The organism is Nocardia yamanashiensis NBRC 100130 (assembly GCF_001613325.1).
Classification (GTDB): Bacteria; Actinomycetota; Actinomycetes; order Mycobacteriales; family Mycobacteriaceae; genus Nocardia; species Nocardia yamanashiensis.
In genome coordinates this window covers 1-56,844 of sequence record NZ_BDCD01000027.1, presented here as the reverse complement: position 1 = coordinate 56,844, position 56,844 = coordinate 1, and the positions used below count along the sequence as shown (strand labels likewise).

The following is a 56,844-nucleotide window of genomic DNA, read 5'->3' as shown; positions in this document are numbered from 1 at the left end:
CTAGCGCACCGAGGTCCGGCTTCGGGGCCATGACACCGCGGCATCGCGGGTCGCACCGGGGGACGCTAGGGTGGGCTACGGTTGCTAGCGGATAGCCAGCGCGCACTCTCTGGAGGAGTCGAGCATGACGAACAAACCGCAGTCGCTATTCCTCGGCCCCGAGCAGCGTGAAGCCGCCTGGGAACGGTTCGGTAAGGACATCTTCGACGTCGTGGTGATCGGCGGCGGCGTGGTCGGCGCGGGCATCGCCCTGGACGCCGCCACCCGCGGGCTCGAGGTCGCCCTGGTGGAGGCCCGCGACCTGGCGTCCGGCACCTCCAGCCGCTCCTCGAAAATGTTCCACGGTGGCCTGCGCTACCTGGAGATGATGGAATTCGGGCTGGTCCGCGAGGCCCTCAAGGAGCGCGAGCTGGCGCTGTCCACGCTGGCCCCGCACCTGGTCAAACCGCTCCGGTTCCTGTACCCGCTCACCCATATGGGCTGGGAGCGGCCCTACGTCTCGGCCGGGCTGGTGCTCTACGACCGCATGGGTGGGGCGAAATCGGTTCCGGGACAGCATCATCTGACGCGCTCGGGGGCGCTGCGGCTGGCGCCCGGGCTGAAGCGGGACGCGCTCACCGGCGGCGTCACCTACTACGACACCGTGGTCGACGATGCCCGCCACACCATGACGGTGGCGCGTACCGCCGCCAAGTACGGTGCGGCGATTCGCACTTCGACCCAGGTGGTCGGCTTCCTGCGTGAGGCTGATCGGGTGGTCGGGGTGAAGGTGCGCGACAGCGAGGACGGGCGCACCACCGAGGTGCGCGGCAGCGTGGTCATCAATGCCACCGGCGTCTGGACCGACGAGCTCCAGGGTCTGGCGAATCAGCGTGGTCGATTCCATGTGCGAGCGTCCAAGGGTGTGCATATCGTGGTGCCGCGTGACCGCATCGCCAGCGATACCTCGATCATTCTGCGCACCGAGAAGAGCGTGCTGTTCGTCATCGCGTGGAGCAGCGATCACTGGATCGTCGGCACCACCGACACCGACTGGAACCTCGATCTGGCGCATCCGGCGGCCACCAAATCCGATATCGACTATCTGCTCGAGCATGTGAACAAGGTGCTGGTCACGCCGATCACGCATGCCGATATCAGCGGCGTGTACGCGGGGCTGCGGCCGTTGCTGGCGGGGGAGAGCGATCAGACGTCCAAGCTGTCGCGGGAGCATGCCGTCGCGCGTATCGCGCCCGGGCTGGTGGCCATCGCGGGCGGCAAGTACACGACCTATCGGGTGATGGCCTACGACGCGGTGGACGAAGCGGCGCAGGACATTCCGCGCCGGGTCTCGCCCAGCGTCACCGAGAAGGTGCCGCTGCTGGGGGCGAACGGGTACTACGCGCTGATGAACCAGACGCCGCACCTGGCCGAGAAGTACGGCATTCATCCGTATCGGGTGCAGCAGTTGCTGAATCGGTACGGTTCGCTCATCGACGAGGTGATCGGTCTCGCCGAGGGCAAACCCGAACTGCTGGAACCGATCACGGGATCGCCGGGCTATCTGCGCGTGGAGGCCGTGTACGCGGTGGCGGCCGAAGGGGCGCTGCACCTGGACGACATTCTGGCCCGGCGCACCCGCATCTCCATCGAATACGCCCATCGCGGTGTGGAATCCGCGGAGGAGGTGGCGCGGCTGGTGGCGCCGGTGCTCGGCTGGTCCGATGCCGATATCGCGCGCGAGGTGTCGGTGTACACGGCGCGGGTCAAGGCCGAGATCGAATCCCAGACCCAGGCCGATGACGCCTCCGCCGAGGCATTGCGGCTCGAAGCGCCGGAAGCGCGGCGCGAAGTATTGGATCCGGTGACGAGCAATCCGGACTGAGTATCGGCTGGAAGCGCCCCGCGTCCTCGGATGCGGGGCGCTTTTGGTCAGCGGACGAGTTTGTAGTTGAACTGAGCGGTGCCGCCGAGCGCACCCATCAGCCGAACCCATTGCGGCAGTAGCATTTCCGTGCCGCGCGCGGTGGTGATGTCGCCGACGTCGACGATGTCGCGCCAGCCGAATTCGCGCAGCAGCGCCGAGACGATCGCCTTCGCCTCGGCCTCGTCACCGGAGACGAAGACGGTGTGATCGCCGTCGGCCAGCTTGCCCGGGTACACCATGATGTCGGCGGTGACCGTGTTCAGGGTCTTGACCACGCGGGCTGCCGGGAACTCGCGCTGGATCCGCTCACCGATGGAATCGGTATTGCAGACCGACAGGCTGGGCGGGAAACCGTGGGAGAAGTCCAGCGGATTCGAGATGTCGACGAGGACCTTGCCCGCCAGGTTCTCCGTGCCGGCGCCCCGCAGCGCCGCCACGCTCGCCTGTCCCGCGGTCGCATTGATCACCAGCTCGCCGTGCGCGGCGGCTTCCGGGGCGGTGACCAGCGTCGCCGGGAACGGCTCCTCCGCCTTGGCCGCGGTGGCCGCGATGTCCCGCGTGCCGATGACCACGTCGTGGCCGAGCTCGACCAGCCGGGCCGCGATGGTACGGCCGACATTGCCGGTGCCGAGGATTCCGATTTTCATAAACAGCGAGGCTAGGCTGGTCCGCCCGGTTCCGCGACACCGTTCACTGTGGGCCGAACCTGGCACTTCGGGCAGAAATAGATCCCACGATCGGCCCGCGTCCCGTCCCCGTCGTCCCCGAGCAGTTGCACCACCAGATTGGTCCCGCACCGCGGGCACGGCCTGCGCTGCCGCCCGTACACCAGCACCCGCCGAGGCGGTTTGTGCGCGGCCTCCCCGAGCACCCGATGCGCCTCGTCCACCAGCCCGGGCAGATCCTCGATCTCCCCGACCGGCGTAGCCGGATGCACCCGCCGCAGAAAACAAACCTCGCTCCGATAGATATTGCCGATCCCCGCCAGATTCCGCTGATCGAGCAACGCCAACCCGATAGCCCGCTCTGGCCGCTCCCTCAACCGCCGCACCGCCTCCCCGGCATCCCATTCCGGCCCTAGCAGATCCGGCCCGAGATGATCGATCGCCATATGCTCGTCTCCGCGCCGCAGAACCTCCACCAGCCCCAGCGAAAACCCCACCGCCTCAGCGTCATCCGTGCCCAAGACAAGCCGCGCCGTAAACCCGGGCTTGGTCCACCGCTGCCCCGGCTCGTACACCCGCCACACCCCCTCCATCTTCAAATGGGTGTGAATGCTCAACTCCGGGGTCCGCACGAAAAGGTGCTTCCCATAGCTGCCCACGCTCTCCACAACCTGCCCCCGCAGATCCAGCGTCGCGTACTTCGGCACCCGGAAGTCACTGCGCGTCAACGTCTTCCCAGCCAGCGCGCGTCGCAGCCGCGCCGCGGCCAGATAAACGGTGTCGCCCTCAGGCATGACTGGACGGTGTCGTCACGGCTTGCTCCGGAGGCGGAAACCCTTGGGGGTGGCGGCGAAGCCGGCTCCGGTGAGGAACTCGGCGAAGGTGTTGCCGTGTACGGACTCGCCGTTCACGCGGTCGATGACCAAGGAATCGACCCGGCGGTCATGGACCAAGCCGGCAAGAGCCGCCGCCGCGTCCGTCCGGGTGTTCGGATCTTCGGTGAAGGTGAGTAGCGTCTTGCCGCCGCGTTCCAGGTACAGCACAAGTTCACCGGCCACCAGCACGACTACCGCGCCGGCCTTGCGACCTGGGCGATGCCCGGCGCCTTCCGCGGCCGCCTTCGGCCAAGGTAGTGCCGCGCCATACGGATTCGCTGGATCGCAGGCCGCCAGCGCGATCGCGCGCCCGCCGTTCCGGCTCCCGGTCACCCTCGGCTGCCGCCCACCGGCGGCTCCGCCGAACGGGTCATCCACCGGGCCGGTCGCCTTGTCGGTGTCGAACGAGCGCAACCGATCCACCACGTCCGTGGTCGAGAACTGTGCGCCGCCCAGCGAATCCACGAAGTAGCCGCGGCGGCATCGGCCCCGGTCCTCGAATTCGGTGAGCACCCGGTACATCAACGCGAATCCGCCCGGCACGCCTTCGCTCTGGACCGACCCGCGTGTCAGCACCCCGTACCGTTCCAGGAGTACATCCGCCGTCGCGTGCGCGCGAATCGTGGGATCCGCGATTCGATCCGGCAAGAGTGACCAGCGCCCGGCGGCCTGCGGCGGACTCGTCCGCACCGGAGTCCCGGTGCGTGGCAGATACATTCGCCCGCGCGGCGCCCGGCGCGGTGTGCGATGCGCCGTGGTCGTCCGCGTGGTTCCGGCGAGCAGGGCCCGCACCGGCGCGAAGGTGTCACCGGCGACATATCCGGCCCACACCAGTTCCCACAGTGCGGTGACCACCGCCGCCTCGTCCTCGACGCCCGCGGCGTCGGCCAGCTGACGGAAGAAGTACGCACCGCCGCCCGTGGGCGAAACCACCTCGTAGCGCGCGGCATCCGGCTCCGGAGCGGAGACAGGATCGCCACCACCCAGCGGGTTTTGCACGGAGCCGCGCGTACCTCGTCCGTGGTGCGTCGTGCCGCCGGTGACGGGTTCGGGGAACCGAGTCGGTGTGTCGGTGCCGTGCCGGGGACCGGCGGACGGGTTCTCGCCCTCCGGGGCGGGGCGAGCCGGGCCGGCGTCGGTCGAGCCCGGCGTATCCGATCCGCCGGGGCGACCGGCGTGGCCGGCGATCGACGAGGTAGCTGCGCCGTTGTGTCCGGCACGGTCGGTCGGGTTCGCCGATGCGGCTCGGTCGCGGGCCGTTCGTCCAGCGGCGGCCGGTGGACCGCCGATCACGGTGGCGCCCAGGGCCATCAGGAGGCTGATGTGGGTTTCGGTGAGGTCGAGGGGGTCGGGTGGGGGAAGAGTTAGGGCGGCTTGGTCGGTGGGGTGGAGGGCGATCCAGCCGTCTTTGGCGGTGATGGAGCCGTGGCCGGACCAGAGGATTTCGCCGGTGGACAGGAGTTCGTCGAGCATGGCGGGGGTGTAGTCGCGGACGCGGAGGGGGAGGATGAGGGATTCCCAGGCGGAGGCGGGGATGGGGACGCCTGCGAGTTGTTCTACTACGGCGGCTACGCCGTCTACGCCGCGCAGTTCGCCGGTGCCGATGTGCTGCCAGGCGGGGAGGAAGCGGCCGAGGGCGGCGGTGGCGACCGGTTCTACTTCCTTGCGGGCGGCGGCCAGGGAGCGGCGGCGCAGGCGGCGCAGGACTTCCGAGTCGCACCATTCGGTGCCGGCCGAGCCGGGGGTGAATTCGCCTTCCACGACGCGCTTTTCGAGGGCGAGGCGGTGCAGGGCGGTGGCGGCTACCGCCGAGCCGAGGCCGAAGCGGTGGGCGACCGCGGTCAGGGTGAAGGGGCCGTGGGTGCGGGCGTAGCGGGCGACGAGATCGCCGAGCGGGTCGGCGACCGGTTCGATGAAGGCGGCGGGGACGCCGATGGGGAGTGGGACGCCGAGGGCGTCGCGCAGGCGGGAGGCGTCCTCGATCGCCACCCACCAGCGGGAACCGGCGAACGAAACCTCCAGTGCACGATGCCGTTTCACCAACTCGGCGAACCATTCCCGGGGGTCGTCGGTACTGCGTTCGGCGGCCTCGGCGGCCGTCACCGGCCCGAGTAGCCTCAGCAGATCCGCAAGTCCTTCCATATCCCGGGCCTGTCGTTCCGGCGTGAGCCGCTGCAATTCCCGCTCGGTCTGCTCCAGTACCGCCGCATCGAGCAGTTCCCGGAGCTCGACCCGGCCCAGCAGCTCGGCCAGCAGGCTCGAATCCAGAGACAGTGCGGCAGCGCGCCGTTCGGCCAGCGGACTGTCGCCCTCGTACATGAACTGCCCGATGTAGTCGAACAGCAGCGAGTTCGCGAACGGCGACGGGGTGGCGGTCTCCACCTCCACCAGACGCACCTGCCGCCGCGCCACCCGCCCCAGCAGATCCCGCAGCGAAGGCAGGTCGTACACGTCCTGCAGGCATTCCCGCACCGTCTCCAGCAGGATCGGAAAATCCGGGAACTTCCGTGCCACATCCAGCAATTGGGCCGCCCGCTGCCGCTGCTGCCACAGCGGCGCCCGCTTCCCCGGATCCCGCCGCGGCAGCAGCAACGCCCGCGCCGCGCACTCCCGGAACCGCGAAGCGAACAGCGCCGACCCACCGACCTGCTCGGTCACCAGATCGTCGATCTCATCGGTCTCGAACACGAACAGCTCCGCCCCCGGCGGATCGTCCGTCGTATCCGGCAACCGCACCACGATCCCGTCATCGGAAGACGTAGGCGCCGCATCCACCCCGAACCGCTCCCGCAGCCGCGCCCCCACCGCCAACGCCCACGGCGCATGCACCGGCAGCCCGTACGGCGAATGCAACACCACCCGCCAATCCCCGAGCTCATCCCGGAACCGCTCCACCACGAGCGTCCGATCCGTCGGCAACTGCCCCGTAGCCTCCCGCTGCTCGGCCAGCAACGACACCAGATTCCCGGTGGCATTCGCATCCAGCCCCGCGGCCCGCACCACCCGCTCCAGCTCCGTCTCCGGAACCTGCCGCACCGCACCGGATTTCTTACCGCGACCCTTGGACTTCCCGCCGCCGGTGCGGTCGAGATCCTGATCCGCGAATTCGGCCAGGGCGGTGGCCAATTCGACTGGGGCTCGGTCTGCTTCGGTGCGAGCGGTGGTACGGATGCCGAGGTCGCGGTGTTGTTCCACCGCCTGCCCGGCGACGCGGACGAATTCGCCCAGGGCCGCGCCCAGTTCGGCGGGGCGGCCGAGGGAATCGCCGTGCCAGAAGGGGAGGCGGCCGGGGAGGCCGAAGGCGGGAGTGACCAGGACTCGGTCGAAGGTGATTTCTTCGATGCGCCAGCTGGTCGCGCCCAGGGCGAAGACGTCGCCGACGCGGGATTCGTAGACCATTTCCTCGTCGAGTTCGCCTACCCGGGAGGCTTTTTCGCCGACCATGAAGACCGGGAACAGGCCGCGGTCGGGGATGGCGCCGCCGGAGGTGACGGCCAGACGTTGCGCGCCGGGACGGCCGGTGAGGGTGCCGGCGTCGCGGTCCCAGACGATGCGGGGGCGCAGTTCGGCGAATTCGTCGGAGGGGTAGCGACCGGCGAGCAGGTCGAGAACGGATTCGTAGGCGGAGCGAGGGAGCGCGGCGTAACTGCCGGTGGCGCGGACGGTTTCGAACCAGGCGTCGGCGTCCAGGGGTTCGAGCGCGCAGGCGGCCACGGTCTGCTGGGCGAGGATGTCGAGGGGGTGGGCGGGGACCTGGAGTTCCTCGATCTGGCCGGTGGTCATGCGCTGCGAAGCCACCGCGCAGTGGATGACGTCGGTGCGATGCTTCGGGAAGATGACGCCGCGCGAGATCTCGCCGACCTGGTGCCCGGCGCGGCCTACCCGCTGCAGGCCGCTGGCCACCGAGGGCGGGGCCTCGACCTGCACGACCAGTTCCACCGCGCCCATATCGATGCCGAGTTCGAGGCTGGAGGTGGCGACCACGCAGCGCAGCCGTCCGCTCTTGAGATCGTCCTCGATGAGCGCGCGCTGCTCCTTGCTCACCGACCCGTGGTGGGCGCGCGCCAAAAGCGTTGTCGCACCGTGGATCACCTCGGTGGACGCGCCCAGCTGCGCCGGCGGCGCGTGCTCGGTGTCCACCGCCTCGCCGATGCGGGCCGAGTACGCCTCGTTCAACCGCGCCGTCAACCGTTCGGCCAGCCGCCGCGAATTGGCGAACACGATCGAGGACCGATGCTCGAGCACCAGATCCACGATGGCCTCGTCCACGTGCGGCCAGATCGACCCGGGCTGATCCGAATCCTCCGCGCCCGCATCGGGTTCGGTCATATCGGCGACGGGCACCCGCACCGACAGATCGAACGTCTTGGGCGCGGGCGGCGACACGATGGTGATGGGCGCGCCCCCGACCAGGAACCGCCCCACCTCCTCCGGCGGCCGCACCGTCGCCGACAGCCCGATCCGCTGGGCGGGCCGCTCGAACCCCGCCGCGGCCCGCAGCGCGTCCAGGCGGGCCAGCGAAAGCGCCAGATGCGCACCGCGTTTCGAGCCCGCGATGGCATGCACCTCGTCCACGATCACGGTCTGCACCGCGTCGAGGGTCTCGCGCGCCGCCGAGGTGAGCATCAGGAACAGCGATTCCGGTGTGGTGATGAGAATGTCCGGCGGCGTCCGCTGCATCCCGCGCCGATCCGCCGCGCTGGTGTCCCCGGACCGCACCCCCACCCGGATCTCGGGCGCGTCCACGCCCAGCCGTTTGGCCGTCTGCGTCACGCCGACCAGCGGTGCGCGCAGATTCCGTTCCACGTCCACGGCGAGTGCCTTCAGCGGCGAGATGTAGAGCACCGAGGTCTTGCGCGGCCCCTCGACCGCCTCCCGCGTCGCCAGCCGGTCGATCGCCCACAGGAACGCCGACAGCGTCTTGCCTGATCCGGTCGGCGCGACGACCAGGGTGTGCTGCTCCGCCGCGATCGATTCCCAGGCTCCCAGCTGCGCGGCCGTCGGCGCGGGGAACGCACCCTCGAACCAGGCCCGGGTGGCGGGGGAGAACCGATCCATGTTCCCCAGTCTGCACCCGGGCACCGACACGATCGCCGCATGCCGCCGCCGGAGCGCCCACCCATGTCCGATTCCAGGTGATCTTCGAGGTCATTGGGGGAACCGACTGTCCGGATTGCGGGCCGCATCGGTGCCGCGAACCTCACGGCCCGCACCCCGATCGGGAATTCCAGGTTTGGCCCGCCCGACCTCGGGGCATCAATGCTGAGGCGGTGCGGGGCATCGCCGGCAGCGCCGGGGCGAAACGAGGGGGCCCCGTGCGCCCCTCGGGCGAAGGACGGGCAATCGGAATACGCCCGCCCACGCCGCGCGTACGCTTCCATCCGTGCAGAAGGTGCTCCGACTCGACTTGGTCAGCCATGGAATGACCGAGGCGATGCGCAAAGCACGATTCCCGGTCGACGAACCGCTGACCGAGGCCGGCCGCCGCGCCGTCTCCGCTATCGGCCGTTTGAACGCCGCCCGCGTGCTCACCGCCCCCGAACGCCGGACCGTGGAAACCGCGGCGCTCATGGGGTTGATGGGCGAGGAGGACGACCGACTACGCGACCTCGACGCCGGGGCCTGGCGCGGCGGGGAACTCATGTCGGTGCCCAAGGAGGATCTCTACCTCTGGCTCACCGACCCGGCCTTTCGGGGGCACGGTGGTGAAGCCGTGGTCGATGTCATCGAGCGCACGGGGGAATGGCTGGCCGATATCGCCGTCGAGGGTGAACCCACCATCGCCATCACCCATCCGGCGGTGATTCGCGCGGCCCTGCTCGTCACCCTCGATGCCCCGGCGAAGTCCTTCTGGCGCATCGACATTCCCCCGGTCAGCGTGACGCGCCTGCACTATCGCGGTGAATGGACCCTGCACTTCCGGGCCTGAGGAAGCGAGATCTTTTCCAGATACTGGCGGTATCTGAACTCTATGCGCGGGGCCGTTTCAGCCGGTAGTGTTCGAAACCATGAGTAACAGGAACGGGTCACAGCGACGTGGCCTGGCGATCGGCTGCGGGGGTACGGTCGGCGCGGCGTGGATCGTCGCGGCACTGGCCGCGGCCCGCGACGTACTGGACTGGGACCCGCGTACCGCCGACGTCATGATCGGCACCTCCGCGGGCGCCGAAATGCTGACCATGCTGGGCAGCGGCATCAGTGTGGACGAACTGGTCGACATGCAGCGCGGCACCACCACGAACCCGGTGCTCGCGGCGCATATGCGTTCGGAGCCGGGCCGTTTCCCACCGCTGCCCCGGCCGCGCCTGATCGCCCCGGGCCGGGCCGCGCGATCCCTGCTCGCCCGCCCGGGCAATGGTCACGCACTGCTCACCGCGGGCAGCGGCCTCCTCCCGCAGGGCGGCGGCGACCCCGCCTGGCTGCAGCGGCTGGCCGACCGCCTGAACCCGAACCGTCGCTGGGTCGAGCATCCCGCCACCTGGCTGGTGGCCATGGACGCGGCCACCGGCGAACGCGTCGCCTTCGGTTCACCGTCCGCGCCGGACGCGAGTATCGGTGCGGCCCTGCGGGCTTCGTGGGCCGTACCCGGCTGGCTCCCGGCGGTGTCCATCGACGGCCGGGAATTCATCGACGGCGGCGCGGCCTCCACCGCCTCGGTGGACCTGCTCATTCCCGCCGATCTGGACGAGGTCGTGGTGATCGCACCGATGGCTTCCACCGGCCGCGTCCCCGCCACCAGCGCCGGGCATTTCGCCGAACGGCAGCTGCGAAACCGCATGAGCGAGAAGCTCGATGCCGAGATCGATCTGATCCGCGCCACCGGCGTCAAGGTGCTGCGCATCGACGCCACCGCCGACGACCTCGCCGTCATGGGCCCGAACTTCATGGACGGCCGCCGTCGTCTCGCCACTTTCGAACACAGTCTGATCAGCGTCCGCAAACAAGTGGAGCAGGGAGCCTTCGCATGAGCGTCCTCGGAACCAATTACCCGGCAATCGATCTGAACGGAGCGCGGGTGCTCATCACCGGCGCGGGCCGGGGCATCGGGCAGTCGGCGGCGGAGCTGTTCGCGAGCAAGGGCGCGGAGATCGCCATCGCCGATGTGGACGTCGCCGCCGGGCAAGCCGCCGCGGCCGCCCTGGGCGCCAAGGCTTTCGAGCTCGACGTCCGCAATCGCGAGCAGTGGGACCGGGTGGTCGCCGACTTCGGCCGCATCGACATCCTGGTCAACAATGCCGGTGTCATGCCCGCCGGCGCCTTCCTGGACGAGCCGGACGCGACCGGCCACACCACCATCGACGTGAATGTCTGGGGCCTGATCCACGGTATGCGCGCCGTCGTGCCCGGTATGATCGACCGCGGCAAGGGGCATGTCGTCAATGTGGCCTCCCTGGCCGGCAAGATCCCGATCGCCGGACTGGCCGTCTACAACGCCAGCAAGTTCGCCGCCGTAGGGCTCTCCGCCGCAACGCGTCTCGAATTCGCCGAACACGGCGTCAGCGTCAGCTGCGTCATGCCCTCCGCCGTCCGCACCCGCCTCTCCTCGGGCCTCAAACTCGGCAATGGCCTGCCCACCGTCGACCCCGAGGACGTGGCCGCCGCCATCGTGCAGACGGTCCGCACCCGCCGCGCCGAGGTAGCCGTCCCCAACTACCTGGCACCGCTGGACGTGGCCCTCGCCGCCGCCCCCGAACCGGCCGTCCGCCTGGTCCGCCGCCTCTTCAACGGCGACCGCGCCCTGCACCCCGCGGACGAGTCCACCCGCGCGAAGTACGAGGAGCAGATCCGCTCCATCGCCGTCGAAAAGCAGGACTGATCCGATACGGCCCCACCCGAAAACCGGTTGGGGCCGTTCGGCTTCCGCGCTAGAGTTCGAACCGCGAGCGCCCGCCGCCGCTTCGATCTCGGGCGTCGCACCTCACTCGAACCGGATGCCCTGCGCCAGTGGCAGTTCCGTCGAATAGTTGACGGTGTTGGTGGCGCGGCGCATGTAGGACTTCCAGGAGTCGGAGCCGGATTCGCGGCCGCCGCCGGTTTGCTTCTCACCGCCGAACGCGCCGCCGATCTCCGCGCCCGAGGTGCCGATGTTCACATTGGCGATGCCGCAGTCGGAGCCGTCGGCGGCCAGGAAGCGTTCGGCCTCGCGCTGGTTCTGGGTGAAGATGGCGGAGGAAAGGCCCTGGGGGACGTCGTTGTGGATAGCGATGGCGGCGTCGAGCTCCTGATAGGTGAGCACGTACAGGATGGGCGCGAAGGTCTCCTCGCGGACCACCGCGGTCTGGGCGGGCATGCGCACGATGGCGGGGCGGACGTAGAAGGCGTCCTCGCCGAAGCCCTCGACCCGCTCACCGCCGCAGATCAATTCACCGCCGTCGGCCACGGCGCGATCCAGGGCATCACGCATGGCGAGATACGACCGCTCGTTGATCAGCGGCCCGACCAGGGTGCCGTCCTCGAGCGGATTGCCCACGCGCAGTTGGCGATACGCCGAAGCGAGCCGATCCAGCAGCGGGCCCACCACGTCGGTGTGCACGATGAGCCGGCGCAGGGTGGTGCACCGCTGGCCCGCCGTGCCGGCCGCCGCGAACACGATGCCCCGCGCCGCGAGATCCAGGTCGGCGGAAGGGGTTACCACCGCCGCGTTGTTGCCGCCCAGCTCCAGCAGGCAGCGGCCGAAACGCGCGGCCACCCGGGGTGCGACCAGCCCGCCCATCCGGACCGAGCCGGTGGCGCTGACCAGCGCCACGCGCGGATCGTCGACCAGGCGTTCGCCTACCGTCGCATCGCCTTGAATCAGCTGGTGCACTTCGGGATCCGCGCCCACGTCCCGGGCGGCGCGGCGCAGTAGCGAGTGGCAGGCCAGGGCGGTCAGCGGCGTCGTCTCCGACGGCTTCCACACCACGGTATCGCCGCAGACCAGCGCCAGCGCGGTATTCCACGCCCACACCGCGACCGGGAAATTGAACGCCGAGATCACCCCGACCACGCCGAGCGGATGCCAGGTCTCCATGAGCCGGTGCCCGGGTCGTTCCGAGGGCATGGTCCTGCCGTACAGCTGCCGGGACAGCCCGATGGCGAATTCGCAGATATCGATCATTTCCTGCACTTCGCCCAGCGCTTCCGGCCCGATCTTGCCCGCTTCCAGGGTGACCAGTTCGCCCAGATCCGTCTTGTGCGCCACCAGTAGTTCGGCCAGCCGGCGCACCACCGCGGCCCGCTGCGGCGCGGGCACCGTGCGCCAGGCGAGGAAGGCGTCGGCGGCGCGGGCGACGGCCGCGTCCACGTCCGCGACGGTGTCCGGGCGCAGGGTCGCGAGCTCACCGCCGGTGATCGGCGTGCGCACCGACAGTGCGCCCGGTTCGGGCGATTCCACCCCCAGCCGCTGCAGCAGCGCGGCGGCGCGCGTGTGCAATTCGCGGGTGTTACGGGCGGTCAGGGTGTTGGTCATAGACAGCTCCAGACTGGGTTCCGGCCACGAGTTCTCTTTGCTGCGTTAGCCTTCGCTGATGGCGGATACACCGGCGAAACCCGTACTCGACGACATCGATCGACTGCTGATCCGTGAGCTGATTGCCGATGGTCGCGCCACCCTGTCGAATCTGGCCGAGAAAGCGAACCTATCGGTGTCCGCGGTGCAGTCGCGGGTGCGCCGGCTGGAAGCTCGTGGCGTGATTCGTGGCTACACGGCCAATGTAGATCCCGAAGCGCTCGGACAGATGCTGTCGGCATTCGTGGCGATCACTCCTCTCGACCCGTCGCAGCCCGATGACGCGCCCGCGCTCCTGCAGCACATTCCGGGCATCGAGGCCTGCCACTCGGTCGCGGGGGACGAGAGCTACATGCTGCTGGTGCGGGTGGCATCCCCCCGGCACCTGGAACAGCTCTTGCAAGAGATCCGCGCGACGGCAAATGTCCGGACTCGAAGCACGATCATTCTGCAGACATTCTATGACAAGTAGGCAACCTTCGTAATCTTTCCGGACTTTCCGGGCGTGCCCGTAAAAATTCATTTACGCTGGGCGGCGTGACGCTCGAAGTCGATCGGCTCGGGGCGGTTGCCGAAACGCCACTGATCACCCCCGCCCGGGTGCATGACATCCTGTCCGCGAGCATTCTCGCGGACGGTTTCGATCTGGTGCTCGACCTGCGCAAATCACGCGGCCGACGGCTCGTGGACGCGCGGGACGGCACCCCCTACCTGGACATGTTCGGGTTCTTCGCCTCCTCGGCGCTGGGCATGAACCATCCGGCGCTGGCCGGGGACCGCAGGTTCCTGTCCGGCCTCACCGCCGCGGCGCTGAACAAACCCAGCAACTCCGACGTCTACACCGTCGAGATGGCGCGCTTCGTCGAGACTTTCGCGCGCGTCCTCGGTGATCCGCGGCTACCGCACCTGTTCTTCATCGACGGCGGCGGGCTCGCGGTCGAGAACGCGCTCAAGGCCGCGTTCGACTGGAAGTCCCGGCACAATGAAATGCACGGCCGCCCAGGCGAACTCGGCACCAAGGTGCTGCACCTGACCGGCGCCTTCCACGGCCGGACCGGGTACACGCTCTCGCTCACCAACACCGATCCGGTGAAGACCGCGCGTTTCCCCAAGTTCGACTGGCCGCGCATCGACACCCCGTACCTCGGGCCGGACCATCCGGATATCGAGGCGGCGGAACGGCACGCGCTGGACCAGATCGAGCGCGCTTTCGCCGAAAACCCCCACGACATAGCGTGTTTCATTGCCGAGCCGATCCAGGGCGAGGGCGGTGACCGGCATCTGCGGCCGGAGTTCCTGCTCGCCGTGCAGCGGCTGTGCCACGCCAATGACGCGCTGTTCATCCTCGACGAGGTGCAGACCGGCGTCGGCATGACCGGCACCATGTGGGCCTACCAGCAGCTCGGCCTGGAACCCGATGTGGTGGCCTTCGGCAAGAAGACCCAGGTCTGCGGGATCATGGCCGGCGGCCGGGTGGACGAGGTGCCCGACAATGTGTTCCGGGTCAGCTCCCGGCTCAACTCCACCTGGGGCGGCAATCTGGCCGATATGGTCCGGGCCCGGCGCGTGTTCGAGGTGATCGAGCACGAGCACCTGGTGGATCGGGCGCGCATTCTCGGCCCGCATCTGCTGCAGCGGCTGATCGAGGTGGCGGAAAAGCATCCGGAAGTGAGCGATCCGCGCGGCCGCGGTCTCATGTGCGCGGTCACCCTCGAATCCGCGCGCCTGCGCGACAGCGTGGTCACGGCGCTGCGCGAGGAAGAGCACGTGCTGCTGCTCGGCACGGGGGAGCGGGGCATTCGCTTCCGGCCGCCGCTCACGGTAACCACGGCGGAACTGGACGAGGCGGTGGACGCGCTGGAGCGCGTATTGCCCTGAGCCACAAGGCAGTCGGTATATGACGGAGTCGCCCGGATTGCACGGGTTACGGCATTCGCCGGAACCGCGTGCCGCCGGGCGACACTCCGTCGACCCGCCACCGAATCCCATGTCACCGCTTAGAGTTCGACGGCATGTCAGCTCACCGCCATGACGGTCTGACACGGTGCATCGCGTGATCGCGCATCGTGCTCGGCTGGGTCTGATCCTCTCGCTACTGCTGCTGGCCGGTTGCTCCGGAAGCAATGCGGGCACCGTGGACAAGACGACCACGGCCGCGCCGGCCACCACCTCCACGGCGGCCGCCACCACGACCGAACAGCCCGCGCTGCTGCCCGGCATGCCGCCGCCGCTCTCGCCGACCGACGTCTACGCGGGCACCCGCGAACTCAGCCCGGCGGTCGCCGATCATCTGCCGCGCGTGTACGTGCCCAACAGCGAGTCGAACACCATCACCGTCATCGACCCGGCCACCTTCGAGGTCGTCGACAACTATCCGGCCGGCGGGCACGAGCCGCAGCACGTGGTGCCGTCCTATGACATGCAGATGCTGTACGCCAACAACGACCTGCCCATCGGCAGCGGCAGCCTGCTGCCCATCGACCCGCGCACCGGCAAGGCGGGCGAACCGATCCCGGTCCGCGATCCGTACAACATGTACTTCACCCCCGACGGCAAATACGCGCTCGTGGTGGCCGAAGCCGATCGTTCGCTCGACCTCTACGACCCGCACAGCTGGCAGAAGGTGAACGCCATCGCGGTGCCGGACTGCGGCGGGGTCAATCACATGGACTTCACCGCCGACGGCCGGTTCGCGCTCACCAGTTGCGAATTCAGCGGGCGGATGGCGGTGGTGGACATCGCGAACCTGGCGCTGGTCCGCATGATCGATCTGCCGGGCGGGCGCAACGGCAAGCCGCAGGACGTGAAGCTCTCGCCCGACGGCCGCACCTTCTACGTCGCGGACATGGTCGCCAACGGCATCTATGTCTTCGATGCCAAGACCTTCGACAACACTGGATTCCTGGAGACCGGGCACGGCACCCACGGCCTGTACGTCACCCGCGACTCCAAGCAGATGCTGATCACCAACCGGCACGAGGGCAGCATCTCGGTCTGGGACTTCGCCGCGAACCGGCTCGTGCACAAATGGCAGATCCCCGGCGGCGGCAGCCCGGACATGGGCAATATCTCCGCCGACGGCCGCGTGTTCTGGGTGTCGGGGCGCTACCACGGCGAGGTCTACGCCATCGACATCGCGGAGTGGAAGCTCTTGGCGCGCATCAAGGTCGGCAAGGGCGCACACGGGCTGACCGTCTGGCCGCAGCCCGGCCGATACTCCACCGGCCACACCGGCGTCATGCGCTGAACGCTCCAAGGATGGGCGCGGCATTTTGGAACCGGGGTGAATCCGGCCCCGATTCGGTGCTCTACCAGGGCGTTTTAACTGGCGGGCAGCCAATAACCGTACTCGCCAGTAGCGGATCCGGGATTACAAAGGGGCTCTGGTACTGGTTACACTCCCCGTCATGACGAGTGTCCAGCAGCAGCCTACGCCGGGGTCGGCGGGCGCCCCTGATATCCACACCACCGCCGGCAAGCTGGCTGACCTGCGCAATCGGCTGGAAGAGGCCAAGCACCCGATGGGTGAGGCCGCTGTCGACAAGGTGCACGCCAAGGGCAAGATGACCGCCCGCGAGCGCATTCTGGCCCTGCTGGACGAGGGTTCCTTCGTCGAGCTCGACGCGCTGGCTCGCCATCGCAGCGTGAATTTCGGTCTGGAGAACCAGCGTCCGCTCGGCGACGGCGTGGTGACCGGTTACGGCACCATCGACGGCCGCGACGTTTGCATCTTCTCCCAGGACGTCACCGTCTTCGGCGGTTCGCTCGGCGAGGTCTACGGCGAGAAGATCGTCAAGGTGATGGACCTGGCGCTCAAGACCGGCCGTCCGCTGGTCGGCATCAACGAGGGCGCGGGCGCGCGCATCCAGGAGGGCGTCGTCTCCCTGGGCCTCTACGGTGAGATCTTCCACCGCAATATCCAGGCCTCCGGCGTGATCCCGCAGATCTCGCTGATCATGGGCCCGGCCGCGGGCGGCCACGTCTACTCGCCCGCCCTGACCGACTTCGTGGTCATGGTCGACCAGACCTCGCAGATGTTCGTCACCGGCCCGGACGTGATCAAGACCGTCACCGGTGAAGAAGTGACCATGGAGGAGCTGGGCGGCGCCCACACCCACATGGTGAAGTCCGGTGTGGCGCACTATGTCGCCTCCGGCGAGCAGGACGCTCTGGACTACGTGCGCGATCTGCTGAGCTACCTGCCCAGCAACAACCGCGCCGAGGCCCCGCGCTTCCCGGCCACCGCCAATGCGGGCGCCATCGAGGAGAACCTCACCGAGGCCGATATCGAGCTGGACACCATCGTCCCGGACTCGCCGAACCAGCCCTACGACATGCACGAGGTGATCAAGCGCCTGGTGGATGACGAGGAGTTCCTGGAGGTGCAGGCCGAGCGCGCGATGAACATCATCGTCGGCTTCGCCCGCATCGACGGCCGCAGCGTCGGCTTCGTGGCCAACCAGCCCTCGCAGTTCGCGGGCTGCCTGGACATCGACGCCTCGGAGAAGGCCGCGCGCTTCGTGCGCACCTGCGACGCCTTCAATATCCCGATCATCACCCTGGTGGACGTGCCGGGCTTCCTGCCGGGCACTGGCCAGGAGTACAACGGCATCATTCGCCGCGGCGCGAAGCTGCTGTATGCCTACGGCGAGGCCACTGTGGGCAAGATCACAATCATCACCCGCAAGGCTTACGGCGGCGCCTACGACGTCATGGGCTCCAAGCACATGGGCGCGGATGTGAACCTGGCGTGGCCGACGGCTCAGATCGCCGTCATGGGCGCGTCCGGGGCGGTCGGTTTCGTCTACCGCAAGCAGCTGCAGACCGCCGCCGCCGAGGGCAACGACGTCGACGCCCTGCGCCTCGAGCTGCAGAACGAGTACGAGGACACCCTCGTGAACCCGTACGTGGCGGCCGAGCGCGGCTACGTCGACGCGGTCATCCCGCCCTCGCACACCCGCGGCCAGATCGTCTCGGCGCTGCGGCTGCTGGAGCGCAAGATGGTCTCGCTGCCGCCGAAGAAGCACGGCAACATTCCGCTCTGATTCAGCGATATGCGCGGCATGGGGCGCACACTGTCCAATAGGACATGTGTCTCGTACCGCGCACGAACGCCTCATCCGAGCAAAGATGGTCAAAGGAATGGCCCTCGATTTCGAGGGCCGTAACGAATACCGTTTCGCGGACCCGGGAAGATCTTCCGGTCGCGGACCAGCCGCCCCGGCGGTGATTGGACAGGAGGACTGGCGCTGTGACGACCATGGCTGACGAAGAGGTACTGCGCGCCGCCGAATTGGATCTGGCGGTCGACGAATTGGACGCGGTGGACGCCGCCGTCGCCGTCGAGACCACCGAACCGTCGAGCATCGGACCGGTCATCCAGGTACTCAAGGGCAATCCCAGCGATGTCGAACTCGCCGCGCTGGTCGCCGTGTTCGCCGCCGCGTCGGCGAGCGCCGGTGCGCCCGCCGACAACGGCCCGGCCGATATGTGGGGCCGCCCCACGCTGCTGCACCGCGGCTCCTCCCCGTTCTCCCCGTACGCCTTCCCGGCGCTGTCGCACCTGCGCGACTGACGGGCGTGACGGTCTTCGTACTGGGGTCCCAGTCCCCGGCACGGCTCGGTGTGCTGCGCAACGCGGGCATCGAGCCGGTGGTCCGGGTGTCGAAGGTGGACGAAGACGCGGTGGCCGCGGCACTGCCCGCCGGTACCGCGCCCGAGCAGATCGTGATCGAGCTGGCCCGGGCCAAGGCGCGGGACGTGGCGGCGACCATCGCCGCCGCGGGTCCCGCCGCCGCTGATTACTCCGATTCCATTGTGGTGGGCTGCGATTCGATGCTGCTCGTGGACGGGGTGCTGCAGGGCAAGCCGCACACCGCCGAGGTGGCTCGCGCGCGCTGGGCCGAAATGGCCGGGCGCAGTGCGGATCTGCTGACCGGGCATTCGGTGCTACGGTTGCGCGACGGCGCGATCGTCGGCGAGTCCGCCGATTGCAGTGCCACCACCGTGCATTTCGCCAAACCCGAACCCGCGGAACTCGACGCCTATATCGCGTCGGAGGAGCCGCTGCAGGTGGCCGGCGCGTTCACCCTGGACGGCCGCGGCGGCTGGTTCGTGGACCGCATCGACGGTGATCCGTCCAGCGTGATCGGGATCGGGCTACCGCTGGTTCGTCGACTGCTTGCCGAGGTGGGCGTCGGCATTGCGGAATTGTGGGTCCCCGCCCCGTAATTGGGGATCGCCGCTGCGCAGCTGCGGCGCGATGCGATTGGTGGAGGCCGCCAATCGCGGTTCGCCGCTCTCCTCGCCCGGGCCGGTGGGTGCGGCCTGTTCCGCGCTCGACTGTGCTTCCGCCGGACGGGCTTTCAGCAATTCCAGTCGTGCCACGCACAATTCGGGTTCCACGAACGGGTGCAGCCGGACGCTGACGTCGTCGCGAGCGCCGTTGCGGTCCAAGACTTCTCGCATGAGTCCCAGATGGACGCCGCAGACCACTTCGGAGTGGGTGCGGGCGAGTTCGCGCAGCGGGCAGGCGGTCATCCGGATCATGACCGATTCCTCGGTCTCGGTGGCGTGATCGCGTTCGGGCGCGAATCCGAGTTCCGACATCAGCGTGACGGTCAGGTCTTTCGCGTCTTCGAGGGTTTCCACCGGCTGATCGATGGATTCCATTTTCGCGCCCCAGACCCGGCCCGCGGCGACGGCGGCATCGGAGCGGCGGCGCGGATCACTGCCGAGCTGATCGGCCAGGACCTGTGCCAATTCTTGATAACCGACGGATCGCTGAACCGCGGTATAGCCGATTCTCGGACGGCCTCTGCCGCGCGGCGGCTGCTGGAATTGGCGGACCAGGGATTCGCGGGTGAGCACATCCAAATGGAAACGGACGGTAGTCACATGTTGGCCGGTGACGCGCGCCAGTTCTTGCGCGTCGAGAGGCTCGCTGGCGCCGCGTAGGATCGCGAGCAGTCGTCGTCGCGGCCAAGAATCGGACATAGCTCACCCCTCCTCTCGGGAGACTTTATCGGATGAAGCTGCGCTTAATTCGCCCAATCATCCGATTCGTGATCTGAAACGAGTTTCGTTACCGCCATCTGCCTACGATCGGTGTTGAGATTCGAACCGCTGAATGCCATCCAGCCAACCCAACCACGCGCTAAGGACCACACCGTGCCCGTCGCTCCGGATCCACATCACTCGTTCGGCTCCTACGCACATCCTGAACGACTAGTAACCACAGAGTGGCTGTCGGCAAACATCGGCGCGCCGGGTCTCAAGATCATCGAGTCCAACGAAGACATATTGCTATACGACATCGGCCATGTCCCGGGCGCCATCAAGATCGATTGGCGAACCGAGTTGATCGATCCTCGCACCCGCGACGTGGTGGACGGGGCGCGCTTCGCCGAACTCATGCGCGTCAAGGGGGTTGGACGCGACGACACGGTGGTCATCTACGGCGACAAATCCAATGGCACGGCCGCCGCGACGCTGTGGGTCTTCGAACTCTTCGGCCACCCCGACGTACGCCTGCTCGACGGCGGGCGCGACGCGTGGATCTCCGAGGCCCGCGACACCGCCTTCGAGGTGCCCGCCGCCGGACTCGGCGAATACCCGACGGTCGATCGCGACGACAAGACCGCCCGCGCCTTCCGGGGCGACGTGGTGGCGCACCTGGGTCGTCCGCTCATCGACTCCCGCGTATTCGACGAGTACACCGGCGAACTCGTGGTGCTGGACCGCCCCGAGGAGCAGGCGCTGCGGGCCGGGCACATCCCGACCGCCGTGAACATCCCGTGGACCTCCTCGGTCGGCGCCGACGCCCGCTTCCGCCCGCGCGCCGAACTCGACGTCATCTACGGCGGCGTGAGCGAGGGCATCGCCCCGCTGGTCTACTCCCGCATCGGCGAACGCTCCGCCCTGACCTGGTTCGTGCTGACTCATCTGCTCGGCGTGACCGGCGTGCGTAACTACGACGGCTCCTGGACCGAATGGTCCAATGCGGTCGGCGCTCCGATCGTCACCGGCGAAGCCCCCGGCGCGATTCCCGAATCCCTGGTTCGCCCGTAGGCTCTCCGCTGGAGCAGGACTAGAGGGCGTGCGCTTAGGCTTCCAGCCGACGCTACGACAGTTGTAGAGTGCCCTCGGTCACTCTTGCGTGCTACCGATCGGTAGCCCTATCCCCGTTCGGTGGTTGTTGGCAGACTGCCTACACTGCCCAAGACGAAGTTTTCAGAGCACAGGAGGCTCAGTGCCCAACCATGCCAACGCGCAGATCACAAAGGTCCTCGTAGCCAACCGAGGCGAGATCGCCGTGCGCGTGATCCGGGCCGCCAAGGACGCCGGCATCGCCAGCGTCGCCGTGTACGCGGAGCCGGATGCGGATGCCCCGTTCGTGAAGCTCGCCGACGAGGCGTTCGCGCTGGGCGGCCAGACCTCGGCCGAGTCGTACCTGGTGTTCGACAAGATCCTCGATGCCGCCGCCAAGGCCGGCGCCGACGCGATCCACCCGGGCTACGGCTTCCTCTCGGAGAATGCCGATTTCGCGCAGGCCGTGATCGACGCGGGCCTGATCTGGATCGGCCCGTCGCCGCAGTCCATTCGCGACCTGGGCGACAAGGTCACCGCGCGGCATATCGCCGAGCGCGCGCAGGCCCCGATGGCCGCGGGCACCAAGGACCCGGTCAAGAACGCCGACGAGGTCGTCGCGTTCGCCAAGGAGTACGGCGTTCCGGTGGCCATCAAGGCCGCCTTCGGTGGCGGTGGCCGCGGCATGAAGGTCGCGCACACCATCGAGGAGATCCCGGAGCTGTTCGAGTCCGCCACCCGTGAGGCCATCGCCGCCTTCGGTCGCGGCGAATGCTTCGTCGAGCAGTACCTGGACAAGGCCCGCCACGTCGAGGCGCAGGTCATCGCCGACAAGCACGGCAATGTGGTCGTCGCCGGCACCCGCGACTGCTCGCTGCAGCGCCGGTTCCAGAAGCTGGTCGAGGAAGCCCCCGCCCCGTTCCTGTCGGACGAGGTGCGCGGCAAGATCCACGAGTCGGCCAAGCGCATCTGCAAGGAAGCCGGTTACTACGGCGCCGGCACCGTCGAGTACCTGGTGCAGGGCGAGACCGTGTCCTTCCTCGAGGTGAACACCCGCCTGCAGGTGGAGCACCCGGTCACCGAGGAGACCGCCGGTATCGACCTGGTGCGCCAGCAGTTCCGCATCGCCGAGGGCCATGAGCTCTCCATCAAGGAGGATCCGACCCCGCGCGGCCACTCCTTCGAGTTCCGCATCAACGGTGAGGACGCCGGCCGCGGCTTCCTGCCCGCGCCCGGCCCGGTCGTCGTCTACAAGGAGCCCGCGGGCCCCGGCGTGCGCGTCGACTCCGGCGTGGTCGAGGGCTCGGTCATCGGCGGCCAGTTCGATTCCATGCTGGCCAAGCTGATCGTGACCGGCGAGAACCGCGAGCAGGCGCTGCAGCGCGCTGCCCGCGCCCTGGCCGAGTACCAGATCGAGGGCCTGGCCACGGTCATCCCGTTCCACCGCCACATCGTCGAGAACCCCGCGTTCATCGGTGACGGCACCAAGTTCGACGTCTACACCAAGTGGATCGAGAACGAGTGGGACAACCCGATCGAGCCCTACACCGGCGCCGTCGCCATCGAAGAGGACGAAGAGGCGCCGCGTCAGAAGGTGGTCGTCGAGGTCGGCGGCCGTCGCCTCGAGGTGTCGCTGCCCGGCCAGTTCTCGGTCGGCGCGGGCGCTGCCGCGGGTAACGGCGCGGGCGTCATCCGCAAGAAGCCGAAGCCGCGCAAGCGTGGCGGCGGCGCCGGCGGCGCTGCCTCCGGTGATGCCGTGACCGCGCCCATGCAGGGCACCGTCGTCAAGGTGGCCGTCGAAGAGGGCCAGTCCGTCGAGGCCGGCGATCTGGTCGTGGTGCTCGAGGCCATGAAGATGGAGAACCCGGTCACCGCCCACAAGGCCGGCGTCATCACCGGTCTCGCGGTGGAGGCCGGCGCGGCCATCACCCAGGGCACCGTGCTCGCCGAGATCAAGTAAGGGATACCGGCTCTCCGGCAATCGCTTTCGAACGGGCCGCTCACTTCGGTGAGCGGCCCGTTTCGTCTGCGGCGGCCGGTCCCGGTCCGGGAAAACCCTTACGCCCGCAGGCGTGCGCCGCACTACGCACCGCGGCGGACGCGGGCCCCGACCGAGCGCGATAAAGTCGGATCATGGCTGAACCACCGGAGATTCGTATCGGCACCGCTGAGCGTGAGGACGCCATGCAGCGCCTGTCCGATCATTTCGCGGCGGGCCGGTTGAGTGTCGCGGAGTTCGACGAGCGCAGCGGGGTCGTCGCGGCGGCTTTGACGCGCGGGGATCTGGCCAAGGTGTTCGTGGATCTGCCGGAGCCGGTGTCCATGGCCAAGGCGGTGGAGCGGCCGCGCGAATCGCGATTCAACGGACTGCCCGAGCGGATCATGCCGGTGGTGCCGATCCTGGCGGTGATCCTGTTCTTCGTCACCCATCAGTGGTGGGTGTTCCTGTTGATTCCGCTGGCGGGCGCGGTGTTGTTCGGCGGGGCGAATCAGGCGCGGCAGCGCGGCAATCGGCGCGAGCGCAGGCGGGAGCGGTAGTGGAACCCATCGAGATCAATGCCGGTAGTTGGTATCTGCGCGCCCTGCGCGCCGACGAGCGCATCGACGATCGCCCGGCCCTCGCCGACGGCGGCATCACCGATCCGGACTACGTGACCAACCGCAGCGCGGGATGGGCTGCGGAGACGGTCTTTTCATGGGCGGTGTGCGTGCCCACCACGGCCGAACTGGTCGCCGAGATCGTGGTGACGCCGGCCGCGGACGGCACCGCCGAGGTGACGGGCTGGGCCCGCGACGGCTATCGCGAAGCGCTCGAGGACAGCCTGCCCACCGTGCACCGATTCACCGCCGGCGCACTCGGACTGACCCCGCACCCCGCCCCCTGAACGCGCCCGATCCGGCTGGACGGAGACCGGGGCGGGTGGGGGAGTAGCGTGCGGGGCATGGAGCGGGCTGCGCTGGATGCGGAACTGTTGCGGCGGAATGTGGTCGAGGGGCCGGAGAAGTTCTTCTGCGGGGTCGACGTGGTGGAGTCGACGGGGTCGACGAATGCCGACCTGGTGGCACGGGCCATGGATTCGGACGCGGATCGGCTGGTATTGATCGCGGAGGCGCAGGAGAAGGGGCGGGGGCGGCACGAACGGCACTGGGTGAGCCCGGCGCGGGCGCAGATCGCCATGTCGGTGCTGGTGCGGGCGCGTGGGATCGATCCGGCGGTGCTGGGGTGGCTGCCGCTGCTGACCGGGGTGGCGGTGGTGGACGCGGTACGGGCCGAGACCGGGGTGCCCGCGGTGCTGAAATGGCCCAATGACGTGCTGGTGGACGGGCGCAAGCTATCGGGGATCCTCGCCGAGATCGCGGCCGCGGGAGCGGACCCGGCGGTGGTGGTGGGGATCGGTGTGAACGTGAGCCTGACCGAGGCGGAACTGCCGGTGCCGCACGCGACTTCGCTGACGCTGGCCGGTGCGCCGGACGCGGATCGGACGGCGCTGGTGACGGCGATCCTGCGGGAGTTCGCGCGGCGCTTCACGGCGTGGGAGGCGAGCGGCTGGGATATCGGTGAGCTGGCGGCCGCGTACCAGGAGCGTTGTTCCACGATCGGCGCGCAGGTGCGGGCCGAGATTCCGGGCGGCGAGGTGCTCACCGGAATCGCCACCGGGGTGGATGAATTCGGCCGGCTGCTGATCGGGGATCGCGCGGTGTCGGCGGGTGACGTCACGCATCTGCGCGCTGAATATTGATCCCGCGCAGGGTTTTCGGCGGATGATCGCCGGTTAGTTGTTCGGCTTGTTCGGTTTGGTCGGCTTATCGTGCTTGTCCTGCCCGTTGCCGTTGTTGCCCCCGTTCCCGTTGCCGCCGTTTCCGCTGTTGCCGGGCCTGTTCTCAGTCGATGGCCCGGCATACCCCGACACGGTCGGCAGATTCGGAATGGGGAACGGGATCGTGACCTGCGTCGTGGTGTGCGCTGTCGGCTCCGGGCCACCGGTCTCCGAACTGGCCGGTGGCGGAGCGGGATTGACGGTACGAGTCGACCCGTTGCCCGTGACCCGGGGCGCTTCCGTTGCGGCAGAGGTCGGTTCGGCCACGCCCGGCGGCGCGGAAGCCGGAGTCGTCTCGCTCGGTGGCGAATTCGAGTCCTGCCCCGCGCGCCACACCGCGAATCCCGTCCCCGCCCCGGCGAGCAGGGCCGCGACGGCGACGAGCGCCGCGAATCGCCGCGGGAAGCCCGGCGCGGGCACGGCCGTGATCGGTGTCCTGCGTTGTGCGCCATCACTATCCGCGACGGTCGGCGCGAGCACTCCGGTCCCGGCGGCGCGGCCTCGGGAAATCCCCACCAGCGGTGTGGTCGGTGCGGCCCCGGCCGCGACGAGCGGAGTGGTCGGCGCGGTCCCCGCCGAGTCCAGCGCATTACGCGCCGCCATCGCGAATTCCCCGGTGCTGGAATGGCGTTCGCCCGGATCCTTGGCGAGCGCCCGCGCCAGCACGTCGTCGAGAGCGGCGGGCAGCGCCGGATCCGATTCCGACATCCGCGGCGGTTCGGCCGTGAGATGGGCGTGCATCTGCCCGGCCGGATCGGGCGCGGGGAAAGGTCTGCGCGCGGTGAGCGATTCGTACAGCACGCAGGCCAGCGAGTAGGTGTCCGACGCGGGAACCGCCGCCCCGCTGAACCGTTCGGGCGCCATATAGGCCGGTGTCCCGATGACGGTCCCGGTCCCGGTGAGCGTCGCTTGCCCGGTCAGCTGCGCGGTGCCGAAATCGATGAGATGGGTGAAACCGTTGGGCGCGATCACGATATTGGCGGGCTTGACGTCCCGGTGCACCAGACCGCGCCGATGCGCCTCGTCGAGCGCGGCCGCCGCCTGCGAAATGATGTCCACAGCCCTTGACGGCGGGAGCGGGCCGCCGGCCCGCAGCAGCAGTCCGAGATCGGTCCCGTCCAGGTAGGCCATATCGATGAACAGTCGACCGTCGTATTCACCGAAGGTGTGGATGGGCACCACGTGCGGTTCCCGTAACTGTGCCGCGGCCCGCGCCTCGCGCTGGAAACGCTGCCGGTAGATCGGATCGTCGCCCAGTGCGGGCGCCAGGATCTTCAACGCCACGGTCCGTTCGGTGTGGGTGTCGTGCGCGCGCCACACCTGCCCGGTTCCGCCGTTGCCCAGCAGTTTTTCCAGCCGATAGGGACCGAATTGCCCGTCCCCCATGAGAAGTAGTCCTTTCGTACCCGGATGCTTCTCCTCAGGGACTACCCCCGATCGCGGAAAGTCCTCAGTCCGGGCCCGGCCGATTCCCGCCGGCGCACCGGTACCGCGAACGGCTCCGCGCTATTTCGGTTTGCCCGGCTTCTCCGCCTTCTGCTCTTTGCCGTGACCGTGGTGGTTCGGCGCGGGGCCGTCCGGCGAATCGCGCGGGCCGGGCGCCGAGTCGGCGGGGATGGACGCGGGCGGCACGGGGACGGTGTCGGGATGCGACGGCTCCGCGCCGGGTGCCTCAGGTTCCGGCGTCACGGCCGGCAGCGGCACGGCCGGAGAAAGACTCTCCCGCACAGTCGATTCCGTCGTCGGCACGACCTGCGGCGCCGGTTCCGGCGTCGACGAGGCGGTATGCCCGGCGAACCACGCCACCCCGATGATCAGCATGATGACCGACCCGGCCAGCGCCACCACCGCGACGGCCGTGGCGACAATGGCCGCCACGGTGGGTTTGCACTGATCGGCGGACACGTCCTGCCCCGTGGCGGTGGTGAGCACCACCGTGTCGTCGGATTCCGCCGCTCGCAACGCGGCCTCCGCGGCGGCGGCGAATTCACCTGCGCTGGAATGCCTTTCCGCCGGATCCTTGGCCATGGCCCGCGCGATGACTCGATCGAGCGCCGCGGAAACCGCCGGAGCCAGCGTGGATGCCGGGGCCGGAACGGTTTCCAGCTGCGCTCGCATCAGCTGCGCCGGGTTCCCGCTCCGGAAAGGCCGCTGCCCCGTGAGGCATTCGTACAGTACGCACGCCAGCGAGTAGATGTCCGACCGCGCGGTCGCGATCCCCGAATACCGTTCCGGCGCCATGTAGGCGGGCGTGCCCACCAGCATCCCGGTGCGCGTGACCGCCGCCTGCCCGTCTTCCAGCGCCGCCCCGAAATCGATGAGGTAGGCCGTATCGTCGGGCGCGACGATGATGTTCTGCGGCTTCACATCCCGGTGCACCAGCCCCGCCGCGTGCGCCTCGTCGAGCGCCACCGCGATCTGCCCGATGAGCCGGACCGCGGCGGCGGGCGCGAGCGGCCCTTCCCATTCCAGCAGTGCTTCGACGTCCAGCCCGTCGACGAACTCGGACTCGATGTAGAGCCGTCCTTCGAGTTCACCGTAGGCGCGCACCGCCACCACGTGTGGACCGTGCAGCAGCGATGCGGCCCGGGCTTCGCGTTCGAAGCGCCGCCGGTACTCCGGGTCGCCGGTCAGTACCGGCGCGAGCACCTTGAGCGCGACGGTGTGGCCGGTGGCGGTGTCGTGCGCCCGCCACACCTGTGCCGAACCGCCGCTGCCGAGTAGTTCGTCGAGGCGGTAGCGGCCCAGGTAGCCATCCACCACTGAAGTCCTCTCGTTTCACCCGGGGCCCACCCTAGCGTCACGAGAGATAGAACCGGTCAGACGGTTTGCAATTCGCCGCGGGCGGCTTCGCGGGCCAGCAGGCGGTCGCGCTGCTCCTCGAACTTGAGCACGTCCTGTTCGAGCTTGGCGACATAGGCGGCCAACTTCTCCCGCGCCGCCTCACCACGCGCCCCGAAGTCGTTGCGGTCGAAGATGTTCCAGTTCTTCAGCACCGGGTTCACCACCTCCTCCATGTGCTGGCGCAGGTCGTAGATGCCGTGCTTGGCCATCAGCACGCCGTTGCGCCGCCAGTTCGGCATCCCCGATCCGGGCATGACGAAATTGGTCAGCACCTTGGTGATGGCCTCCAGCGCCTGATCCGGCACCAGATCCAGCCCCGCCCCGCACAGCGTCCGATAGAAGATCATGTGCAGGTTCTCGTCCGCGGAGATGCGCTGCAGCATGCGGTCGGCGATGGGGTCGTTGCACACCTTGCCGGTATTGCGGTGCGAGATGCGGGTGGCCAGCTCCTGGAAGGTCACGTACGCGACGTTCTCCAGGAACCCGCCCCAATCGTCGGGCGATTGCGCGCCATTGGTCATGTGGATCATCCGCGCCTCTTCCAGGGCCACCGGATCCACGCCGCGGGTGACCACCAGGTAGTCGCGCATGACGATGCCGTGCCGGTTCTCCTCGGCGGTCCAGCGGCCCACCCAGGTGCCCCAGGCGCCGTCCTGGGAGAAGTTCTCGGCGATCTCCCGGTGGTAGGAAGGGAGGTTGTCCTCGGTCAGCAGGTTGGTGACCATGGCGATCTTGGCGACCTCGCTCAACTGCGATTGCGAGGGGTCCCAGTCCTCCCCGCCCATGGCGGCGAAGTTGCGGCCCTGATCCCAGGGCACGTAGTCGTGCGGATGCCAGTCCTTGGCCATCGACAGGTGACGGTTGAGGTTAGCCTCCGCCACCGGCTCGAGTTCTCGAAGTATCTGCAGCTGGGTCAACTCTCGGGTCACACACGCCTCCTGTGTCATGCAGGGCAAGAATGGTGTTGCGCGGGGACAGCTCGGCGGAGATGGCAGATCGTGATCGCCGATGTTACGCGCGGGCCGCACGATTGTGCGTCACACCGCTTCTCGGCGTCAGGCATTCTGGCATCTCGGCGCGGTAGCGTATGCGCATGGGTTATCCCGAGGAGGCGCTGGCGCCCGAGGAGCGACTACTCCTGCACCGTCATCCGCATTGGAAGATGTTGTTCTGGCCCGCCGTGACTTTCATCCTGATCACCGCATTGGCCGGATTCGGCGCGGGGGTCGCATCGCGCAATACCGAAGGTGGGCTGCGGTCCGGGCTGCTGCTCGCGATTCTGGTGGCGTGGCTGCTGATCGTGTGGTGGCGGTCGCTGGTGCCGCTGATCCGTTGGAAGTCGACGCATTTCATCATCACCGACCGCCGGGTATTGATTCGCCAAGGCGTATTGACCCACACGGGCATCGACATTCCGATGAACCGGATCTCGAATGTGCAGTTCCGCCATGGCCTCTTCGACCGCATGCTGGGCACCGGCACGCTCATCATCGGATCGGCGTCGGAGGATCCGCTCGAATACGACGACATCCCGTACGTGCAGCAGGTGCACGCCATGCTCTATCACCAGGTTTTCGATGTGGTGCAGAACAATCCGAACAACGGCGGCGGCTACTACGGATCCGGTGCTGCTTACCCGTAGGCTTACTGCGTGACCGCCGTATTGCTGGCCGAAGACGACGAGGCCATTGCCGCGCCGCTGTCGCGGGCGCTGGGGCGCGAGGGCTATGCGGTGACCGTGGAGAGCTACGGTCCCGCGGTCCTGGAACGGGCCCTGGAAGGCGGTCACGACCTGCTGATCCTCGACCTCGGCCTACCCGGTATGGATGGCCTGGAGGTGTGCCGTCAGGTGCGCGCCCGCGGGGCCGATCTGGCCGTGCTGATGCTCACCGCGCGCACCGACGAGGTCGATTTCGTGGTCGGCCTGGACGCCGGCGCCGACGACTACGTGGGCAAGCCCTTCCGGCTCGCCGAATTACTGGCCCGGGTGCGGGCGCTGTTGCGGCGCAGCGGAATCGGCGACGAGGCCGTCGAGGTGGGCGGTATCCGGCTGGAGCCGGCGGCGCGCCGGGTGCTGGTGAACGGCGTCGAGGTGAACCTGGCCAACAAGGAGTACGAGCTGCTGAAGGTGCTCATCGACCGTGCCGGGCAGGTGGTCTCGCGTGAGACCATCCTGCGCGAGGTGTGGGGTGACGCCGATCTGCGCGGCTCCAAGACCCTGGACATGCACATGTCGTGGTTGCGCCGGAAGATCGGCGACGAGGGCCCGGTGGCCGAACGCCGGATCGTGACCGTGCGCGGCGTAGGCTTCCGCTTCAACACCGACTAGCTCGGCCGCTCGAACCGATCGATCTGTGCTGTTCCGCGCGCGTATCCCACCCGAAAGCCCGGCGAAGCGAGGCATCTCGACGATGAGACGCAGGATCCTGCTGTCCATGGTGGCCGCGCTGACCCTCACCACCCTGGTGCTGGGCGTGCCGCTGGCGTTCACGGCGTGGCAGTGGGTGGAGGACATCACCCGCAACGAACTGCGCAATCGCCTGGACCGGATCGCGGTGGAGGTGGTGGCGCAGGAGAAGGACGACGGGCTGGTGCACGGCGAACTGGATCTGCGGTCGGTGCGGCCGCTGATCCCGGCGGGCGGGCGTTTGACCATCGTGTATCCGACGCCGCAGGACAATGCCTCGCGCCTGGATGTCGGACCGGACGCGGTGGCCGATCCGCTGGTGGAGTCGCTGGCGATGGGCACCTCCGGGTCGCTGCGCCTGGAAACCCCTGCCGCGCCGATGCATTCGATGCAGCGGCAGGCGCTGGGCGCGGTGGTCGGGCTGGTGCTCATCTCGCTCGGCGCGGGCATCGCGGTGGCGGTGGTGACCGCGCGGCGGGTGGCCGATCCGCTGCGCGATGTGGCGGCGCGCGCGGCCCGGCTGGCCATGGGCGATTTCCGCGCCGATTCGCGCCGGCACGGCATCACCGAACTGGACCGGGTGTCGGACGTACTCGATTCCGCCACAGTCGAAATCGCGGGCCGCCTGCAACGCGAGCACGCCCTGGTCGCAGACGTCTCGCATCAGCTGCGCAGCCGCCTCACCGCGGTCCGACTACGCCTGGACGAACTGTCCACGCACAACGATCCGGAAGTGGTGCACGAGGCGGAAGAGGCCATGGCACAGGTGGATCGGCTCACCGACGCCATCGACGAGCTGGTGCGGGCCTCCCGGGACGAGGGCGCGGCCGAACGCGATCCGGTGCCGGTGGTCGCGGAATTGCGTGGCGTGGTGGCGGAATGGCGGCACCCCTTCGCCGAGGCGGGCCGCAAACTGGTGCTGCTCGGCGACCCGACCTTGAAAGCGCCCGTGACGGGTTCCCGGCTGCGCGAAGCGGTCGCGGTGCTGGTCGACAATGCCCTCATGCACGGCGGCGGCACCTGCACGGTCTCGGTGCGCACCGTGACCGGCGGCCGCCTCGACGATCGCGAGCCGCTGGTGGTGGTCGAGGTCGCCGACGAGGGCGACGGCGTCCGCGACGAACTCGCCCCGCACATCTTCGACCGCGGTTTCTCGGCCGCCGGCTCCACCGGCGTCGGCCTGGCCCTGGCCCGCGCGCTCATCGAGGCCGACGGTGGCCGCTTGGAACTGCAACGCCGCCGCCCCGCCCTCTTCGCGGTCTTCCTGGGCTCCTCCGCGGGCCCGTCGCGCCCGCCCGCCGGACCGGCCGCCGAACCGCGCTGAACCGCGGCGATCTTCTATCGATTCCTTAACCATCGGCTAGTTCTGGCTGAAAAGTGGCTTCCTACTGTCGGTTTCGTTGTGAGGGAGCGATGAGCGCCTCCTCGACGCGAGGACAGGAGTGGTTATGCCGAAGTTCACCGTGCGCCGGGTGGTCGGAGCGGGCCTGATCGGAGCGACCGGGCTGGCCCTGCTGGCGCTGCCGGTCACCGCCAATGCCGCCGAGCCGGCCGCCCCGGCCGCCCCGGCCACGGCGGCCGAGATCGGCCTGGACACCGGGAGCGCGGGCGGCCGCGCCGAACCCGAACGCGGCCGGATCGTCATCCAGGATCGGGACGGCCGGGTCACCGAGTACCGCGACGGTGAGCTGCCGCCCGGCGTCCCGGCGCTGCCGGCGATTCCGCTGGAGCCGGGCCGCCCGCTGCCGGACGGCGTCATCATCCAGCGCGATCCTGGCGTGTCGGATGGACCGGGCGCGCCGCAGGTCACGATCGTGCGCCCGGTTCGCTGAGAGTTGTCCGGTCGCCGCGATCAGTATCGTCGGTGGATGTGACGAGTCCCCGGATTCTGGTTGTGGACGATGACGTCAGGGTGCTGACGTCGGTGGCGCGGGGGCTGCGGATGTCCGGTTTCGAGGTCGAGACCGCGGCGGACGGAGCCGCCGCGCTGCGGCATATCGCGGCCGGTGCGCCGCAGGCCATGGTGCTGGATCTGAACATGCCGAATCTGGACGGGGTGGGCGTGGTGACCGCGCTGCGCGCGCTCGGCAACGACATCCCGATCTGCGTGCTCAGCGCCCGCTCCGAGGTCACCGACCGCATCGACGCGCTCGAAGCCGGCGCCGACGACTACCTCACCAAACCCTTCGATCTGGGCGAGCTGGTCGCCCGGCTGCGCGCCATGCTGCGCCGCGCGCCCGCGCCCTCGCACGCCGCCGACGATCGCATCGTGGTCGGCCCGCTCACCATCCATTCCGGTGCGCGCCGCGCGCTGCTCGACGGCAGTCCCGTGGATCTCACCAAACGCGAATTCGATCTGCTCGCCGCCCTGGCCGCGTCCCCCGGACAGGTGCTGTCCCGGCCGCAACTGCTGGATCGGGTGTGGGGCTACGACTTCGAGACCCAGACCAAGGTGGTCGATGTGTTCGTCTCCTATCTGCGCCGCAAGCTGGAGGAATCGGGCGGACCGCGGCTGATCCACACCGTGCGCGGCGTCGGATTCGTCCTGCGGGTCGAACCGTGAGGCGGGCGCACGGGCGGCCGTTCTCGCTGCGCACCCGGGTGGCGCTGGCCAGTGCCGCGACCGCCGCCATCGTGGTCGCCGCCATCGCCGCGGTGCTGTTCGCGGTCGCGCCGAACGATGCGAACAACCAGGTGGGACGGGTGGTGAAGGCCATCGCGCTGGAACCCGCGACGGTGGACGGGCGGCCCGCCGAACGCCTGCCCGCGCTGCCGACCGGATCGCCCGGCGTCATCATCCGGACCACACCGGATGCGCCGGAAATGGACTTCTCGCGCACCCTGGCACTGGACGGGACCACCGTGACGGTCGCGGTGCCGCACGATGTGGCGACGGATTCGGTTGTCCAGCAACGCATCCGGATCGTGCTGGTCGGGGTCGCCGCCATCGTGCTGGCCGCCGTGCTGGGCTGGTTCTTCGCCTCACGCGCCGTGGCGCCGCTGCGCCGGCTCACCACCGCCACCGCCGATCTGGGGGACGAGCTGTCGCTGCGCACCCCGCGCGGCCCGATGGCCAGCGAGACCGGCGAACTCGCCGACGCCATGAACACCATGCTGACCCGCATTGCCGCCGAGCGCCGTCACACCGACGAAGCCCTGGTCACGGCAAGGGATTTCGCCGCCACCGCGGCCCACGAACTGCGCACCCCGCTGACCGCTATGCGCACCGATCTGCAGGTGCTGCGGTCCATGGAACTCTCCGACGCCGATCGCGACGAGATCCTCGACGAGGTATTGAGCAGCCAGCGGTCCATCGAATCCACGCTGTACGCGCTGGAGCGCCTCGCCATGGGCGATCTGACCACGGAATCCGATTGGGAAGACCTGGATCTGGGGCAGCTGGTCGATCAGGTGGTGGAGGACGCCCGGCGTTCTCACCCGGACACCCAAATCTCCGCCGAAGCGGTCGAACCGGTCCGATTGCACGGTCTCGCGGCAGGTCTGCGGTCGGTCATCGACAACGCCATCACCAATGCGATCCGGCACGGCAAGGCCGGGCATATCGAGATCGCCGCGCACACGACAGCCGATCTGGTGACGCTGACCATCGACGACGACGGCACCGGCATCCCGGAAGCCCAGCGGGAGAAAGTCTTCGAACGTTTCTATCGCGGCGGATCCGAACCCGGCAACGGCCTGGGTCTGGCGCTGGTGGCGCAGCAAGCGCGACTGCACGGCGGTACCGCGCGCATCACCGAATCCCCGCTCGGTGGTGCGAGATTGAGCGTGACGCTCAGCTGTGTCCGAGCTGTTCCTCGTTGACCAGGTCTTCGAATTCTTCCTGGAGCTCCTGCATTTCGTCCGGAAAGACCCATTTGCGCATGGCCCAGAACCGGAACACCATCTGCAGCAGATTGCCGATGATGAACGCGCTGAAGAAGTCGGCGATGTTCTCGACGGTGAAGCTCACATTCGGCTGCCGCAGGTCGAACACGTAACTCGACACCCACAGCGGTAGCGAAGCCAGCAGCACGCCCACGCCGCTCACGGCGAAGAACAGCAGCGCCTCGTGATGCTTCTCGCGCCCGCCCCGCTTGTCGAAGGTCCATTCGCGATTCAGGATGTAGGACGCGATCACCGCGATCACGCCCGACATGATCCGCGCGATGGTCGGCTTGGTGTCGAGAATGGTCCACTTCAGCAGATAGAAGATGCCGATGTCGATGACGAACGTGGTCGCACCGACAATAGCGAACTTGAGCAGTTCGGAATGGCGGTCTGCGAGGTCCCGCAACGGCTTGGGCAGGACGTTTATCACGTCGTCGACAAATGACACGAAGGCGAGTCTACGGCTCTTCCCGATGCGGTGAGCAACCCGCACGGTAGCCCCCGGTGGGTGTCATGACAACATTGTCGAACGTGAGCGCCCGTGCCTTCGACTCCTCCGCGATGCCCACCGTCACCATGATCGGCGGCGGTCAGCTCGCGCGCATGACCCACCAGGCGGCCATCGCACTGGGCCAGCGGCTGCGCGTCCTGGCGGAAAACCCCGGCGACCCGGCCGCGCAGGTTACGCCGGACGTGGTGCTGGGCAGCCATAACGACCTGGCCGCGCTGCGCAAGGCCGCCGTCGGCTCGCACGCGGTGACCTTCGATCACGAGGGCGTGCCGACCGAACTCCTGGAAGCCCTGATCGCCGAGGGCGTGAACGTGCAGCCGCCGCCGCGCGCGCTCATCTTCGCCCAAGACAAGCTGGCCATGCGCCGCAAGCTGGCCGAACTCGGCATTCCCATCCCCGCTTTCACCGAGGTGACTTCCGCCACGGATGCCATCGCCTTCGGTGACGAGCACGGCTGGCCGTTCGTGCTCAAGGCCGTGCGCGGCGGTTACGACGGCCGTGGCGTGTGGATGCCGGCCGATGCCGCCGAGACCACGAAGATCGTCGAAGACCAGCTGGCCCACGGCGTCCAGCTGCTCGCCGAGGCCAAGGTCGACCTCAAGCGCGAACTCTCCGCCATGGTCGCCCGTTCCCCCTTCGGCCAAGCCGCGGCCTGGCCCGTGGTGGAGACCGTCCAGCGCAACGGCCAGTGCGCCGTGGTGATCGCGCCCGCCCCCGGCCTGGAGGAGGCCAAGGCGACGGCCGCCGAGGCCCTGGCGTTGCGCCTGGCGGCCGAACTCGGCACCACCGGCGCGATGGCCGTGGAACTCTTCGAAACCCATTCCGGCGACCTCCTGGTCAACGAACTCGCCATGCGCCCGCACAACTCCGGCCACTGGGGCATGGACGGCGCTTGCACCGGCCAGTTCGAGCAGCATCTGCGCGCAGTCCTGGACTACCCCCTGGGCAGCACTCGACCCCTCGCGCCGGTCACCGTCATGGCCAATATCCTCGGCGCTCCCGAAGCCCCCGCGATGTCCATGGACGAGCGCCTGCACCATCTGGCCGCCCGCATCCCCGACGCGAAGGTGCATCTCTACGGCAAGGGCGAACGCCCCGACCGCAAGATCGGCCACATCAACATCCTCGGCGACGACGTCACCGAGACCCGCGAAAGAGCAGAGCGTGCCGCGCACTGGATGTCGCACGCCATCTGGACCGACGGATGGGATCCCCACCATGACTGATACCGCACAGGTCGGCCTGATCATGGGCTCCGACTCCGACTGGCCCACCATGGAGGCCGCGGCGGAAGCCCTGGCCGAGTTCGGCATTCGTTTCGAGGTCGGCGTGGTCTCCGCCCACCGCACCCCGCAGCGCATGCTCGACTACGCCAAGTCCGCGGCCGAGCGCGGGATCAAGGTCATCATCGCGGGCGCGGGCGGCGCGGCCCACCTGCCCGGCATGGTCGCCTCGGCCACCCCGCTCCCGGTGATCGGCGTCCCGGTTCCGCTCAAGTACCTCGACGGTATGGACTCCCTGCTGTCGATCGTCCAGATGCCCGCGGGCGTCCCGGTCGCCACCGTCTCCATCGGCGGCGCGCGCAACGCGGGCCTGCTCGCGGTCCGCATCCTGGCCTCGTCCGACCCCGAACTCCGTTCCCGCATGGAGGCTTTCCAGGCCGGCCTGGAAACCATGGTCCTGGAGAAGGACGCCGCCCTCCGCAACAAGCTGATGGGCTGATCAGCCCACCGACTACCGTTGACGGATGCCCTCCGACCTGAACGAGACCGCCCGCCGCCTGACCGTCGTGGATCAGGCGTTGCGGTTGTTCGCCGAAAAGGGTTACGAGGCAACGACGGTCGACGAGATCGCCGAAGCGGCGGGCATCTCCCGCCGCACCTTCTTCCGCCAGTTCCGGTCGAAAGAGGACGTCGTCTTCGCCGATCACGAATCGCAGCTGACGCAGGCGCGAGCGTTTCTGGATGCGGCGCACGGAGATCCGTGGGACGCCGTGTGCGAGGCCGTCGTCGAGGTGTTCGAGCGATTCACGCAATGGCGTGAGCTGGCGGCCCGCCGCTACCGGGTGGTCCGGCAGGTGCCCACCCTGCGCGAGCGCGAGATCGTGACGGTGTTCCGCTACGAGCGCCTCTTCACCGATTTCCTGCGCGGGCGGTCGCATGGCGCCTCGGATCTGGCGTTGGTGCAGTTCACGGCGGCGGTGACGGCGACCCACAACTACATGCTGCGCAGATTGGTCCGCGGGGAATCGGATGCGAGTCCGGCGGATCTGCGCTCCGCGCTGTTCGCGATTCCCCGGGCGGGCACGGCCGCCGCGCCCCGGCCGAATTCGGACGAAATGGTCGTCGCGGTGTTCCCGCGTGACCTTTCGGCTCGGCAGGTCGCCGATCTTCTGGCCCGTCGGCTGGATACCCTCTAAACGGCTCGATCGCCCGGCTTCCGGGGGTTCGAGGGCGCTGCCCCCGCGATCTCCACGGTTCCGGCACCCGGCTTCCCGGGGGTTCGGGGGCTTGCCCCCGAGATCTCTCCCTCCGCAACCGCGAAGCGGTTGTGACACTCGGTGCCAGTGGCATGTGACGAAGTACCCGCACGTGGCCGCACTATTGCGGCGTATAGTTGGCTGCAACTGGCACTGAGTGCCGTACCGACGACCAGGAGAGACACCTCATGGCGGGCAATCCCGACTTCAATCTGTTCCAGCTCGAGGACTTCCATCACGAGCTGCGCGAGGCCATTCGCGGCCTGTCCGAGAAGGAGATCGCCCCGTACGCCAAGGACGTCGACGGCAACGCCCGCTTCCCCGAGGAGGCGCTGACCGCCCTCAACGCGGCCGGCTTCAATGCCGTGCACGTGCCGGAGGCCTACGGCGGCCAGGGCGCCGACTCGGTCGCCACCTGCATCGTGATCGAAGAGGTCGCGCGCGTCTGTGGTTCGTCCTCGCTGATCCCGGCCGTGAACAAGCTGGGCACCATGGGCCTGATCCTGAACGGCTCGGAAGAGCTGAAGACCAAGGTGCTCGCCGATATCGTCGCGGGCAAGATGGCCTCCTACGCGCTGTCCGAGCGCGAGGCCGGCTCCGACGCCGCCTCCATGCGGACCCGCGCCCGCCAGGACGGCGACGGCTGGATCATCAACGGCTCCAAGTGCTGGATCACCAACGGCGGCAAGTCCGATTGGTACACCGTGATGGCCGTGACCGATCCCGACAAGGGCGCCAACGGCATCTCCTCGTTCATGGTGCACAAGGACGACGAGGGCTTCGTGGTGGGCCCGCTGGAGCACAAGCTGGGCATCAAGGGTTCGCCGACCGCCGAGCTGTACTTCGAGAACTGCAAGGTGCCGGGCGACCGCATCGTGGGTGAGCCGGGCACCGGTTTCAAGACCGCGCTGCAGACCCTGGACCACACCCGCCCGACCATCGGCGCGCAGGCCGTGGGTATCGCGCAGGGCGCGCTGGACGCCGCGATCGCTTACACCAAGGACCGCAAGCAGTTCGGCAAGACCATCGCCAGCTTCCAGAACACCGAGTTCATGCTGGCCGATATGGCCATGAAGATCGAGGCCGCCCGCCTCATGGTCTACACCTCGGCCGCGCGCGCCGAGCGTGGCGAGAAGAACCTCGGGTTCATCTCCGCCGCCGCCAAGTGTTTCGCCTCCGATGTGGCCATGGAGGTCACCACCAACGCGGTGCAGCTCTTCGGTGGCGCCGGCTACACCACCGACTTCCCGGTGGAGCGGATGATGCGCGACGCCAAGATCACCCAGATCTACGAGGGCACCAACCAGATCCAGCGCGTCGTCATGTCGCGTCAGATCCTGCGCTGAGCCGCACGCCGAAAACTGTTCGGTAGCTAAGGGATTGCTCCGGGACTCCGGGGGCCGCGGTTGGGGCGGCCACGGGGGTCACCGGAGCTTTTCTTTGCGTCTGCCGCGGGTAAAGCAGTGGTTTCGGGGCTGTTTGTCCGTGCATGCGAGGAGCACTATGGACTCATGGCCGGAGTCGAAATCACCGACACCTTCGTCCGGCGCACATTGGCCGACGGACGGGTGGAAGAGGTCGCGTGGACGGAACTGACAGAGGTGCGGATCATTACGACGGCCGACGGGCCGTTCGCCGAAGACGTGTTCTTCGTATTGATCGGGGCCACGGGTAAGGGTTGTGTGGTGCCGCATTCGGCGGCGGACCGGGCGTTCCTGGCGAGGTTGCAGGCGCTACCCGGCTTCGACAACGAGAAGGTGGTCGAGGCGATGGTGAGTGTCGCCGACCGGCAGTTCCTGGTGTGGCGGCGGGCGCAGGGTTCGCGCTACGACAGCCGCCATCGCGCGAATTAGGCGACCAGGTCGGCGTATTCGGGATGCGCCGCGATGTACTTCTCCACGTACCAGCAGGTGGGAATGATCGAAAAGCCCGCCGCGCGAGCGTCGTTCAGCGCGAACTCCACGACCTGGGCCGCGACGCCGCGGCCCCGGAACTCCGGAAAAGTCATGGTGTGCTGGATGTCGCGGATCTTGACGTCGCCGTCGATGCGCTCCGCGTAGTCGGCGTAGCCCGCGAGGGTGTCATCGAGAAAGATCTCGTAGCGGGTCGCGTCGGTGTTGTGCTCCAGCCTCGTGCTCATGATCGTTTTCAACTCCGTTGTGTGGGGGATTGTTCCGCCCCTTCGGGGCGAGGAGGGGATGGCGGGGGCAGAGCCCCCGGACCCCCTTGTTCGGACCGCTTCGCGGTGCGGGGCCGCGTCGCCGCAGGACCGACCCTTCGGACCGCGTGTTCAGAGGACCGCGCCGGGATTCAGGATGCCGTGCGGGTCCAGGGCGTCCTTGATGCGCTGCGTGAGCGCCATCACGTCCGGGCCGAGCTGGTCGGGGAGCCAGGCTTTCTTGAGCCGGCCGACGCCGTGTTCGCCGGTGATGGTGCCGCCGAGGCCGATGGCGAGGTCCATGATCTCGCCGAAGGCCAGGTGCGCGCGTTCGGATTCGGCCGGGTCGTTGGGGTCGTGCACGATCAGCGGATGGGTGTTGCCGTCCCCCGCGTGGGCGATGACGGAGATCAGCACCTGGCGATTCCGCGCGATCTCGGCGATGCCGTCGACCAGGTCGCCGAGCCGGGGGAGCGGCACGCCGACGTCCTCCAGCAGCAGCGGCCCTTTGCGTTCCACCGCCGGGATGGCGAATCGCCGTGCGGCACAGAAGGCTTCGCCCTCCTCCGGATCGTCGGTGCGGAAAGCCTCCGTCGCCCCGGCCTTTTCACAGGCGGCCAGCATGATGTCGGCTTCGTGCCCGGCGAACTGACCGGGCGCGTCCGACCGCGCCACCAGCAGCGCGGCGGCCTCGCGATCCAGCCCCATGCGCAGTTCGTCCTCGACGGCGTTGATGGCCACCGCATCCATGAATTCCAGCATGGAGGGCCGTAATTGACCGGTGATGGCCAGAATCGCCTCGGTCGCGGCGGTCATGGTGGGGAAGGTCGCGACCACCGTGGACTGCGGCGGCTGGGCGGGCAGCAGGCGCAGCGTCAATTCGGTGATGATCCCCAGCGTTCCTTCGCTGCCCACGAACAGCTTGGTCAGCGACAGCCCCGCCGAATCCTTCAATCGCGGCCCGCCGAGCCGCACCGCGGTCCCGTCCGCCAGCACGACCTCCATGCCCAGCACGTAATCGGTTGTGACGCCGTACTTCACGCAGCACAGCCCGCCCGCGTTGGTGGCCGCGTTCCCGCCGATCGAGCAGATCTCGAACGAGGACGGGTCCGGCGGATACCACAGTCCCTGTTCGGCGACGGCCCGCTTGACCTCGGCGTTCAACAGCCCCGGCTGGACCACGGCGGTCCGGGTGACGGTGTCGACGCTGATCTCGCGCATTTTCTCGGTGCTCAATACCAAGGCCCCGTGCTGCGCGGTCGCGCCGCCGGACAGTCCGGTTCCCGCTCCACGCGGCACGATGGGCACACGATGCTCGTGTGCCCATCGGACGGTGATCGAAACCTGCTCGGTGGTCAGCGGCCGGACCAGCGCCAGCCCGATCCCGGCCGCCGGATCCAGCGCCCGGTCCTGCCGGTAGGCGCCGAGGATGTCGGGATCGGTCACCACCATTCCCGCGGGCAGCAGTTCGCGAAGGGAATCGACGTCGGGTGTGTTCGGGTCCACACTCCGAAGTTAGTTCGTCGCGCCGATTTTGTCCGGAACCGGCCGGGTGAGCACGAAGGCCGAAACCAGTACGACGGCGATGATGCCGAGCGCCGCCAGTCCGGCGACCTCCATGCCGTGCACGAAATCGCCGACCCCGTGCGCGTTCGCGACGGCCCCGAAGAACACGGTCCCCAGTACGGTCGCCCCGATGGCATTGCCGAACTGCTGCGCGGTGGTCAGCACCCCCGCCGCCATCCCCGACTGATGCACCGGAATGGTCCCGCTCGACAGCACCGCCCCGAGCGTGGACGGAATCGAGAGCCCGTTGCCCGCGCCGACCAGCATCATGCCCGGAATCAGCACGGCCGCGCTGATGGCGGAGCCGTACCAGGCCAGCGTCGCCATGGTGACCAGCATCCCGGTCAGGCTCACCGAGGCGCCGAGCAGGATCACCCGATTCCCCACGCGCTCAGCCACTTTGCGGGCGAAGAACGAGGTGGTGGCGAAGGTCAGCCCGAGCGGCGCGAAGGCCAGCCCGGCAGCCAGCGGCGACATCCCCAGCCCGTTCTGCAGCAGCAGCGTCAGGCAGAGCATGAATCCCGCGAAGAAGGCCAGGTAGCCGCCCGAGACAATCATGCCCGCCCCGAACACCCGGTCCCGCACCAGCGTGGTGTCGAGCACCGGTTCCCCGCCCGCGCGCAGCAGCCGGTTCTCGTAGCGCAGGGTGAGCAGCAGCACCGGCAGCGCGGCGGCCATGGACACCCAGGTCCACACCGGCCAGCCTTCGGGCCGGCCCAGGGTGATGGGCACCAGCACCAGGGCCAGTGCGGCCGAGATGCCCAGCGCGCCTACGGGATCCATCTTGGGCCGGCGCGCCGGTTCGTGCCGCGGCAGCCAGCGCGCGGCCAGTACCGCCGCGATGACGCCGATCGGCAGATTGATGAAGAAGATGGTCCGCCAGCCCCAGCCGAACAGGTCGAGGTCGAGCAGCACGCCGCCGAGCACCTGCCCCGACACCGCGCCGAGGCCGACGGTGGCGCCGAATCCGGCCATGGCCTTGGCGCGCTCCTGGACCGGGAACATGGTGTTGATCAGCGCCAGCATTTGCGGCACCAGCGCGGCGGCGGTCATGCCCTGCAATACCCGGAAGCCGACGAGGGACCAAGCGTCCCAAGCCAATCCGCACAGCAGCGAGGCGATGGCGAAGGCGATCATGCCGATCAGGAACATGCGCCGGTGCCCGAACTTGTCGCCGAGCCGCCCGCCGGTGATGAGCCCGGAGGCGTAGGCGAAGCCGTACCCGCCGACGACGAGTTCCAGCGCGGCCTCCCCGGCGTGCAGGTCGTGCTGCAGCGACGAGGCCGCCACATTGACCACGAAGTAGTCGAACATGGCCATGAACATGGCGGTGAGGATGACCGGCAGGGCGCGCCAGCGATTCGGGTCGATGCCGGGTGCGGAAAGCGCCGGGGCGGGCCGGGTTTGGGTGATTGTCACGAAGTTCTCCCGAAAGTGGGCCGAGGGAGGGAGCGGTGCGGCGTTGCACCCGGGATTTGTAACTAACCGGTTGGTTGTTGATATTCCACCCGCTCGCCCCGCTTGTCAACCAGTTGGTTGGTTAAGATGAACGGCATGGCCGGCACCCGCGATCCCGAAGCGACCAAAGCGCGCATCTTCGAGGCGGCGACCGCCGAATTCGCCGCCTACGGCATCGCCGGCGCCCGCGTGGACCGCATCGCCCGCACTGCCCAGGCCAACAAACAGCTCATCTACGCCTACTTCGGCGACAAGGAGAAGCTCTTCCACAAGGTCCTGGAACGGACCATGCTCGATGTCGCGGGCTCGGTCACCACCGAGATCGAGGACCTCGACACCTGGATCGACGAGCATCTCGACTACCACATCCAGAAGCCGGAATTCCTGCGCCTGCTCATGTGGGAGGCCCTCGAATTGGGCGCGGAGAAGGCCACCGCCGACGAACTGCGCTGCGGCCGCTATCTGGAGAAGCGCACCAAGGTCGAGGCCGCCCAGGCCAAGGGACTGATCCGCGACGATCTGCCCGCCGGCGTCATCCTGCTCCAGCTCATGAGCATCATCAACTACCCCATGGCGCTGCCGCAGGTTGCCCTGTTCACCCTGGACCAGGCCGCGACCATCGACCCGGAAACCCTGCGCGCCTGGACCAAGGACGCCATTCGCCGCCTGGTCGCCCCGCCCCCGCCCGCCCCTGATCCGCGCAGTACACTGCCGCGGTGTCCGATGCCAAGCTAGAGATCCAGATGCTGCACGACCGGGTCATGGTCAAGCTCAGCCCGGAAGTGGGCGAGCGGCGCAGCAGCGGCGGCATTCTCATCCCGGCCACCGCGCAGGTGGCCAAACGTCTGTCCTGGGGCGAGGTTTGCGGCGTCGGCGCGCACGTCCGCGCCGTCAGCGTCGGCGATCAGGTGCTCTTCAGCGCCGATGACCAGTTCGAGGTGGAAGTGGGCGCGCAGGCGTATTACGTACTGCGCGAACGTGATCTGCACGCCGTCGCCAACACCCACCCCGAACACGGCACCGGTCTCTACCTCTAGATGGTCTTGACGGTCCCGCCGTCGATGACGAAGTCCGCGCCGACGATATTGCCCGCGCGCGCCGAGGTCAGGAAGGTGACCAGCGCGGCCACCTCGTCGGACTCGGAGACCCGCCCGGAGGCGATGCCGAACTGGGCGGGCGCCGCGGCCAGGAACTCCTCCTGCGTAACGCCGTTCGCCGCCGCCAGTTTCGCGCCGATGCCGTCGGGCCCGTGCCAGATCGAGGTGGCGACCACGCCCGGCGAGACCGTGTTCACCCGTACCCCGGCGGGGCCGAACTCCTCGCTGAGCCGCTTGCTGAACGAGCTGAGCGCCGATTTGGCCTCGCTGTAGCCGACGGGTCCGACCGCCGGGATCCGTGAGTTGATGGACGCCACGTTCACCACCGCGCCCTTGCGCTCGATGAGGCTCGGCAGCGCCGCGCGGGTGGTGGAGACGACTCCGAACAGGTTGAGATCGAACATGTTTCGCCACTGCTCGTCGGAGATGTCGAGGAACCCGCCGAGTGTCAGCTTGTCCCCGTCGCCGCCGCCGACATTGTTGACGAGAATATCGAGCCCGCCGAGTTCCTCGAGCGCCCGCTCCACCGCCGACACCGCGCCCGCGGTCGTGCTGAGATCGGCGGAAACGGTTGCCGCCGCGACTTTTTCGAGCTCCGGGGTGATCGTGCGCGCGACGCCCGCCACGCGGACGCCCTCCGCCGCCAGCGCTTCGGCCACGGCCAGTCCGATGCCGCGGCTCGCTCCGGTGACCAGCGCCGTCTTGCCGCTCAATCCGAGATCCATGATGCGTACCTTTCTTGAACTACAGGTCAAAAACTAGGGCAGAAGAAAAGGCCGCCGGGTGCGGCCTTTCATGTCAGAGGGTGGACAGTGTGGTGTCGATGATCCGGTACAGGCTCTCGGCCTCCGATACCTTGGCGCTGATGCGAAGTCCGCCAATGGCATTGATCAGATACTCCGCGTACTCGCGCGCATCGAGATCGCCCCGGACGTCGCCGTCCCGCTGCCCCTGCGCGATGCGCGCCACGAACGCCTCGGTCATGTGGTCGTAGGCCTCCCGCACGGCCTTGGCGGCGGCCGGGTCCTGCCCCGCCATTTCCATGGCGGTATTCACCATCAGGCACCCGCGCCGGGCGGGAGCCTCCAGGTCGCGGTCCACCAGGAACCGCATCCAGGCGCGCAGCCGCTCCTTCGCGGTGCCCGGCTGGGACAGGACCTCCTGCACGAGTTCCACTCCGACCCGGTCGTACTTCGCCATCGCGAGATCGAACAACTCCCGCTTGCTCCCGAAAGCGTTGTACAGACTGCCTTTCCCGATGCCGGTGGCCTCGGCGAGCTGCGCCGGTGAGCAATTCGCGTACCCATGGGTCCAGAACGCCTCCATCGCCGCCTCCACCACGGAGTCGGTCTCGAAGTTGCGCGGCCTGCCCATGGGAACGAACCTACCCCGTTCTAGACCTTGAGGTCAAGAATTATGGGAAAGAAGCGGCCCGCGCCCTGGAAGGGACGCGGGCCGAATCATCTTGCGTGAGCCGCGCTTACAGCGCCTTCAGTTCCTCGGTGACCGCGCCGACGGACTTCTTGGCGTCGCCGAACAGCATGGAGGTGGTGTCGGCGTAGAAGAGCGGGTTGTCGATGCCGGCGAAGCCGGAGTTCATCGAGCGCTTGAGCACGATGACCGACTTGGCCTTGTCGACGTTCAGCACCGGCATGCCGTAGATCGGGGACGAGGAGTCCTCGCGGGCGGCCGGGTTGGTGACGTCGTTGGCGCCGATGACCAGGGCGACATCGGTGCGGTCGAATTCACCGTTGATGTCGTCCATTTCCTTCATGGCGTCGTAGGAGACCTCGGCCTCGGCCAGCAGCACGTTCATGTGGCCGGGCATACGGCCGGCGACCGGGTGGATGGCGTACTTGACCTCGACGCCCTTGGCTTCGAGCAGGGCCGCCATTTCCTTGACCGCGTGCTGGGCCTGGGCGACGGCCATGCCGTAACCCGGGACCACGATGACCTGGTTGGCGTAGGCCATCTGGATGGCCGCGTCGGCCGCGCTGGTGGCCTTGGCCTGCTTCTGCTCGCCGCCGGAAGCGCCGGGAGCGGTTCCGCCGCCGCCGAATCCACCGGCCACGATGGCGGGGATGGAGCGGTTCATGGCCTTGGCCATCAGGTTGGTCAGGATGGTGCCGGACGCGCCGACGATCATGCCGGCCACGATCATGGCGGTGTTGTTGAGCGCCAGGCCCGCCGCGGCGGCGGACAGACCGGTGAGGGCGTTCAGCAGCGAGATGACCACGGGCATGTCCGCGCCGCCGATGGGCAGCACGACCATCAGGCCGAGAATGCCGGCCAGGACCAGTACCAGGATCATCCAGTACTGCGGCACACCATCGTTGGTGGCGCCGATGCCGATCACCACGGCCGCCGCGATGGCGCCCGCGAACAGCAGCAGGTTCAGCGGCTGCTGCAGCTTGCCGATGCCGATCGGGCGGCCCGGCAGGGTCTCCTGCAGCTTCAGGAACGCGATGATCGAGCCCCAGAACGACACCGAGCCGATGATGGCCGCGAACAGCGAACCGATCACGATGTGCACCGACGGCTGCTCGTGCAGCGCGGAAAAGCCGTCGCTGTCGAGGAATTCGGCCCACGCGATGAGCGCCACGGTGCCACCGCCGACGCCGTTGAACGCGGCGACCAGCTGCGGCATGGCGGTCATCTTGGTGAACCGGGCCGGCGGCACGCCGAGCGCGATACCGACGATCAGACCGGCCGCGATGATGATCCAGTTGCTGGTGTCACGAATGGAGATGAAGGTCGCGATAACAGCGATCACCATGCCCGCCGCGGCGATCCAGTTGCCGCGCACTGCCGTCTTGGGACCGGTCAGTCCCATCAGGCCGTAGATGAACAGCGAGAAGGCGACGATGTAGAGAATATTGACCAGGTTGTCCATGGCTTACTTGCTCGCCTTCTCTTGCGCGGCAGGCTTCTTCGCCTTGAACATGCCCAGCATGCGGTCGGTCACCACGAAGCCGCCGATGACGTTCAGCGTGCCGAACACGACCGCGACGAACAGGATGATCTGCATGAGCACCGACGGGTGCTCGACCTTGCCGAAAACCACCAGCGCGCCCAGCACCACGATGCCGTGAATGGCGTTGGTGCCCGACATCAGCGGGGTGTGCAGGGTATTGGGGACCTTCGAGATGACGGCGAAGCCGACGAACCCGGACAGCACCAGGATCGCGATATTCGCCAGCAGTTCGGTGTACATCAGGCTTTCACCTCACGCGTGACGCAGGAGTCCGCCAGCACCTGATCGGAGAAATCGGGCGCCAGCGCACCGTCTTTCAGCATCAGTTCGAGCAGGGCGGCGATGTTCTTGGAGTACAGCTCGCTGGCGTGCTCCGGCATGGTGGCCGGGAGGTTCAGCGGCGAGGCGATGGTGACGCCGTGGCGCACAACGGTTTTGCCGGGTTCGGTCAGCTCGCAGTTGCCGCCGGTCTCGCCGGCGAGGTCCACGATCACGCTGCCGGGCTTCATGCCCTCGACGGCGGCGGCGGTGACCAGGCGCGGGGCCGGGCGGCCGGGGACGAGCGCGGTGGTGACCACCACGTCGAAGCCCTTGATGGCGTTCTCCAGCGCGACCTGCTGGGCGGCCTTCTCCTCGTCGGTGAGCTCGCGGGCGTACCCGCCCTCACCGGCGGCGTCGATGCCCAGATCCAGCCACTGCGCGCCCACGGAACGCACCTGGTCGGCGACCTCGGGCCGCACGTCGTAACCGGTGGTGCGGCCGCCGAGGCGCTTGGCGGTGGCCAGGGCCTGCAGGCCCGCGACGCCCACGCCCAGCACCAGCACGGTGGCCGGCTTCACGGTGCCCGCGGCGGTGGTCAGCATGGGGAAGAAGCGAGTGGATTCGCTGGCGGCCAGCAGCACGGCCTTGTAGCCCGCCACGTTCGCCTGCGAGGACAGCGCGTCCATGACCTGGGCGCGCGAGATGCGCGGAATCGCCTCCACGGCGAAGGCCTGCACGCCCGCGTCCTTCAGCGCGCCGATCTTGTTGTCGGCATTGCGGGGCGCGAGGAAGCCGATCAGCGTCTGCCCGGAGTGCAGCTTGGCGATCTCGGCATCGTTCGGCGGGGCGACCTTGACGACGACCTCGGCGCTCCACGGATCGCCCAGCGTCGCACCGGCTTCGGTGTACGCCTCGTCCGGAATCAGTGCGCCCAGACCGGCACCGGCTTCGACGACCACTTCCACACCCTGCTTGAGCAGGGCCGGAATGATCTTCGGCACCAATGCGACGCGTCGTTCGTCCGGGTTCGTCTCACGAACCACGCCGACGCGCGCACCGCGGGGCGCAGCAGCCGTCTGTGCGCTCTGCGTTGTGTCCACTTGTCAAACTTCCTTCTCGTGGTGAGCCCAGGCCACCCTGGTTCTGCTTGATGGGCCGCGTCACCGGTCCAACGATGGGCCGAACTTACTCTTGAGTAAGTTCGTGAGAATTCTCGCTACTGTACCTGGTCCGCGGTGAGGATAGCGGAGATGGACATCACATAGTGGAACGAAATTTCTCCACATCTCAATGCTCGGACACCGCCCGTGCCGGCCACAAGTACCAACGAAAATGTGCGATACCAACCGGAAGGTGTGTATGCAGCTGGGGCCCTAGGGGGATTGCCTCCGGGGTGTCGCGTATCACTCTTACGCCGTAATGTCTGCAGCGTGAGCGGCTGCATCTTCTGCCGGATCGTGGCGGGCACCGCGCCCGCCACCAAGATCCACGAGGACGACATCCTGATGGCGTTCCTCGACATCCGTCCCATCACGCGCGGGCACACCCTGGTTATCCCCAAGTGGCACGCCACCGATCTGGACGAGCTGAATCCCGCGCTCGGTGCACAGCTGTTCGCTTTCGGGCACCGGCTCGCCAAGGCCATGCGGCGCAGCGATCTGGCCGCCGACGGCGCCAATCTGTTGATCAACGACGGCAAGGCGGCCTTCCAGACCGTGCATCACGTGCATCTGCACGTGGTACCCAGGCAGAAGGGCGACACCCTGACCTTCGCCAAGGGTTTCGTCCTGCGCCGGCCGCACGATCGCGAGGCGACGGCGGCCGCTATCCGAACCGGTTTGGACCGGCTCGCCGCCGAAGAAAAGGCTGTCTAGATGAAAGAAGCGAGCGCATGACCGACACGGTGCCCGACCACGCCGTCATTACCGCCGCCTTATCCGACCAGTGGGACGCGCTCACCCGGCTAGTGGACGGCCTGGATGAAAAGGGCTGGCGCACACCCTCGGCGCTGCCGGGCTGGACCGTGTTCGATGTGCTCGCGCATATCGTCGGCACCGAATCGCTGCTGCTCGGCGAGCCCGCGCCGGATCTGGACGTGAGCGGATTCGGGCACGTGCGCAATGACATCGGCGCGCTGAACGAGAAGTGGATCCAGGCGCTGCGGCCGCTCGCCGGGGCGCAATTGCTGGACCGGTTTCTCGAGGTCACCGGGCGGCGGTTGAAGGCGCTGCGCGAGATCGCCCCGGCGGATTGGGCCGGGCTGGTGCCGACCCCGGTGGGGATGGCCCCGTACGGGCGGTTCATGCGCATCCGGCTGTTCGACTGCTGGATGCACGAGCACGATATCGCCGATGGCCTGCGCGTCTCCGTCGACGAAGGCGGGCAGCGCGGCGAGCTCGCGTTCGAGGAACTGCTGCCCGCGCTGGGCCGCGCGGTGGTCAAGGGCGCGAAGGCGGCCGACGGCTCGCGCATCACCCTCGAGGTGACCGGTCCGGTAGTGCGCGCCGTGCACATCGCGGTGGCGGGCGGCCGGGCTGACCTGGTCGAAACCCTGGACGCTCCGGCCACACTCGTGCTCACCCTCGGCTCGGATCTGTTCGCCCGTCTGCGTGGCGGCCGCACCACCGCCGACGCCCATCCCGGCGAATACACCGTCACCGGCGACACCGATCTCGGCGAGCGCCTGGTGCGCGCGCTGGCCTTCACCATCTGAGTCCCGGTGCGACTCTTCCTGTCCAGCTACCGTTTCGGCGCGCACCAGCAGCGGCTGCTGTCCCTGGTCGGCACGCCCGGCCGGGTCGCGGTCATCGCCAACGCCTGTGACGCCTGGCCCTCGGCCTGGCAGAGCGCGGTCACCAGCGATCTGGTGCCGCTGCGCCGCTTGGGTTTTCAGCCCGAGGTGCTCGACCTGCGCGAATATGTGGATCGCCCGGACGAGGTCGCCGCGGCGCTCGCCGGTTTCCCCATGGTCTGGGTGCGCGGCGGCAATACCTTCGTGCTGCGCGCCCAGCTGGCCCGCAGCGGCGCCGATCTCGCCCTGACCCGCCTGCTCGCCGACGATGCCCTGGTCTACGCCGGCTACAGCGCCGGCGCCTGCGTGCTCACCCCGGACCTGCACGGCATCGAGACCATGGACGATCCGGCGGAGGTCCGCACCGCCTGCGGCATCGAACCGCGCTGGGACGGACTGGGTCTGGTGGACCGCCCCATCGTCCCGCACCTGGACTCACCCACCGACCCGGACGGCCTGTCCCGGAAACTGGTGCGCGCCTACATCGCCGCGGGCACCCCGCACTGGGCGCTGACCGACGATCACGTGGTGGTCGTGGACGGCGAACGCCTGGAAGTCCTCACCTGAACGAAACCGGCCCCACCGCGGTACGCGGTGGGGCCGGAATCCTCTTTGCTCCGAAGGAGCGTCAGCTCATTCGCCCTTGTGACGCAGGCCGTGGCCGACGGCGACGGCCGCGGTCAGGAACGCGCCGACCGACAGGATCGCGAAGCTCGCCACGTAGGCGTTCACCGAAGGCACCTTGGTGCCCGCGATCAGATGCGCGGACAGGATCGACGCGGTCACCGCACCGGCGATGGAACCACCCGCCGTACGCACCAGCGAGTTGATGCCCGAGGCGATACCGCTCTCGCTCATCGGCACGTGCTGCACCGCCAGGGTGCCCAAAGCCGCGTAGCCGATACCGAATCCGGTGCCCTGCAGGATCTGCGAGATCACCATGTCGTACCCGTGATCGTGCGAGATCGCCAGCCACGCCATGGAAGCGCCCGCGAACGCCGCGCCGATGGCCAGCGTGTAGGCCGGTCCGATCTTGGCCGCGATGCGCCCGGTCCGGAAGGAGAAGAACGTCATCAGCGCCGCGCTCGGAATACCGTAGAGACCCACGGCCAGCACCGATCCCGACAACCCGTACCCGACCTTGTCGGCCGGGGTCTGGATGAAGTTCGAGATCAGCGTGAACGACCCGAACATGGCGAAACCGAGCAGCGCCGACGCCACGTTCGCCGACAGCGACTGCGGCCCGACCAGCAGCGGCAACCGCACCAGCGGCTGGGAAACCTTGAGCTCCACCAGCACCCACACCACGGTGAGCACGGCGGCGGCCACGAACAGCCCGATCACCGAGCTGGAACCCCAGCCCCAGCGCGGCCCTTCGCTGATGCCGAGCAGCAGGCACACCAGCAATCCGGCCAGCAGCGCCGCGCCGATGAAGTCGGGCTTGCCGCCGTGCCGCACGCCATTGTTCTTGGCGCTCACCTGGATCAGCACGGTGGCGACGACGCCGAGGCCCGCGGTCAGCCAGAAGACGGGGTGCGGATTCTGGGTGTGATCGGCGATGAGGCCGGTCGCGAGCAGGCCGACGGTGCCGCCGACGCCCATGGTGCCCGACACCACGCCGATGGCCCCGACCAGGCGCTCCGGCGGGAAGGTATCGCGAATGATGCCGATGGCCAGCGGAATCATGGCCGCCGAGATGCCCTGCAGCGCGCGGCCCACGATGTAGACGCCGAGCGTGGTGGCGAAGGCGCAGATCACCGAGCCGAGAATGAGCACGCCCATGGCGGTCATGACCATCGGCTTCTTGCCGTACATGTCGCCGAAGCGGGACAGCAGGGGAGTGCAGACCGCGCCGGTGAGCAGCGAGGCGGTGAACAGCCAGGTGACGCCGGAGACGTCGGTGTGCAGCTGGACGATCATCCGCGGCAGCAGCGGGATGACGACGGTCTGTTGCAGCGAGACGACCAGGCCGGCCGCGCAGAGAGCGAGCAGAGTCAGGCCGAGGTGGGCCTGCGAGCGGTCGTCGGGTTTCGTGCCGACGGCCTGACCGACTGAGGTCGTTGTCATGGGAGCGCTGATCCTTACGGTTTACTTTCCCTTTGGATTACTTACCAAAATTAAGTAAATGGGTTTCGTAAGATAACCACATGCCGCCCCCGGAAGCCATCTCCGTGCCCGAAGTTGACGCAGGTCACATCGTGGAACTGGAACGCGCGCTGGCGCGAGTCGCCTACCTGCTGACCCGCGTCCGCCGCCACGACCGCGCCATGACGCAGTGCGGAATCACCATGGACCGGGCCAGCGTGCCGCTGCTGCGCCTGCTCGCCGACGCCGAGGAACCCATGCGCCTCGGCGAACTCGCCACCCGCCTCGATGTGGAGGCTCCGCACGTGAGCCGGCAGATCCAGCGCCTCGAGAAGGCGGGCTACGTCGAACGCGTCGCCGACCCCGACGACCGCCGCGCCCAGCGCGTGAAGCCGACCGAACGGGGCCGCACGGCCGTGGACGCGGTGCGGGAAGTCTTGCGCGGCTGGATGGCCGACGCCCTCGCCGACTGGACCACCGAGGACCTGCAAGCCCTCGCCATCCTCAATCACCGCATGGTCGACGCCTTCCTCGACCACGCCGAAAGCATCGGCGACTTCGTCCCGGGCGCCCGCGACCGCCGCCCGGCCGGTACCGACCGCTGAAATCGGGCGGTCGGCCGAGACCGGGAACTACTGGCGCGAAACCGTTTTCGCGGGTTCGACCGAGCGCGCCAGCCATGCGCACAGCAGCAGGCCGGCGCAGGGCACGAGCATGGTGGTGGTGAGCGGGACGAGTTTGTTGAGCCAGCCGATGATGGCCGGGCCCGCGAGAAGGCCCACGTAGCCGAGGCCGAACACGCGTGACATGTCGGTGGCGGCGGTGGCCGAACCGAGATTTCCGGCGGCGGTGAAGACTTGCGGTACGCCACCGGAGAGGCCGATGCCGCAGAGCGCCCAGCCGAGAATGGACAGGGGCGTCCAGGCCGAGACCAGCACGATCGCGAAACCCGCTGCGGCCAGCAGGGTTCCGTAACGCACGATCGCTACGCGGCCGAAGCGCCCGCTGACCCGGTCCGCGACGAAACGGCCGAGGGTCATGGTCAGGGAGAAGGCCGCGAATCCCAGTCCGGCGGTACCGGCGTCCGCGCCGAGCCGGTCGCGCAGTTGCAGCGCGCTCCAGTCCGCCGCCACGCCTTCGGCCATCAGCAGGATGAACGCGATAACGCCCAGCAGCAGCACTTTTCGCGTGAGTCCCGAGCCGGAGCCGGGCACCGGCGCTGCGTCCACATGCGTGTCGAGTGGCGGGTTCGGGGGCGTGCCGGGGGAGGGAGTCTCGGCCGGGGCTTCCGGGGAATTCGTGAGCGCGGCGGCGCGGTGCGGCAGCAGGTGCGGCACGCTGAGCGCCACCACCGCGAGGCCGGCGGCCCCCGCCAGCGCGAAGGTCAGATGGATGTTCCACCCCGCGCGCTGGGCGGCCGCGCCCACGACGGAACCGGCGAAGCCGCCGCAGGAGAAGAAGGCGTGGAAGGCCGACATGATGGGCCGGGGATAGGCGCGTTCCACATGGACGGCCTGGGCGTTCATCGAGACGTCCAGGGCCCCGTTGCCGAAACCCCAGGCGGCCAAGGCGATTGCCAGGGTGAGCGGCGAGCCGGCGAAGCCGGGGCCGAGCAGCGCCAGCGACATCTCGGTGGCGGCCAAGGCGGTCAGCGCGCGACTGCCCAGCCGGTCCGCCAAGGGACCGGCGGTCTGCATCCCGGCGATGGCGGCCGCCGCCATCAGCAGGATGAGCATCCCAAGGGTGGTGTGGGATACCCCGGTGCGCTCGGTGACGGCCGGGATGTGGACGATCCAGATGGCCGCCAGCATTCCATTCAGGCCGAACACCGCGAACAGGGCGAGTCGCGCTTTTCGGATCGGAGGAGCGGGCGTCGCGGCGGCCATCGGCACGACGCTACCGAAGATCGGTGGCTCCTCGTCACCCCCTGCCGGTGCGGCGGCGTCGACGCGCCCGATCGGGGATCCGAATCCTGTGACTTCCAAGCTCTTTCGTATTCATTGTATGCCCGGGCACCGACAGATTAAGCCGGCGCTGTGACCGACCAGACACCGGAAAACGCCACGTCGCGGGCATAGTCCGCGAAGTCCCGGGGCGCGCGGCCGAGGGCCCGGAACACCCCGTCGGACAGGTGCGAATTGCGGCCGTCGAGCACCGTGCCGAAGAGATAGTCGAGCAGGCTCACCTCGTCGCCGGGCACGCCGTAGGAGGTCAGCGCGGCCACGAAATCGGTGCGGGACAGCGGAACGAAGGCGATCTCGCGTCCGGCGGCGGCCGCGATCTCGGCGGTCGCCGCGGCGAAAGTCAGTGCGCGCGGCCCGGTCAGCTCGTAGACCTCGCCGGTGTGCCCGGCCTCGGTCAGCGCCGCCACCGCCACGTCGGCGATATCGTCGGCATCGACGAAGGGCTCCGGTATGTCACCGGACGGCATGGCCACCTCACCCGCCAGGATGTAGTCGGTGAACGCGCCCTCGCTGAAGTTCTGGGCGAAGAATGCGCACCGCACCACGGTCCACTCCAGCCCCGAATCCCGCACGATCCCTTCGCATTCCAGCGCCTCGGGTTCGCCGCGCCCGGACAGCAGCACCAGCCGGCGCACCCCGGCGGCGACCGCGGCGGTGCACAGCGCCTTGATATCGGCGGGCGCGCCCGGCACCGCCAGATCGGGTTGGTAGGCGATGTAGACGGCGTCGACACCCGCCAGCGCGGCGGCCCAGCCGTTCCGGTCCTGCCAGTCGAACGGGATTGCCGCCGAGCGCGACCCGTGCCGCACCGGCACGCCCAGCGCCGTCAACCGGCTCACGATCCGGCTACCGGTCTTGCCCGTGGCGCCCAGCACCAGAACGGTATTTTCGCTGCTCACAATGTCTTTGATCGTCATGTGACAAGTACATCCCGAATACTCGAGACGAAACATGGTTGAGAAGCGCGCTCGCATTTGCCATCGTCTTCGGTATGGATGCGCTGGCCAGCCTGCTCGAAGGTCCACGCGCGCGGGCGGCATTCGTCATGCGCTCATCGTTCGATCCGCCCTGGTCCCTGCGGATCCGGGACGAAGCGCCGCTGACCCTGGTGGCGGTGGTGCGCGGCGGCGGCTGGGTAGTGCCGGACCCCAAGAACGGCAAGCCGGTCGCGCCGCGCCAGTTGCGCGCCGGCGATATCGCGATCTTCCGCGGGCCCGATCACTACACCATGTCCGATGATCCGGGCACGCTGCCGCAGGTGATCATCCACCCGGGTCAGGTCACCACCACCCCCGAGGGCGAAGTGCTGTGCGAGACCCTGAGCCTGGGCGTGCGCAGCTGGGGCACCAGCGCCGACGCCCAGACCGTGCTGGTCACCGGCACCTACGAGCAGGAGTGCGCGGCCAGCCGCCGACTATTGCGCGCACTGCCGCCCATCGCCGTGCTGAATCGCGGCGATATCGACAATCGGGTACTGGATCTGCTGGTCGACGAGGCCGCCAAGGATCTGCCCGCCCAGGGCGCCATGCTCGACCGCCTGCTGGATCTGCTGCTGATCGCCTCGCTGCGCGCCTGGTTCTCCCGCGACGACGCCCCCGCCTGGTATCACGCCTACGGTGATCCGCTGGTCGGCAAGGCCCTGCGCCTCATGCAGCACAATCCGGCGCACGGCTGGACGGTCGCGCTGCTGGCCACCGAGGTGGGCGTTTCGCGCGCCGCGCTGGCCCGGCGTTTCACCGAACTCGTCGGCGAGCCGCCCATGGCGTTCCTCACCGATTGGCGGCTGGCGCTGGCCGCGGATCTGCTGCACGAATCCGACGCCACCCTGGAGTCCATCGCCCGCCGGGTCGGGTACGGCAGCGCGTTCGCCCTGAGCACGGCGTTCAAACGCCATTACGGTGTCAGCCCGCGCGATCATCGCAATGGCGCGGACCAGCGCTCGGCCTGATCTTGTGCCCGGCGTACAGCCCGCGCCCCGGGTATTGGACGCCCGCACCAAAAAAGCGGCCCGCCCGCGCCGGGGCCCGGGCCGCCGCTAGAGTCCGGCTGGTGACTCAGGATTCGGGATACCCGGTGCTCTGGCCCATGCCGACGCGCTGGGCGGACAACGACCACTACGGGCACGTCAACAACGTGACGTACTACTCGTACTTCGATACCGCCGTGAATGCGTTCCTGATTCACGCCAGCGGCACCGATATCCGCGACCTACCCGCGATCGGCGTGGTGGCCCAGACGTCCTGCAAGTTCGTCGGCTCGGTCAGCTTCCCGGATCAACTACGCGTGGGCATCCGGGTGGCGCGGCTGGGCAACTCCAGCATCAGCTACGAGCTCGCCATCTTCCGGCTCGACGGCGTGGATCTGGAGCTGGCCGCGACCGGCACCTTCGTGCACGTCTACGTGGACGAGACGACGCGCAAGCCGGTGCCGATCCCGGATGTGATCCGCGATGCCGTCGAACCGCTGGTCGTGACGGCGGCCGCCGACGGCTAGACCCGGCCGAGCAGGGTGAGCGGATCCTCCAGCAGCGCCGCGATATTCGCCAGGAACCGCGCACCCTGTTCGCCGTCGATCAGCCGGTGATCGAAGCTCAAACCGAGCGTGGTCACCCACCGCACCGCCAATTCGTCGCGATGCACCCACGGCTTCTTGCGGATCGAGCCCAGGCACAGGATCGCCGCCTCGCCCGGATTCACCAGGGGCACACCGGCATCCACGCCGAACACCCCGACATTGCTGATGGTGAACGTGCCGCCGGTGAGGTCCGCCGGCGTGGCGGTCCCGGCCCGCGCCACCTCCGCCGCCTTGCCGATCTCCGCGCACAGATCCCGCAGGCTCAGCGCCTGCGCCTCTTTGAGATTCGGCACCAGCAGCCCCCGCTCGGTCGCCACCGCGATCCCCAGATTCACGTAATGTTTGGTGACGATCTGCTGATTCGCCTCGTCCCAATACGCGTTCAGCTCCGGAAACTCACTGAGCGCCACCAGCGTCGCCTTCGCCACCAGCGCCAGCGGCGTGAGCGTCAGCCCCGCGAACGAGGTCGTCGCCCGCAGATGATCCAGCAATTCCATCGACCCGGTGAAGTCCGTCGTCACGAACGCACTCGCCTGCGGAATGTGCTGCGCGCTCGCCACCATGGCCGCCGCCGTCCGCTTGCGAACGCCCGCGATCGGCGTACGCGTCTCGCGCTCACCGGAATTCGCCCGCTCGCCGATCCCGCGCGCCGGATTGATCGGGGGCGCAGTGTGAATGGGAATGTGGTCGGCGCGCGGCTGCGGTCGCGCGCCTGCCAAATCCTCCACCCGGACCGCACCGGCGGGCCCCGAACCGGGGATGGTGCCCAGATCCACGCCCATCTCGCGGGCGAGTCGGCGCGCGGCCGGGGTCGCGGCCGGTCGTACCGAATCGGCTTCGCGTGCAGCCGAACTCGTGTCGGTGGCGAAGCCCGCTCCGGCCGTCGCGGAGTCGCTTGCCGCCCCGGCGCCGCCGATCTCCGGCGTGTCGGCCGTTCGGCCGGTGTCC

General features: G+C 68.5%; 55 protein-coding genes. 34 read left to right on the top strand and 21 right to left on the bottom strand.

Features of this window, described 5'->3' with window-relative positions; genetic code table 11:
* The first annotated feature begins 124 nt into the window (after positions 1-124).
* Entirely contained in the window at positions 125-1,864 is a 1,740-nt protein-coding gene (gene glpD, locus NY1_RS30610) for a glycerol-3-phosphate dehydrogenase (protein ID WP_067720616.1), read from the top strand.
* Between the two features lie 47 nt (positions 1,865-1,911).
* Here glpD and NY1_RS30605 read toward each other — a convergent pair whose 3' ends face one another.
* The 3 genes from NY1_RS30605 to NY1_RS42255 are packed head-to-tail and all read right to left on the bottom strand — an operon-like array spanning position 1,912 to position 8,504.
* On the bottom strand, positions 1,912-2,553 hold the full coding sequence (locus NY1_RS30605; protein ID WP_067720615.1) for an NADPH-dependent F420 reductase: 642 nt from the start codon (positions 2,551-2,553) through the stop codon (positions 1,912-1,914).
* Positions 2,554-2,564: 11 nt separating this feature from the next.
* On the bottom strand, positions 2,565-3,365 hold the full coding sequence (locus NY1_RS30600) for a DNA-formamidopyrimidine glycosylase family protein (RefSeq protein ID WP_067720614.1): 801 nt from the start codon (positions 3,363-3,365) through the stop codon (positions 2,565-2,567).
* Between the two features lie 15 nt (positions 3,366-3,380).
* The gene (locus tag NY1_RS42255) at positions 3,381-8,504 is read right to left on the bottom strand and encodes an ATP-dependent helicase (protein WP_233434564.1); all 5,124 of its coding nucleotides are present in this window, start codon (positions 8,502-8,504) and stop codon (positions 3,381-3,383) included.
* A gap of 325 nt (positions 8,505-8,829) precedes the next feature.
* Here NY1_RS42255 and NY1_RS30585 point away from each other — a divergent pair, with 325 nt between their 5' ends.
* The 3 genes from NY1_RS30585 to NY1_RS30575 all read left to right on the top strand — a co-directional run bounded on the left by NY1_RS30585 (position 8,830) and on the right by NY1_RS30575 (position 11,262).
* Positions 8,830-9,375, top strand: a complete 546-nt coding sequence (locus tag NY1_RS30585) for a histidine phosphatase family protein (protein WP_067720613.1) — start codon at positions 8,830-8,832, stop codon at positions 9,373-9,375.
* Positions 9,376-9,454: 79 nt separating this feature from the next.
* On the top strand, positions 9,455-10,414 hold the full coding sequence (locus NY1_RS30580) for a patatin-like phospholipase family protein (RefSeq protein ID WP_067720651.1): 960 nt from the start codon (positions 9,455-9,457) through the stop codon (positions 10,412-10,414).
* A complete protein-coding gene (locus NY1_RS30575) occupies positions 10,411-11,262 on the top strand; it encodes an SDR family oxidoreductase (protein ID WP_067720612.1) in 852 nt (283 codons plus the stop codon). The genes NY1_RS30580 and NY1_RS30575 overlap by 4 nt, the downstream gene beginning before the upstream one ends.
* A gap of 102 nt (positions 11,263-11,364) precedes the next feature.
* Here the strand turns inward: NY1_RS30575 and amaB are convergent, their stop codons facing one another.
* Entirely contained in the window at positions 11,365-12,894 is a 1,530-nt protein-coding gene (gene amaB / locus NY1_RS30570; protein ID WP_067720611.1) for an L-piperidine-6-carboxylate dehydrogenase, read from the bottom strand.
* Positions 12,895-12,952: 58 nt separating this feature from the next.
* Between amaB and NY1_RS30565 the strand changes: the two genes are divergently transcribed.
* The 6 genes from NY1_RS30565 (at position 12,953) to NY1_RS30540 (ending at position 19,164) form a co-directional block, all read left to right on the top strand.
* Positions 12,953-13,405 (top strand): Lrp/AsnC family transcriptional regulator, encoded by a 453-nt coding sequence (locus NY1_RS30565; protein ID WP_067720610.1) that lies wholly within the window; start codon positions 12,953-12,955, stop codon positions 13,403-13,405.
* Positions 13,406-13,470: 65 nt separating this feature from the next.
* Positions 13,471-14,811: an L-lysine 6-transaminase gene (gene lat, locus NY1_RS30560; protein WP_084535630.1), complete on the top strand. Its 1,341-nt coding sequence runs from the start codon at positions 13,471-13,473 to the stop codon at positions 14,809-14,811.
* A gap of 175 nt (positions 14,812-14,986) precedes the next feature.
* Positions 14,987-16,180 (top strand): YVTN family beta-propeller repeat protein, encoded by a 1,194-nt coding sequence (locus NY1_RS30555; protein ID WP_233434563.1) that lies wholly within the window; start codon positions 14,987-14,989, stop codon positions 16,178-16,180.
* A 160-nt stretch (positions 16,181-16,340) separates the two neighbouring features.
* Positions 16,341-17,978, top strand: a complete 1,638-nt coding sequence (locus tag NY1_RS30550) for an acyl-CoA carboxylase subunit beta (RefSeq protein WP_067720609.1) — start codon at positions 16,341-16,343, stop codon at positions 17,976-17,978.
* Positions 17,979-18,193: 215 nt separating this feature from the next.
* Positions 18,194-18,508 (top strand): acyl-CoA carboxylase epsilon subunit, encoded by a 315-nt coding sequence (locus NY1_RS30545; protein ID WP_067720608.1) that lies wholly within the window; start codon positions 18,194-18,196, stop codon positions 18,506-18,508.
* Between the two features lie 5 nt (positions 18,509-18,513).
* Positions 18,514-19,164 carry a Maf family protein gene (locus NY1_RS30540; protein ID WP_067720607.1) on the top strand — a complete coding sequence of 217 codons (651 nt, stop codon included), beginning with the start codon at positions 18,514-18,516 and terminating at the stop codon, positions 19,162-19,164.
* Here the strand turns inward: NY1_RS30540 and NY1_RS30535 are convergent.
* Entirely contained in the window at positions 19,093-19,929 is an 837-nt protein-coding gene (locus tag NY1_RS30535; RefSeq protein ID WP_233434562.1) for a helix-turn-helix transcriptional regulator, read from the bottom strand. The two genes, NY1_RS30540 and NY1_RS30535, sit on opposite strands and share 72 nt — an antisense overlap.
* Positions 19,930-20,103: 174 nt before the next feature.
* Here NY1_RS30535 and NY1_RS30530 point away from each other — a divergent pair, with 174 nt between their 5' ends.
* The 5 genes from NY1_RS30530 (at position 20,104) to NY1_RS30510 (ending at position 24,761) form a co-directional block, all read left to right on the top strand.
* The gene (locus tag NY1_RS30530) at positions 20,104-21,003 is read left to right on the top strand and encodes a sulfurtransferase (RefSeq protein ID WP_067720648.1); all 900 of its coding nucleotides are present in this window, start codon (positions 20,104-20,106) and stop codon (positions 21,001-21,003) included.
* 181 nt (positions 21,004-21,184) lie between these two features.
* The gene (locus NY1_RS30525) at positions 21,185-22,981 is read left to right on the top strand and encodes an ATP-binding protein (protein WP_067720606.1); all 1,797 of its coding nucleotides are present in this window, start codon (positions 21,185-21,187) and stop codon (positions 22,979-22,981) included.
* A 173-nt stretch (positions 22,982-23,154) separates the two neighbouring features.
* Entirely contained in the window at positions 23,155-23,559 is a 405-nt protein-coding gene (locus NY1_RS30520; protein ID WP_067720605.1) for a DUF1707 SHOCT-like domain-containing protein, read from the top strand.
* Positions 23,559-23,906, top strand: coding sequence for a hypothetical protein (locus NY1_RS30515; RefSeq protein ID WP_067720604.1), 348 nt, complete (start codon positions 23,559-23,561; stop codon positions 23,904-23,906). Before NY1_RS30520 ends, NY1_RS30515 begins: the two co-directional genes overlap by 1 nt.
* Before the next feature lie 57 nt (positions 23,907-23,963).
* Positions 23,964-24,761, top strand: a complete 798-nt coding sequence (locus NY1_RS30510) for a biotin--[acetyl-CoA-carboxylase] ligase (RefSeq protein WP_067720603.1) — start codon at positions 23,964-23,966, stop codon at positions 24,759-24,761.
* 33 nt (positions 24,762-24,794) lie between these two features.
* Here the strand turns inward: NY1_RS30510 and NY1_RS30505 are convergent, their stop codons facing one another.
* The 3 genes from NY1_RS30505 to NY1_RS30495 all read right to left on the bottom strand — a co-directional run bounded on the left by NY1_RS30505 (position 24,795) and on the right by NY1_RS30495 (position 28,612).
* Positions 24,795-26,225 (bottom strand): serine/threonine-protein kinase, encoded by a 1,431-nt coding sequence (locus NY1_RS30505; RefSeq protein ID WP_067720602.1) that lies wholly within the window; start codon positions 26,223-26,225, stop codon positions 24,795-24,797.
* 120 nt (positions 26,226-26,345) lie between these two features.
* Positions 26,346-27,599 (bottom strand): serine/threonine-protein kinase, encoded by a 1,254-nt coding sequence (locus NY1_RS30500; RefSeq protein ID WP_067720601.1) that lies wholly within the window; start codon positions 27,597-27,599, stop codon positions 26,346-26,348.
* 59 nt (positions 27,600-27,658) lie between these two features.
* Positions 27,659-28,612, bottom strand: coding sequence for an acyl-ACP desaturase (locus tag NY1_RS30495; RefSeq protein ID WP_067720600.1), 954 nt, complete (start codon positions 28,610-28,612; stop codon positions 27,659-27,661).
* A 164-nt stretch (positions 28,613-28,776) separates the two neighbouring features.
* On the opposite strand from NY1_RS30495, the gene NY1_RS30490 reads away from it, so the two are divergent.
* From NY1_RS30490 to NY1_RS30465, 6 genes are all read left to right on the top strand, one after another.
* On the top strand, positions 28,777-29,325 hold the full coding sequence (locus NY1_RS30490) for a PH domain-containing protein (RefSeq protein WP_067720647.1): 549 nt from the start codon (positions 28,777-28,779) through the stop codon (positions 29,323-29,325).
* Positions 29,326-29,334: 9 nt separating this feature from the next.
* Complete coding sequence (locus NY1_RS30485) at positions 29,335-30,012, top strand: response regulator transcription factor (protein WP_067720599.1); 678 nt, start codon at positions 29,335-29,337, stop codon at positions 30,010-30,012.
* Positions 30,013-30,094: 82 nt separating this feature from the next.
* Positions 30,095-31,414 carry a sensor histidine kinase gene (locus tag NY1_RS30480; RefSeq protein WP_067720598.1) on the top strand — a complete coding sequence of 440 codons (1,320 nt, stop codon included), beginning with the start codon at positions 30,095-30,097 and terminating at the stop codon, positions 31,412-31,414.
* A gap of 124 nt (positions 31,415-31,538) precedes the next feature.
* Positions 31,539-31,922: a hypothetical protein gene (locus NY1_RS30475; protein ID WP_067720597.1), complete on the top strand. Its 384-nt coding sequence runs from the start codon at positions 31,539-31,541 to the stop codon at positions 31,920-31,922.
* A 38-nt stretch (positions 31,923-31,960) separates the two neighbouring features.
* Positions 31,961-32,653 (top strand): response regulator transcription factor, encoded by a 693-nt coding sequence (locus NY1_RS30470; protein ID WP_084535640.1) that lies wholly within the window; start codon positions 31,961-31,963, stop codon positions 32,651-32,653.
* Complete coding sequence (locus tag NY1_RS30465; RefSeq protein ID WP_067720595.1) at positions 32,650-33,912, top strand: HAMP domain-containing sensor histidine kinase; 1,263 nt, start codon at positions 32,650-32,652, stop codon at positions 33,910-33,912. Before NY1_RS30470 ends, NY1_RS30465 begins: the two co-directional genes overlap by 4 nt.
* Here the strand turns inward: NY1_RS30465 and NY1_RS30460 are convergent.
* Positions 33,884-34,426 carry a GtrA family protein gene (locus tag NY1_RS30460; RefSeq protein ID WP_067720594.1) on the bottom strand — a complete coding sequence of 181 codons (543 nt, stop codon included), beginning with the start codon at positions 34,424-34,426 and terminating at the stop codon, positions 33,884-33,886. The two genes, NY1_RS30465 and NY1_RS30460, sit on opposite strands and share 29 nt — an antisense overlap.
* A gap of 65 nt (positions 34,427-34,491) precedes the next feature.
* On the opposite strand from NY1_RS30460, the gene NY1_RS30455 reads away from it, so the two are divergent.
* The 5 genes from NY1_RS30455 to NY1_RS30435 all read left to right on the top strand — a co-directional run bounded on the left by NY1_RS30455 (position 34,492) and on the right by NY1_RS30435 (position 38,821).
* Positions 34,492-35,715 (top strand): 5-(carboxyamino)imidazole ribonucleotide synthase, encoded by a 1,224-nt coding sequence (locus NY1_RS30455; RefSeq protein ID WP_067720593.1) that lies wholly within the window; start codon positions 34,492-34,494, stop codon positions 35,713-35,715.
* Positions 35,708-36,211: a 5-(carboxyamino)imidazole ribonucleotide mutase gene (gene purE, locus NY1_RS30450; RefSeq protein WP_067720592.1), complete on the top strand. Its 504-nt coding sequence runs from the start codon at positions 35,708-35,710 to the stop codon at positions 36,209-36,211. Before NY1_RS30455 ends, purE begins: the two co-directional genes overlap by 8 nt.
* A gap of 25 nt (positions 36,212-36,236) precedes the next feature.
* The gene (locus NY1_RS30445) at positions 36,237-36,908 is read left to right on the top strand and encodes a TetR family transcriptional regulator (protein ID WP_067720591.1); all 672 of its coding nucleotides are present in this window, start codon (positions 36,237-36,239) and stop codon (positions 36,906-36,908) included.
* A gap of 248 nt (positions 36,909-37,156) precedes the next feature.
* Positions 37,157-38,314: an acyl-CoA dehydrogenase gene (locus NY1_RS30440; protein WP_067720590.1), complete on the top strand. Its 1,158-nt coding sequence runs from the start codon at positions 37,157-37,159 to the stop codon at positions 38,312-38,314.
* A gap of 165 nt (positions 38,315-38,479) precedes the next feature.
* Entirely contained in the window at positions 38,480-38,821 is a 342-nt protein-coding gene (locus tag NY1_RS30435; RefSeq protein ID WP_067720589.1) for a hypothetical protein, read from the top strand.
* On the opposite strand, the gene NY1_RS30430 is transcribed toward NY1_RS30435, so the two are convergent.
* From NY1_RS30430 to NY1_RS30420, 3 genes are all read right to left on the bottom strand, one after another.
* A complete protein-coding gene (locus tag NY1_RS30430) occupies positions 38,818-39,108 on the bottom strand; it encodes a GNAT family N-acetyltransferase (RefSeq protein ID WP_067720588.1) in 291 nt (96 codons plus the stop codon). The genes NY1_RS30435 and NY1_RS30430 overlap by 4 nt on opposite strands.
* A gap of 150 nt (positions 39,109-39,258) precedes the next feature.
* The gene (locus NY1_RS30425) at positions 39,259-40,578 is read right to left on the bottom strand and encodes an FAD-binding oxidoreductase (RefSeq protein ID WP_067720646.1); all 1,320 of its coding nucleotides are present in this window, start codon (positions 40,576-40,578) and stop codon (positions 39,259-39,261) included.
* Between the two features lie 63 nt (positions 40,579-40,641).
* Positions 40,642-42,111, bottom strand: a complete 1,470-nt coding sequence (locus NY1_RS30420) for an MFS transporter (RefSeq protein WP_067720587.1) — start codon at positions 42,109-42,111, stop codon at positions 40,642-40,644.
* Between the two features lie 135 nt (positions 42,112-42,246).
* On the opposite strand from NY1_RS30420, the gene NY1_RS30415 reads away from it, so the two are divergent.
* Together NY1_RS30415 and NY1_RS30410 are read left to right on the top strand one after the other, a co-directional pair.
* A complete protein-coding gene (locus NY1_RS30415) occupies positions 42,247-42,885 on the top strand; it encodes a TetR/AcrR family transcriptional regulator (RefSeq protein WP_067720645.1) in 639 nt (212 codons plus the stop codon).
* Complete coding sequence (locus NY1_RS30410; RefSeq protein WP_067720586.1) at positions 42,867-43,187, top strand: GroES family chaperonin; 321 nt, start codon at positions 42,867-42,869, stop codon at positions 43,185-43,187. The genes NY1_RS30415 and NY1_RS30410 overlap by 19 nt, the downstream gene beginning before the upstream one ends.
* Here the strand turns inward: NY1_RS30410 and NY1_RS30405 are convergent.
* The 5 genes from NY1_RS30405 to NY1_RS30385 form a co-directional block, all read right to left on the bottom strand.
* The gene (locus tag NY1_RS30405; RefSeq protein WP_067720585.1) at positions 43,184-43,972 is read right to left on the bottom strand and encodes an SDR family NAD(P)-dependent oxidoreductase; all 789 of its coding nucleotides are present in this window, start codon (positions 43,970-43,972) and stop codon (positions 43,184-43,186) included. The two genes, NY1_RS30410 and NY1_RS30405, sit on opposite strands and share 4 nt — an antisense overlap.
* 73 nt (positions 43,973-44,045) lie before the next feature.
* Positions 44,046-44,621 carry a TetR/AcrR family transcriptional regulator gene (locus tag NY1_RS30400; RefSeq protein ID WP_067720584.1) on the bottom strand — a complete coding sequence of 192 codons (576 nt, stop codon included), beginning with the start codon at positions 44,619-44,621 and terminating at the stop codon, positions 44,046-44,048.
* A gap of 106 nt (positions 44,622-44,727) precedes the next feature.
* Positions 44,728-46,140 carry an NAD(P)(+) transhydrogenase (Re/Si-specific) subunit beta gene (locus NY1_RS30395; RefSeq protein WP_067720583.1) on the bottom strand — a complete coding sequence of 471 codons (1,413 nt, stop codon included), beginning with the start codon at positions 46,138-46,140 and terminating at the stop codon, positions 44,728-44,730.
* 3 nt (positions 46,141-46,143) lie between these two features.
* Positions 46,144-46,461, bottom strand: coding sequence for an NAD(P) transhydrogenase subunit alpha part 2 (locus tag NY1_RS30390; protein ID WP_067720582.1), 318 nt, complete (start codon positions 46,459-46,461; stop codon positions 46,144-46,146).
* Positions 46,461-47,582, bottom strand: coding sequence for a Re/Si-specific NAD(P)(+) transhydrogenase subunit alpha (locus tag NY1_RS30385; protein WP_067720581.1), 1,122 nt, complete (start codon positions 47,580-47,582; stop codon positions 46,461-46,463). The genes NY1_RS30390 and NY1_RS30385 overlap by 1 nt, the downstream gene beginning before the upstream one ends.
* A 330-nt stretch (positions 47,583-47,912) precedes the next feature.
* Between NY1_RS30385 and NY1_RS30380 the strand changes: the two genes are divergently transcribed.
* From NY1_RS30380 to NY1_RS30370, 3 genes are read left to right on the top strand one after another with little or no spacing between them, the layout of a single operon-like run.
* Positions 47,913-48,356: an HIT family protein gene (locus NY1_RS30380; RefSeq protein ID WP_067720580.1), complete on the top strand. Its 444-nt coding sequence runs from the start codon at positions 47,913-47,915 to the stop codon at positions 48,354-48,356.
* A 17-nt stretch (positions 48,357-48,373) separates the two neighbouring features.
* Positions 48,374-49,195 carry a maleylpyruvate isomerase N-terminal domain-containing protein gene (locus NY1_RS30375; RefSeq protein WP_067720579.1) on the top strand — a complete coding sequence of 274 codons (822 nt, stop codon included), beginning with the start codon at positions 48,374-48,376 and terminating at the stop codon, positions 49,193-49,195.
* 6 nt (positions 49,196-49,201) lie between these two features.
* Positions 49,202-49,840 carry a Type 1 glutamine amidotransferase-like domain-containing protein gene (locus NY1_RS30370; RefSeq protein ID WP_067720578.1) on the top strand — a complete coding sequence of 213 codons (639 nt, stop codon included), beginning with the start codon at positions 49,202-49,204 and terminating at the stop codon, positions 49,838-49,840.
* 66 nt (positions 49,841-49,906) lie between these two features.
* Here NY1_RS30370 and NY1_RS30365 read toward each other — a convergent pair whose 3' ends face one another.
* On the bottom strand, positions 49,907-51,340 hold the full coding sequence (locus NY1_RS30365; RefSeq protein WP_067720577.1) for an MFS transporter: 1,434 nt from the start codon (positions 51,338-51,340) through the stop codon (positions 49,907-49,909).
* Between the two features lie 80 nt (positions 51,341-51,420).
* Between NY1_RS30365 and NY1_RS30360 the strand changes: the two genes are divergently transcribed.
* The gene (locus tag NY1_RS30360) at positions 51,421-51,963 is read left to right on the top strand and encodes a MarR family winged helix-turn-helix transcriptional regulator (RefSeq protein WP_067720576.1); all 543 of its coding nucleotides are present in this window, start codon (positions 51,421-51,423) and stop codon (positions 51,961-51,963) included.
* Positions 51,964-51,990: 27 nt separating this feature from the next.
* Here NY1_RS30360 and NY1_RS30355 read toward each other — a convergent pair whose 3' ends face one another.
* On the bottom strand, positions 51,991-53,244 hold the full coding sequence (locus NY1_RS30355; protein ID WP_067720575.1) for an MFS transporter: 1,254 nt from the start codon (positions 53,242-53,244) through the stop codon (positions 51,991-51,993).
* 137 nt (positions 53,245-53,381) lie between these two features.
* A complete protein-coding gene (locus NY1_RS30350) occupies positions 53,382-54,239 on the bottom strand; it encodes an NAD(P)H-binding protein (protein WP_067720574.1) in 858 nt (285 codons plus the stop codon).
* Positions 54,240-54,313: 74 nt separating this feature from the next.
* Here NY1_RS30350 and NY1_RS30345 point away from each other — a divergent pair, with 74 nt between their 5' ends.
* Both NY1_RS30345 and NY1_RS30340 read left to right on the top strand, forming a co-directional pair.
* Positions 54,314-55,270, top strand: a complete 957-nt coding sequence (locus tag NY1_RS30345) for an AraC family transcriptional regulator (protein WP_067720573.1) — start codon at positions 54,314-54,316, stop codon at positions 55,268-55,270.
* Positions 55,271-55,407: 137 nt separating this feature from the next.
* Positions 55,408-55,815 carry an acyl-CoA thioesterase gene (locus NY1_RS30340; RefSeq protein ID WP_084535620.1) on the top strand — a complete coding sequence of 136 codons (408 nt, stop codon included), beginning with the start codon at positions 55,408-55,410 and terminating at the stop codon, positions 55,813-55,815.
* Here NY1_RS30340 and NY1_RS30335 read toward each other — a convergent pair.
* On the bottom strand, positions 55,812-56,844 hold a 1,033-nt coding region (locus NY1_RS30335; protein WP_157762561.1), incomplete at its 5' end, for a dihydrolipoamide acetyltransferase family protein. The two genes, NY1_RS30340 and NY1_RS30335, sit on opposite strands and share 4 nt — an antisense overlap.

Coding starts and splice junctions, on each gene's coding strand:
- amaB (WP_067720611.1), bottom strand. CDS start 12,894: ATGACCAACACCCTGACCGCCCGTAACACCCGCGAATTGCACACGCGC.
- NY1_RS30355 (WP_067720575.1), bottom strand. CDS start 53,244: ATGGCCGCCGCGACGCCCGCTCCTCCGATCCGAAAAGCGCGACTCGCC.
- NY1_RS30440 (WP_067720590.1), top strand. CDS start 37,157: ATGGCGGGCAATCCCGACTTCAATCTGTTCCAGCTCGAGGACTTCCAT.
- NY1_RS30430 (WP_067720588.1), bottom strand. CDS start 39,108: ATGAGCACGAGGCTGGAGCACAACACCGACGCGACCCGCTACGAGATC.
- NY1_RS30480 (WP_067720598.1), top strand. CDS start 30,095: ATGAGACGCAGGATCCTGCTGTCCATGGTGGCCGCGCTGACCCTCACC.
- NY1_RS30345 (WP_067720573.1), top strand. CDS start 54,314: ATGGATGCGCTGGCCAGCCTGCTCGAAGGTCCACGCGCGCGGGCGGCA.
- NY1_RS30505 (WP_067720602.1), bottom strand. CDS start 26,225: ATGGGGGACGGGCAATTCGGTCCCTATCGGCTGGAAAAACTGCTGGGC.
- NY1_RS30545 (WP_067720608.1), top strand. CDS start 18,194: ATGGCTGACGAAGAGGTACTGCGCGCCGCCGAATTGGATCTGGCGGTC.
- NY1_RS30580 (WP_067720651.1), top strand. CDS start 9,455: ATGAGTAACAGGAACGGGTCACAGCGACGTGGCCTGGCGATCGGCTGC.
- NY1_RS30415 (WP_067720645.1), top strand. CDS start 42,247: ATGGCCGGCACCCGCGATCCCGAAGCGACCAAAGCGCGCATCTTCGAG.
- NY1_RS30510 (WP_067720603.1), top strand. CDS start 23,964: ATGGAGCGGGCTGCGCTGGATGCGGAACTGTTGCGGCGGAATGTGGTC.
- NY1_RS30425 (WP_067720646.1), bottom strand. CDS start 40,578: ATGGTGGTGACCGATCCCGACATCCTCGGCGCCTACCGGCAGGACCGG.
- NY1_RS30575 (WP_067720612.1), top strand. CDS start 10,411: ATGAGCGTCCTCGGAACCAATTACCCGGCAATCGATCTGAACGGAGCG.
- NY1_RS30550 (WP_067720609.1), top strand. CDS start 16,341: ATGACGAGTGTCCAGCAGCAGCCTACGCCGGGGTCGGCGGGCGCCCCT.
- NY1_RS30605 (WP_067720615.1), bottom strand. CDS start 2,553: ATGAAAATCGGAATCCTCGGCACCGGCAATGTCGGCCGTACCATCGCG.
- NY1_RS30535 (WP_233434562.1), bottom strand. CDS start 19,929: ATGTCCGATTCTTGGCCGCGACGACGACTGCTCGCGATCCTACGCGGC.
- NY1_RS42255 (WP_233434564.1), bottom strand. CDS start 8,504: ATGGATCGGTTCTCCCCCGCCACCCGGGCCTGGTTCGAGGGTGCGTTC.
- NY1_RS30340 (WP_084535620.1), top strand. CDS start 55,408: ATGCCGACGCGCTGGGCGGACAACGACCACTACGGGCACGTCAACAAC.
- NY1_RS30360 (WP_067720576.1), top strand. CDS start 51,421: ATGCCGCCCCCGGAAGCCATCTCCGTGCCCGAAGTTGACGCAGGTCAC.
- NY1_RS30375 (WP_067720579.1), top strand. CDS start 48,374: ATGACCGACACGGTGCCCGACCACGCCGTCATTACCGCCGCCTTATCC.
- NY1_RS30565 (WP_067720610.1), top strand. CDS start 12,953: ATGGCGGATACACCGGCGAAACCCGTACTCGACGACATCGATCGACTG.
- NY1_RS30490 (WP_067720647.1), top strand. CDS start 28,777: ATGGGTTATCCCGAGGAGGCGCTGGCGCCCGAGGAGCGACTACTCCTG.
- NY1_RS30365 (WP_067720577.1), bottom strand. CDS start 51,340: ATGACAACGACCTCAGTCGGTCAGGCCGTCGGCACGAAACCCGACGAC.
- NY1_RS30435 (WP_067720589.1), top strand. CDS start 38,480: ATGGCCGGAGTCGAAATCACCGACACCTTCGTCCGGCGCACATTGGCC.
- NY1_RS30390 (WP_067720582.1), bottom strand. CDS start 46,461: ATGTACACCGAACTGCTGGCGAATATCGCGATCCTGGTGCTGTCCGGG.
- NY1_RS30455 (WP_067720593.1), top strand. CDS start 34,492: ATGACAACATTGTCGAACGTGAGCGCCCGTGCCTTCGACTCCTCCGCG.
- glpD (WP_067720616.1), top strand. CDS start 125: ATGACGAACAAACCGCAGTCGCTATTCCTCGGCCCCGAGCAGCGTGAA.
- NY1_RS30395 (WP_067720583.1), bottom strand. CDS start 46,140: ATGGACAACCTGGTCAATATTCTCTACATCGTCGCCTTCTCGCTGTTC.
- purE (WP_067720592.1), top strand. CDS start 35,708: ATGACTGATACCGCACAGGTCGGCCTGATCATGGGCTCCGACTCCGAC.
- NY1_RS30600 (WP_067720614.1), bottom strand. CDS start 3,365: ATGCCTGAGGGCGACACCGTTTATCTGGCCGCGGCGCGGCTGCGACGC.
- NY1_RS30400 (WP_067720584.1), bottom strand. CDS start 44,621: ATGGGCAGGCCGCGCAACTTCGAGACCGACTCCGTGGTGGAGGCGGCG.
- NY1_RS30520 (WP_067720605.1), top strand. CDS start 23,155: ATGGCTGAACCACCGGAGATTCGTATCGGCACCGCTGAGCGTGAGGAC.
- NY1_RS30475 (WP_067720597.1), top strand. CDS start 31,539: ATGCCGAAGTTCACCGTGCGCCGGGTGGTCGGAGCGGGCCTGATCGGA.
- NY1_RS30445 (WP_067720591.1), top strand. CDS start 36,237: ATGCCCTCCGACCTGAACGAGACCGCCCGCCGCCTGACCGTCGTGGAT.
- NY1_RS30405 (WP_067720585.1), bottom strand. CDS start 43,972: ATGGATCTCGGATTGAGCGGCAAGACGGCGCTGGTCACCGGAGCGAGC.
- NY1_RS30350 (WP_067720574.1), bottom strand. CDS start 54,239: ATGACGATCAAAGACATTGTGAGCAGCGAAAATACCGTTCTGGTGCTG.